The sequence below is a fragment of the Sphaerisporangium sp. NPDC088356 genome (genome assembly GCF_040685555.1).
Lineage (GTDB): Bacteria > Actinomycetota > Actinomycetes > Streptosporangiales > Streptosporangiaceae > Sphaerisporangium.
The window spans coordinates 1-51106 of record NZ_JBFBIK010000051.1 but is presented as its reverse complement, the minus strand read 5'-3'; the positions used below and the strand labels follow the sequence as shown (position 1 = coordinate 51106).

Annotated in this window: 45 protein-coding genes and 1 pseudogene; 14 read left to right on the top strand and 32 right to left on the bottom strand. The window is 69.2% G+C overall.

Annotated features, from left to right (window positions below; genetic code table 11):
* Nucleotides 1-213: 213 nt before the first annotated feature.
* From AB0O34_RS20095 to AB0O34_RS20070, 6 genes are all read right to left on the bottom strand, one after another.
* Entirely contained in the window at nucleotides 214-555 is a 342-nt protein-coding gene (locus AB0O34_RS20095) for a YciI family protein (RefSeq protein WP_363917317.1), read from the bottom strand.
* A 167-nt stretch (nucleotides 556-722) separates the two neighbouring features.
* Nucleotides 723-3644 carry an NHLP bacteriocin export ABC transporter permease/ATPase subunit gene (locus AB0O34_RS20090; RefSeq protein WP_363917315.1) on the bottom strand — a complete coding sequence of 974 codons (2922 nt, stop codon included), beginning with the start codon at nucleotides 3642-3644 and terminating at the stop codon, nucleotides 723-725.
* 2 nt (nucleotides 3645-3646) lie between these two features.
* Nucleotides 3647-5923: an NHLP family bacteriocin export ABC transporter peptidase/permease/ATPase subunit gene (locus AB0O34_RS20085; protein ID WP_363917313.1), complete on the bottom strand. Its 2277-nt coding sequence runs from the start codon at nucleotides 5921-5923 to the stop codon at nucleotides 3647-3649.
* A 34-nt stretch (nucleotides 5924-5957) separates the two neighbouring features.
* Nucleotides 5958-6770 carry an HlyD family efflux transporter periplasmic adaptor subunit gene (locus tag AB0O34_RS20080; RefSeq protein ID WP_363917311.1) on the bottom strand — a complete coding sequence of 271 codons (813 nt, stop codon included), beginning with the start codon at nucleotides 6768-6770 and terminating at the stop codon, nucleotides 5958-5960.
* A gap of 6 nt (nucleotides 6771-6776) precedes the next feature.
* A complete protein-coding gene (locus tag AB0O34_RS20075; protein WP_363917309.1) occupies nucleotides 6777-8141 on the bottom strand; it encodes a SagB family peptide dehydrogenase in 1365 nt (454 codons plus the stop codon).
* Nucleotides 8142-8158: 17 nt separating this feature from the next.
* On the bottom strand, nucleotides 8159-10441 hold the full coding sequence (locus AB0O34_RS20070; protein WP_363917307.1) for a TOMM precursor leader peptide-binding protein: 2283 nt from the start codon (nucleotides 10439-10441) through the stop codon (nucleotides 8159-8161).
* Nucleotides 10442-10788: 347 nt separating this feature from the next.
* Between AB0O34_RS20070 and AB0O34_RS20065 the strand changes: the two genes are divergently transcribed.
* Both AB0O34_RS20065 and AB0O34_RS20060 read left to right on the top strand, forming a co-directional pair.
* The gene (locus AB0O34_RS20065; protein ID WP_363917305.1) at nucleotides 10789-13656 is read left to right on the top strand and encodes an AAA family ATPase; all 2868 of its coding nucleotides are present in this window, start codon (nucleotides 10789-10791) and stop codon (nucleotides 13654-13656) included.
* Nucleotides 13657-14156: 500 nt separating this feature from the next.
* Entirely contained in the window at nucleotides 14157-16964 is a 2808-nt protein-coding gene (locus AB0O34_RS20060) for a M14 family zinc carboxypeptidase (protein ID WP_363917303.1), read from the top strand.
* A gap of 108 nt (nucleotides 16965-17072) precedes the next feature.
* Here AB0O34_RS20060 and AB0O34_RS20055 read toward each other — a convergent pair whose 3' ends face one another.
* The 4 genes from AB0O34_RS20055 to AB0O34_RS20040 all read right to left on the bottom strand — a co-directional run bounded on the left by AB0O34_RS20055 (nucleotide 17073) and on the right by AB0O34_RS20040 (nucleotide 20531).
* The gene (locus tag AB0O34_RS20055) at nucleotides 17073-17585 is read right to left on the bottom strand and encodes a DUF302 domain-containing protein (RefSeq protein ID WP_363917301.1); all 513 of its coding nucleotides are present in this window, start codon (nucleotides 17583-17585) and stop codon (nucleotides 17073-17075) included.
* Nucleotides 17586-17749: 164 nt separating this feature from the next.
* Nucleotides 17750-19066, bottom strand: coding sequence for a hypothetical protein (locus AB0O34_RS20050; protein ID WP_363917299.1), 1317 nt, complete (start codon nucleotides 19064-19066; stop codon nucleotides 17750-17752).
* Nucleotides 19067-19074: 8 nt separating this feature from the next.
* Nucleotides 19075-19455: a hypothetical protein gene (locus AB0O34_RS20045; protein ID WP_363917297.1), complete on the bottom strand. Its 381-nt coding sequence runs from the start codon at nucleotides 19453-19455 to the stop codon at nucleotides 19075-19077.
* Between the two features lie 80 nt (nucleotides 19456-19535).
* Nucleotides 19536-20531, bottom strand: coding sequence for a copper resistance protein CopC (locus AB0O34_RS20040; RefSeq protein ID WP_363917295.1), 996 nt, complete (start codon nucleotides 20529-20531; stop codon nucleotides 19536-19538).
* Nucleotides 20532-20828: 297 nt separating this feature from the next.
* Between AB0O34_RS20040 and AB0O34_RS20035 the strand changes: the two genes are divergently transcribed.
* Nucleotides 20829-22250 (top strand): M1 family metallopeptidase, encoded by a 1422-nt coding sequence (locus AB0O34_RS20035; RefSeq protein ID WP_363917293.1) that lies wholly within the window; start codon nucleotides 20829-20831, stop codon nucleotides 22248-22250.
* 40 nt (nucleotides 22251-22290) lie between these two features.
* A complete protein-coding gene (locus AB0O34_RS20030; RefSeq protein ID WP_363917291.1) occupies nucleotides 22291-22803 on the top strand; it encodes an SHOCT domain-containing protein in 513 nt (170 codons plus the stop codon).
* A 60-nt stretch (nucleotides 22804-22863) separates the two neighbouring features.
* On the opposite strand, the gene AB0O34_RS20025 is transcribed toward AB0O34_RS20030, so the two are convergent.
* The 9 genes from AB0O34_RS20025 to AB0O34_RS19985 form a co-directional block, all read right to left on the bottom strand.
* Nucleotides 22864-23745: an AAC(3) family N-acetyltransferase gene (locus tag AB0O34_RS20025; RefSeq protein WP_363917289.1), complete on the bottom strand. Its 882-nt coding sequence runs from the start codon at nucleotides 23743-23745 to the stop codon at nucleotides 22864-22866.
* Nucleotides 23735-25015, bottom strand: a complete 1281-nt coding sequence (locus tag AB0O34_RS20020) for an MFS transporter (protein WP_363917287.1) — start codon at nucleotides 25013-25015, stop codon at nucleotides 23735-23737. The genes AB0O34_RS20025 and AB0O34_RS20020 overlap by 11 nt, the downstream gene beginning before the upstream one ends.
* On the bottom strand, nucleotides 25008-25577 hold the full coding sequence (locus tag AB0O34_RS20015) for a GNAT family protein (protein ID WP_363917285.1): 570 nt from the start codon (nucleotides 25575-25577) through the stop codon (nucleotides 25008-25010). Before AB0O34_RS20015 ends, AB0O34_RS20020 begins: the two co-directional genes overlap by 8 nt.
* A 48-nt stretch (nucleotides 25578-25625) precedes the next feature.
* Nucleotides 25626-27419 (bottom strand): prolyl oligopeptidase family serine peptidase, encoded by a 1794-nt coding sequence (locus AB0O34_RS20010; RefSeq protein ID WP_363917283.1) that lies wholly within the window; start codon nucleotides 27417-27419, stop codon nucleotides 25626-25628.
* 87 nt (nucleotides 27420-27506) lie between these two features.
* Nucleotides 27507-28424: a cupin domain-containing protein gene (locus tag AB0O34_RS20005; protein WP_363917281.1), complete on the bottom strand. Its 918-nt coding sequence runs from the start codon at nucleotides 28422-28424 to the stop codon at nucleotides 27507-27509.
* Nucleotides 28421-29281 (bottom strand): cupin domain-containing protein, encoded by an 861-nt coding sequence (locus AB0O34_RS20000; RefSeq protein WP_363917279.1) that lies wholly within the window; start codon nucleotides 29279-29281, stop codon nucleotides 28421-28423. The genes AB0O34_RS20005 and AB0O34_RS20000 overlap by 4 nt, the downstream gene beginning before the upstream one ends.
* A 67-nt stretch (nucleotides 29282-29348) precedes the next feature.
* A complete protein-coding gene (locus AB0O34_RS19995) occupies nucleotides 29349-29477 on the bottom strand; it encodes a hypothetical protein (protein WP_363917277.1) in 129 nt (42 codons plus the stop codon).
* 373 nt (nucleotides 29478-29850) lie between these two features.
* On the bottom strand, nucleotides 29851-30486 hold the full coding sequence (locus AB0O34_RS19990; protein ID WP_363917275.1) for a pyridoxamine 5'-phosphate oxidase family protein: 636 nt from the start codon (nucleotides 30484-30486) through the stop codon (nucleotides 29851-29853).
* A gap of 84 nt (nucleotides 30487-30570) precedes the next feature.
* Nucleotides 30571-30825 (bottom strand): Smr/MutS family protein, encoded by a 255-nt coding sequence (locus tag AB0O34_RS19985; RefSeq protein ID WP_363917273.1) that lies wholly within the window; start codon nucleotides 30823-30825, stop codon nucleotides 30571-30573.
* Nucleotides 30826-31121: 296 nt separating this feature from the next.
* On the opposite strand from AB0O34_RS19985, the gene AB0O34_RS19980 reads away from it, so the two are divergent.
* On the top strand, nucleotides 31122-34487 hold the full coding sequence (locus AB0O34_RS19980; RefSeq protein WP_363917271.1) for a S8 family serine peptidase: 3366 nt from the start codon (nucleotides 31122-31124) through the stop codon (nucleotides 34485-34487).
* Nucleotides 34488-34590: 103 nt separating this feature from the next.
* Here AB0O34_RS19980 and AB0O34_RS19975 read toward each other — a convergent pair whose 3' ends face one another.
* Nucleotides 34591-35031: an ATP-binding protein gene (locus AB0O34_RS19975; RefSeq protein WP_363917269.1), complete on the bottom strand. Its 441-nt coding sequence runs from the start codon at nucleotides 35029-35031 to the stop codon at nucleotides 34591-34593.
* Between the two features lie 296 nt (nucleotides 35032-35327).
* On the opposite strand from AB0O34_RS19975, the gene AB0O34_RS19970 reads away from it, so the two are divergent.
* Both AB0O34_RS19970 and AB0O34_RS19965 read left to right on the top strand, forming a co-directional pair.
* On the top strand, nucleotides 35328-36155 hold the full coding sequence (locus AB0O34_RS19970; RefSeq protein WP_363917267.1) for a helix-turn-helix transcriptional regulator: 828 nt from the start codon (nucleotides 35328-35330) through the stop codon (nucleotides 36153-36155).
* The gene (locus tag AB0O34_RS19965) at nucleotides 36146-36352 is read left to right on the top strand and encodes a DUF397 domain-containing protein (RefSeq protein WP_363917265.1); all 207 of its coding nucleotides are present in this window, start codon (nucleotides 36146-36148) and stop codon (nucleotides 36350-36352) included. Before AB0O34_RS19970 ends, AB0O34_RS19965 begins: the two co-directional genes overlap by 10 nt.
* 46 nt (nucleotides 36353-36398) lie before the next feature.
* On the opposite strand, the gene AB0O34_RS19960 is transcribed toward AB0O34_RS19965, so the two are convergent.
* A complete protein-coding gene (locus tag AB0O34_RS19960; protein ID WP_363917263.1) occupies nucleotides 36399-36566 on the bottom strand; it encodes a hypothetical protein in 168 nt (55 codons plus the stop codon).
* Between the two features lie 21 nt (nucleotides 36567-36587).
* Between AB0O34_RS19960 and AB0O34_RS19955 the strand changes: the two genes are divergently transcribed.
* From AB0O34_RS19955 to AB0O34_RS19945, 3 genes are all read left to right on the top strand, one after another.
* Nucleotides 36588-36845, top strand: coding sequence for a hypothetical protein (locus tag AB0O34_RS19955; RefSeq protein WP_363917261.1), 258 nt, complete (start codon nucleotides 36588-36590; stop codon nucleotides 36843-36845).
* Between the two features lie 111 nt (nucleotides 36846-36956).
* Nucleotides 36957-37532 (top strand): hypothetical protein, encoded by a 576-nt coding sequence (locus AB0O34_RS19950; protein WP_363917259.1) that lies wholly within the window; start codon nucleotides 36957-36959, stop codon nucleotides 37530-37532.
* Between the two features lie 401 nt (nucleotides 37533-37933).
* The gene (locus AB0O34_RS19945; RefSeq protein ID WP_363917257.1) at nucleotides 37934-38893 is read left to right on the top strand and encodes a helix-turn-helix domain-containing protein; all 960 of its coding nucleotides are present in this window, start codon (nucleotides 37934-37936) and stop codon (nucleotides 38891-38893) included.
* Nucleotides 38894-39514: 621 nt separating this feature from the next.
* Here AB0O34_RS19945 and AB0O34_RS19940 read toward each other — a convergent pair.
* Nucleotides 39515-39662 (bottom strand): annotated as a pseudogene (locus tag AB0O34_RS19940) (IS5/IS1182 family transposase); the annotation flags it as partial.
* Between AB0O34_RS19940 and AB0O34_RS19935 the strand changes: the two are divergent.
* Complete coding sequence (locus AB0O34_RS19935; RefSeq protein WP_363917319.1) at nucleotides 39604-39747, top strand: hypothetical protein; 144 nt, start codon at nucleotides 39604-39606, stop codon at nucleotides 39745-39747. The pseudogene AB0O34_RS19940 and the gene AB0O34_RS19935 overlap by 59 nt on opposite strands.
* Before the next feature lie 1081 nt (nucleotides 39748-40828).
* On the opposite strand, the gene AB0O34_RS19930 is transcribed toward AB0O34_RS19935, so the two are convergent.
* The 3 genes from AB0O34_RS19930 to AB0O34_RS19920 form a co-directional block, all read right to left on the bottom strand.
* Nucleotides 40829-41257, bottom strand: coding sequence for a hypothetical protein (locus tag AB0O34_RS19930; RefSeq protein ID WP_363917255.1), 429 nt, complete (start codon nucleotides 41255-41257; stop codon nucleotides 40829-40831).
* A 251-nt stretch (nucleotides 41258-41508) separates the two neighbouring features.
* Complete coding sequence (locus AB0O34_RS19925) at nucleotides 41509-41703, bottom strand: hypothetical protein (RefSeq protein ID WP_363917253.1); 195 nt, start codon at nucleotides 41701-41703, stop codon at nucleotides 41509-41511.
* Nucleotides 41704-42022: 319 nt separating this feature from the next.
* Nucleotides 42023-43048 (bottom strand): aldo/keto reductase, encoded by a 1026-nt coding sequence (locus tag AB0O34_RS19920; protein WP_363917251.1) that lies wholly within the window; start codon nucleotides 43046-43048, stop codon nucleotides 42023-42025.
* Between the two features lie 128 nt (nucleotides 43049-43176).
* On the opposite strand from AB0O34_RS19920, the gene AB0O34_RS19915 reads away from it, so the two are divergent.
* A complete protein-coding gene (locus tag AB0O34_RS19915; protein ID WP_363917249.1) occupies nucleotides 43177-43824 on the top strand; it encodes a helix-turn-helix domain-containing protein in 648 nt (215 codons plus the stop codon).
* A gap of 284 nt (nucleotides 43825-44108) precedes the next feature.
* Here AB0O34_RS19915 and AB0O34_RS19910 read toward each other — a convergent pair whose 3' ends face one another.
* The 6 genes from AB0O34_RS19910 to AB0O34_RS19885 form a co-directional block, all read right to left on the bottom strand.
* Nucleotides 44109-44480: a PH domain-containing protein gene (locus AB0O34_RS19910; RefSeq protein ID WP_363917247.1), complete on the bottom strand. Its 372-nt coding sequence runs from the start codon at nucleotides 44478-44480 to the stop codon at nucleotides 44109-44111.
* A gap of 212 nt (nucleotides 44481-44692) precedes the next feature.
* The gene (locus AB0O34_RS19905) at nucleotides 44693-45175 is read right to left on the bottom strand and encodes a GNAT family N-acetyltransferase (protein ID WP_363917245.1); all 483 of its coding nucleotides are present in this window, start codon (nucleotides 45173-45175) and stop codon (nucleotides 44693-44695) included.
* Nucleotides 45176-45398: 223 nt separating this feature from the next.
* On the bottom strand, nucleotides 45399-46013 hold the full coding sequence (locus tag AB0O34_RS19900; RefSeq protein WP_363917243.1) for a hypothetical protein: 615 nt from the start codon (nucleotides 46011-46013) through the stop codon (nucleotides 45399-45401).
* A 12-nt stretch (nucleotides 46014-46025) separates the two neighbouring features.
* Complete coding sequence (locus tag AB0O34_RS19895; protein WP_363917241.1) at nucleotides 46026-46670, bottom strand: hypothetical protein; 645 nt, start codon at nucleotides 46668-46670, stop codon at nucleotides 46026-46028.
* A gap of 126 nt (nucleotides 46671-46796) precedes the next feature.
* Nucleotides 46797-47012 carry a hypothetical protein gene (locus AB0O34_RS19890; RefSeq protein WP_363917239.1) on the bottom strand — a complete coding sequence of 72 codons (216 nt, stop codon included), beginning with the start codon at nucleotides 47010-47012 and terminating at the stop codon, nucleotides 46797-46799.
* Between the two features lie 43 nt (nucleotides 47013-47055).
* Nucleotides 47056-47484 (bottom strand): CBS domain-containing protein, encoded by a 429-nt coding sequence (locus AB0O34_RS19885; RefSeq protein ID WP_363917237.1) that lies wholly within the window; start codon nucleotides 47482-47484, stop codon nucleotides 47056-47058.
* Nucleotides 47485-47653: 169 nt separating this feature from the next.
* Here AB0O34_RS19885 and AB0O34_RS19880 point away from each other — a divergent pair, with 169 nt between their 5' ends.
* Nucleotides 47654-49051, top strand: coding sequence for an aminopeptidase P family protein (locus AB0O34_RS19880; protein ID WP_363917235.1), 1398 nt, complete (start codon nucleotides 47654-47656; stop codon nucleotides 49049-49051).
* 116 nt (nucleotides 49052-49167) lie between these two features.
* Here AB0O34_RS19880 and AB0O34_RS19875 read toward each other — a convergent pair whose 3' ends face one another.
* The gene (locus AB0O34_RS19875; RefSeq protein WP_363917233.1) at nucleotides 49168-50331 is read right to left on the bottom strand and encodes a cation diffusion facilitator family transporter; all 1164 of its coding nucleotides are present in this window, start codon (nucleotides 50329-50331) and stop codon (nucleotides 49168-49170) included.
* Between the two features lie 139 nt (nucleotides 50332-50470).
* Here AB0O34_RS19875 and AB0O34_RS19870 point away from each other — a divergent pair, with 139 nt between their 5' ends.
* Nucleotides 50471-50965: a MarR family transcriptional regulator gene (locus AB0O34_RS19870; RefSeq protein ID WP_363917231.1), complete on the top strand. Its 495-nt coding sequence runs from the start codon at nucleotides 50471-50473 to the stop codon at nucleotides 50963-50965.
* Nucleotides 50966-51106 lie beyond the last annotated feature (141 nt).

The following is a 51106-nucleotide window of genomic DNA, read 5'->3' as shown; positions in this document are numbered from 1 at the left end:
CTTCCGTCCGGGGGTGGGGGGGCGGGGGCGGGGGCTCCCCCCACGCCAGCCAGAGACCGCCGTCGACGACCACGGCCATCATCTACGGCACCGCCGGCCTGGTCTTCCTGGTGGGAGGCATCATGCTCAGCCGCAGGCCACGCTACTAGGCCGACGGGAAACGGCCGGTCGCCCGCGTCCGACGCGCGCGCACCGGCCCTTTCGACGGAGAGCTCACGGGGGGTCGCAGGGCCGGACCTCCACGATGTCGCCCGGCGCGTACGGCATCTTGCGCGCCCAGGCCTCGGCCTCCTCGGCGGACCGGACCTCGATGATCCACAGCCCCCCGATCTGCTCGCGCCCGACGGCGTACGGGCCGGGGATGGCGGGCCCGTCCGGTCTGACCAGCTTGGCCGTGCGGGATCTGGTCAGGCCGGCGCCGTACTTGACGATGACGCCCGACTCGACCATCGCGCGGCCGAACTGACGGTGCCCCTCGGCCATGCGCTCTCGCTCGGCGTCGCTGAAGGCGTCCCACAGCATCTCGTCGCCGTGGATCAGCAGGAGAAAATCCATTTGTTGTCCTCCCTCTCGGGGTCTGCCCGCGGACGCGTTCTCCGCGAACCAGACCTCGAGGCGCGGGCGGGCCGCTGAGGCCGTCGTTCCACTGTCATCTTCCACGGTGGCGGCGACGCAACTCAACCGAGTTGCCCAAGCTCAGAGGAAGTGACCGGCGCCGTGCGTCACATCTGCCGTCTGGCGAGACGGGCGAACAGGCCGTCGGTGTCGGATACGAGTTCGTCGTACTGACCCTGCTGGACGATCCTGCCGCCGTCCAGCACCACGATCTTGTCGGCTTCCTTGATCGTGGACAGCCGGTGGGCGATCACGACGCGGGTGGCGTTCAGCTGGCGGGTGCTCTCCGCGACCACGTTCTGGGTCGGGTTGTCCAGCGCGCTGGTGGCCTCGTCGAAGAAGACGATGCGGGGCCGGGAGACCAGGGCCCGGGCGATCATGATGCGCTGCCGCTGGCCGCCGGACAGGGTGTTGGTCCCTTCCGACAGGACCGTGTGCATGCCCATCGGCATGGCCGTGATGTCGTCGGAGACGCCGGCCATCGCGGCCGCCTCCCAGGCGTCGTCGACCGTGTGGTTGGTGCTGCCGATGATGTTCTGCCGGATGTCGCCGGCGAGCAGGGCGCCGTTCTGCAGGACGACGCCGCACTGCCGCCGTACCGCGCCGATGTCGAGCTCGCCGAGGTCCTGGCCGTCGTAGAGCACGGTGCCCGCGGCCGGCTGCTCGAAGCCGAGCAGCAGGCGCAGGATGGTGGACTTGCCGCTGCCCGTGGGGCCCACGATCGCGACGAACTCGCCGGGGTCCACCGACAGGTCGACGTCGCTCAGCACCAGCGGGCCGTCCTCGCCGTACCGGAAAGAGACCCGGGAGAAGGCGATGCGGCCGGACAGGTCGCCGGGGTCGGCCTTGCCGGTGAGCTCCTCGGGCTCGGCCGCGAGAACCGGGCGCAGCTTCTCCAGCATGGGGACGACGCTCATCGCGGTCATCGCGGCGCCGGTGAACTGCAGCACAGAGGCCATGAGCAGGTTGAACGCGGCGAAGAACGACAAGAAGACGCTGATCGGCAGCTCTCCGCGCATCGGCCCGGCCACCACGGCGAAGATGAGGACCGAGCAGACCAGCGGGAACCCCGCGCTGAACGTCGTGACCAGGTTCTGCAGCCGCCGCGCCGACGCGGAGATGCTGCGGGTCCGCAGGAAGTCGCGGTTCCACACGCCGAACGCCTGGTCCTCGGCCGCGGCCACCCGCAGTTTCGGCACGGCGCTCAGGAGCTGGAACACCCGCGAGGACAGCCGCTGCTCCTGCTCGTACAGGCGGCGTTGCAGGCGTATCTCGAAGTATCCGGCGACCGCGCACACAAGGACGCTGACCAGCACGAGCAGGGTGGCGATCAGGGCCATCCTGCCGTCGTAGAAGAACACGAGCACGAGGTTGGCGAGGCCTCCGAAGAGGCCGAGCGTCGCGGTGGTCACGACGCCGGAGAGCATCTCCTGCGCCGTGCTCACGCCGAGCACGGTCGTGCCCAGTTGCCCGGTGGAGTAGTGGGCGAAGAACGTGGCGGGAAGCGACAGCAATCTGGTCCAGGCCCCGGCCTGCAGCCGGGCCGACGAGCGGCCCTCGATGCGCAGCGCGGCGATGTTCTGCACGATCGAGAGCGCGCCGGCCACGAACGCGCCCCCGATGACCAGCAGCGCCCCCTGCACGATGAGGTCGCGCTGGGCGCTCGCCACGAACGTGCCGAGGACCAGCCCGGTCATGGAGGGCACCAGCAGGCCGATGATCGCCACGAGCGTCCCGAGGGACGCCAGCACCCAGAAGTCACGGCGGTTGCGCCCGAGCCCGAACCGCAGCAGCCCGGCCACCGTGCGCACCTCGCGCGGCAGCGGCTGGTAGAGCACCTCCCCGCGGTTGGTCAGCGTCGCGGCCACCGCGGGCGTGAGGGGGGTGACCCGGTTCTGTCCCGGCTGCGCGAGCACGTAGTGGGATCCGATCGGCAGCAGCGCCACGGGCGTGTCGTCGCCCTTGCGGAAACCGACCATGGGGCCGAGGTCCTTGTTCTGCCACCCCTCGTCCAGCCGTACGGACCTGGTGCGCACCCCGGAGGCCAGCGCGATGGCCTGCAGCGGGTCGATCTGCCTTCCCTGGGAGCCTCCGGGCGGCGGCGCGGTGACGCGGAACCCTCCGTGGGAGGCGACGAGCCTGGCCGCGGCCAGCATGGGGGAATCGGTGGTGACGTCGGCCAGGCGCACTCTGGCCTCGGTGTCACGCACCAGCGTGTCGAATCCCCGCCGCGCGGTGCGCAGAATGTCCTTCTCCCGCCCGTTGCGGCGGGCCAGCATCTCCAGCTCTCGCGCGCCCTGCCGTTCGACCCGGCGGTCCACGGTGTACAGGAAGCGGGTCGCGTACTCCACCCACCTGGCCCAGATCGTCTCGTCGGCCAGCAGTTCCCACGTCGACCTGGCGCGTAGCCTGGCCGGGCCCGTGGCGACCAGCCAGTCCCGCTCGGTCACGCAGATGTGGGCGCCCGCGGTGAGCCGGCCTGCGACGCCCTCCGGCATCTCGACCACGCCGTCCTCGACGCCCACCCAGCACAGGCCGTCCACCGACCGGGTGGCCTCCCCGTCGGCCAGATCGGTGGGCTCGCCGGGCGACAGGGCGATGAACTCGCGCGGGGGCAGGCTGTTGCGCATGGCCTGGGCCAGCGAGACGATGCCCGCCTCCAGGCCCCGGACGAACTGCTTGACGGCCACCTCGTGCTCGGCCGGGGGCAGCGGGCCGGACGGGCCCGCCGACAGCCCCCGCACCCGGCCGAGCGGCATCCGGGACACCCGGGTGCCCGGCACCGGACGGCCGACGATGCTGTGCTTCGGGCCCTTGGGAGAGCCGAGCAGCAGCGACCCCTGGCTGATCCGGCACAGGAAGTTCCACCGGCCCACGGGCCGGCCGTCCTCCAGCCGTACCGCGAACAGGTCGACGGCCCCCTCCTCGACCAGGAGCACCTCGCGCAGGTCGGACAGCACGAGCAGGCGGTCTGCTGAGTAGTCGACGGGCGTCGCGGCCTCGGCGAAGAACGGCGCGAATCCGGTCACGGTCAACCCCTGTCGCCGTTGCTGTGGGCGTTCTCGATGAGCCTTGCGTAGTGGCCGCCGGCGGCGAGCAGTTCCTCGTGGCGGCCCCGCTCGACCACCTCGCCCTTGTCGAGCACGAGGATCTCGTCCGCGTCCCGGATGGTGGACAGGCGGTGCGCGATGATGAGGCAGCCGCAGCCGCGGCGGCGCAGGTTGTCGGCGATGACGCGCTCGGTCTCCGGGTCCAGCGCGCTGGTCGCCTCGTCCAGCACGAGAAGTGTCGGCTGGATCGACAGCGCCCTCGCCAGTTCCAGCCGCTGGCGCTGGCCGCCGCTGAAGTTGCGCCCGCCCTCGCGGACGCCGCTGTTGAGACCGCCCGGCCTGGCGGTGATCACGTCGAAGATGGCCGCGTCGCGCAGGGCCTCGATCACCACCTCGTCGGCGATGTCGTCGCTCCACAGCGTCAGGTTGTCGCGCACGGTGCCCTCGAACAGCGTGATGTCCTGGTCGACGTAGGCGATGGACGCGGCGAGGGCCATACGGGAGAGCTCGAGCCTCGGCCGCCCGTCCAGCAGGACCTGGCCCGACCCGGGCACGTACAGGCCGGCGGCGAGCTTGCCGACGGTCGACTTGCCGCTGCCCGAGTTGCCGACGATCGCCACCCGGCGGCCCGGCACGATCGAGAACGACAGATCTTTGATCACCGGGGGCGCGATCGGGTTGTAGCCGAAGGACACGTGCGAGAACTCCATGCAGCCGTCCAGGCGGCCGTCCAGCGACTGGCCGGGCCCCGGCTCGAAGCACTGCGCGACCGGGTAGCGCTCGACGTCGTACAGGCGGTTGATGTCCGCGGAGATGTTCTGGAGCTGCCCGCCCAGGTTGGTGAGCTGTGTAACCGGCCGGGACAGGGAATTGAGCAGCGTCTGGAAGGCCACCAGCATGCCCACGCTGATCACCCCGTCGACCACGCGCAGCCCGCCGATGAGCAGGATGAGCCCGCTGTTGATCCCGGCCAGCAGCGGGGGGACCACGGTCAGCGTGGCGGTCGCGACGCCGAGCCGCTGCTTGGCGGTGACGGCCTTGGCGAGGAACCCCGACCAGCGCTGGAACGCGTTCGGCTCGGCGCCGCTGGCCTTGACGGTCTCGATGAGCTGCAGGGTGTTGAAGGTGGTGGAGGTCAGGTTGCCGATGTCCGCGCGGAGCGCCGCCACCGCGTCCGTACGGGCACGGGAGACCCGCCGGAGCACCAGGATGTTGAGCAGCGCCATGCCGACCCCGAGCAGGCCGAGCATGAGGTCGTACCGGATGAGGATCACCGCGTAGAACAGCACGAGCACCAGGTTGATGACGGTGATCGCCAGGTCGCGGGAGAGGATCTCGCCGACCATGTCGTTGGCCTGGACGCGCTTTGCCACCTCGGCGGGGCGGCGCTGCAGGTAGAACTCGACCGGCAGCCGCAGCAGATGCCGGAAGAAGCGGGCCGAGCTCACCAGCCCGAACCGGATCTCCAGCCGCAGCAGGTAGTGCCGCTGCACGGAGGTCAGCACGAACACCGAGACCGCGGTCACCGCCATCCCGAGCAGCAGGGGGTACAGGAAGTCCGGGTCGCGCCCGGACAGGATCCGGTCGATGAACAGCCGGCTGAAGGCCGGCCCGATGATGCCCGGGACCACCAGGATCAGGCTGGCCAGCAGGATCAGTGGCAGCGCCCGGCCGGACGGCATCCGCCGTGACAGCAGGGCTTGGCCGACCCGGGTGGGGCGCCCGCCGGGCTCGAAGCCGGGGCCGGGTTCGAACGTCAGCACCACGCCGGTGAAACCGGAGTCGAATTCCTCCCAGTCGATCAGGCGGGGTCCGCTGGCCGGATCGTTGACCGCGACGACCTTCTTGCCGAACCGGGTGCGGATCCCCTCCACGACCATGAAGTGCTGGAACGCCCAGAAGATGATCACGGGCTTGGTGGCGGCGGCGCGCAGGTCCGCGGCCTCCATCTGGTAGCCCCTGGCGATCAGGCCGTGGCGCCGCGCCGCGGCGAGGACGCTGGAGGCCTTGGCGCCGTCGCGGGAGACGCCGCAGGCGGACCGCAACTCCTCCAGCGGGACGAACTTCCCGTAGTAGCCGAGGATCATCGACAAGGAGGCGGCGCCGCACTCGACCGCCTCCATCTGGATCACCGTCGGAGTGCTGCTCCGCCACCTTCCCCAGCGCGCCTTGGGTTCCTTGGAGCCCTTGGCGGCAGCCGGGCGCCGCGGCCCACCCCCCTCGGGGGCCAGGGGTGGGCTCGCCGTGGCTTGGCTCATTCGTCTCTCCTCCAGGAGCCGTGACAGGTGCCGCTCAGCGGCCGAGGAGCAGGTCGAACAGGGTCTGACCGCCCAGGTTGATCGAGCCCGTGACGTTGACCTGCGACGAGAGCCGCATCGGCGGGCCCGCCTTGGTGGACCAGGCGAATCCCGAGGTCGTGCCCGGGTCCCGCTCGAGGTCGACGATCACCAGCCGTGGCGGGGCGCCCGTGAGGTAGCCGCGCGCCGCCGCCTCACCGCCAACCAGGTCCGCCACCCCCTCCAGCAGCAGGGGGTACGTGCTCACCGACGCGACCCGGCCGCGCAGCAGCCCGAAGGCCCCCGGCGGGGCCGAGGAGACCGCCAGGTCGACCTCCCTGCCGGGGACGACGCCCAGCGTGCGGTCGGCCGGGACGAACAGCATCGCCACCAGCCGGTCATCGGGCGCGTCGGTGCGCTCGATGGTCATCAGGTCCTGGCCAGGCGCGACCATGTGCCCGTCGTCGGCCGTGGCGGCCACGACGTGCCCGGTGAACGGGCTCTTGATCAGGCGCGAGGTCTCGTCCAGCTGGACGATCTCCGCCACCGCCTGGCCCCGCTGAACGGAGTCGTCGGGGTGGACGAACATCGACCGGACCATCCCCGCGTACGGGCTCTGCAACTGGGCGGTGCCGCCCGGGTGGGTGAGCAGGCCGGTCGCGGACACCGTGATCGGCATCCGGCCGACGAAGGCCCACGCGGTCACCGCGGCGACGATGATCAGCACGACGAACGTGGCGATCCATCCGCGCGGAGAGGCCAGCAGGGTCGGGGAGTCGAGCTCGTCGGGCTCCCGCATCCGCTGGAGCGCCTTGTACCGGAATTTCATCCCTCATCACCGCTTGCTGCCGAGGACCAGCTCGCCCACGCTGCCCTCGGTGAGGTAGTCGAGCCCGCTCGCGGCGGCGAAGTCACCGGCGTCCCCGCCGCCGAGCCCGCACACCGCCAGGTTCATGGCGGTGCCCACCAGGTAGAGCGTCTGGTACAGCACGCCGACATGCTTCAGCACCAGGGAGTAGGCGATCGTCTCGTACTTCCACATCACCCTGCCGAAGCGGGCGGTGACCACGAGCAGCACCTGCGGGTCGGCCTCCAGCAACGCGGACGCCCGGGCCCGCCGCACCAGGATCTGGGTGGCAGGGCCAGGTTCGGCCACCCGCTCGAGCGCGTGCCCGGCCGTGTCGTAGTGCCAAAGGCCGGGCTCGACCCCTTCGCACGACACCACCAGCGGGTAGACCTCCAGTTCGTGCACGGACCCGCCGGACGGGTAGGGCCGGTCGACGAGCTCCTGCCCGTCGGGCGAGGTGAAGGCGTTGCGCCGCCGCATCGACCGGTACAGCAGGTCCCCGAGCTGGCCGACCGTGATCGGGGAGCCGGCGTCGTGCTCGCGCACCGAGCGGCGCCGCTCCAGGGCCTCGGTCAGGCTCGGATCGGACTTGGCCGCGATCTCCATGTCGGGTGGCACCAACGGGATCCGCCGGCCGTCGAACGCCGGAGGGGCGGCGGGCAGCGGGCCGAACCGCGACCCGAGGGGATAGGTCCCGCCGTACCGGCCGGTGACGCGGGGCCCCCGGCTGTGGGCGTGCAGCCACAGATCGCGTGGCGCCCACTGCGCCCGCGACTGGTCGTCGTCCTCGGGCGTGCGGGTCAGCAGACCGGCGGCGTCGAAGAACCGCAGCACCTGCTCGACCGGCACGCCGGGCAGGGCCTCGGCCAGCTCGGCCGGGGTGGTCCAGTCCGCGAGCGCGCCGAGGATCCCGGCCGTTCGCGGAGCCAGCTCGACGGCGCTCGCGTGGCGCGGGGAGCGCACCGTCAGCATGCCGTCCTCGGCGGTCGCGACGGCGAACCGCGACAGCTTCACCTTCGTTCCGGGGGCCGGCGCGGCGGCGGGCTCCAGCGGCCCGGCGCCGACGGGCCACAGCCGGGCGCCGTCCACGCTGTACTCGAGCAGCCCGCCCCCGGCCAGGCGGCGCACCAGCATGTTCCAGCGGAACAGCCCCGCCTCCCCGTCGCCGCCGACGACCGCCGCGGTGAGGCCGGCCTCGGTCACATCGCCGGCGGCGAGCGCGCCGAGGGCCGCCACCGCGCCGGGGGGCAGGTCGCGCAGCCCGAGGGCGCCCACGGGCGCCGACACCCGGAGCGAGCCTTCGGACTCCGCCAGTTCCGCGTCGCGGCGGAGCCGTACCTTGGTCTGGGTCACAGTCTGCTCCTCCGCGCTCAGAAGAAGACGCTCGTGGGATTGAGCTGGTCCTCGGTGCTCGCCTGTGGCACCCAGCCGAGCGCGGCCGGCACGTCGTACAGGCGTCCCGCGCCGAGCCGCCGCCAGAAGTGCCGCATGCCGGGCGCGATCATCCGTACGACGTTGAGGTCCAGGTCGGGGCGGGTCTGGTCGAGCACGATGACCTCGATCCCCGCCGCCTTCGCCCTGGCCACGCACGTCTCGACGTCTCTGGCCAGGTCCTCGCCGTCCGCGCGGGCGTAGTCGGCGGGGGTACGGGGGCGCTGGGCCGGGTCGGGGACCAGCCACGGCTCGTTCGCCAGCTTGGTCTCCTTCCACCAGGCCAGGGTGGCGATGTCGTTGTCCAGGTACAGGGTGTTGCCCTGCTCGTCGCGCCGTTCCACCGACGGGAGGAACTGGTTGACCTCGGTCAGCGTCCTGATCGCCGCGATACGCGGGTCGAGGTGGGCGCCGAAGCCGACGATGACGTCCTCGACGGGGTGGCCGATCCGGTGGGAGACCCCGACGAAGGCCGGGATGCCGAGGTCGGTGGTGATGTCGAGAAGCCAGATGCTGCGGCCCATGCCCGCGTAGAACTCGCGCAGCGTGTCGATGTACGGGTCGCGCAGCGAGTCGAGGTCGAAGGCGGGGCGTCTCGCGCGGTTGTACCACCACAGGGCGACCGCGTCACGCTCGACGAGCTCGCAGAACCCCTGCAGGATCGCCTCTTCCATCGAGTTGCCCGAGGCGTTGCCGTTGGAGTCGCCCACGCAGTAGAAGTGGCGTTCCAGGTCCGGGTGGCCGTACCAGGCGTACCCGCTGGGGATGAGCCGCTCACGCTCGTCGGTGAGCGACCAGGCGGGCGACCAGTCGATCGGCAGGTCGGTGCGGAACTTCTCCGGCACCAGGTGCAGCCGGTGGCTCGGGTCCTTGTTCCACTCGTCGCGCCCGGCGTACTGGGACGGGGAGAAGTGGAGCAGGGACTCCGCGTGGACGGCGAGAGAGGGGTCGAGGTCCGCGTAGGCGGCCTTGCGCACCGGCTCCTCGCCCCGCCACACGCCCGAGTACCGCTCGATGGCCTCGCACAGGGCGCTGACCTTGGCCTGGATCTCGGTGCGGCCCTTGCCGCCGCTCTGCCCGCGAAGGTTGCGGCGGAGCAGGTCCATGTTGTCGCCGACCATGGCGAAGTTGTGGCCGGCGGTGAAGCTATAGGTGACGCCGTTGTCGTACTCGGCGAACGTGTGCAGCCGGGTGACCGCCCCGATGAGCGGGCTGATCTGCCGCTGCAGCCGTTCGTAGGTCTGCGCGGGCGCCTCGATCCGGTATCCGCCGTCGGTGATGTGACGCGCGTCGCGCGCCGACAGCACCACCTTCGGGCTGCGCTCGGTGACCAGCGACGGGTCTCCACAGGCGGGGCACTGCGGCAGCCGGATCATGGTGTGTTCCGTGGCGGCCAGCGTGCGCAGGTCGACCGTGGTCATCTTGCCTTCGAGCCGCGACGGCGCGCCCGTGGCGGCCATCCGCGCCATCTCCACCGCGAGCAGCCCGCCGGCCAGGGACGGTCCCGCCGGGTTCGCCTCCAGCGCGGGGTGGTAGGGGATGCCGTCGCCGTGCTTGCCGGCGAGGTAGCGCTCCACCTGGCGGTTCCCAGTGATCCGCTGCGCGAGGCAGGCCCAGCAGCCGGTGCGGCCGGGGTGGATCACGGGCCCGGCCCACACCGTCAGCCCGGTCGGCTTCACCAGCGCCCAGGGGTGCTCGGCGGCGAGGTAGGCGGCGTTGAGCCGTTCCAGCGCCGGGTCGAGGTAGTCGTTGACGACGACCAGGGAAAGGGCGCCGCCGGGCGCCTCGGCCTCCTCGTCGACCCCTGCGAGCCGGACGCGCAGGCCGTGTTCGCGCAATTGCGCGACCACCGCGTCCGGATCGGCGCCGTCGCCCGCGACCACGGTGAATTCGGTCTCCGCGAGCGCGGCCTGGACGGTTTTCGGATCGATTCCCTGCGCGTCCCAATAGGCGAGCGTGCCGTCCGGCCAATCCGGCCGCCCGTCCACCAGGTGACCCAGAGCGTCGAATTTACGGATGGCGACGATGACCTGCATAAGCGATAACTCGGCGCCCAGCGCCCCCGCGATATCGGCTATGGTGTGCCGTCCGTCCAGGTAGGGAAGCACCTTGACGCACTCGGTTCCCTTGATGAGGAAGTGCTGACCTTCGGCCAGCAGGAACACCTTCGATCCCTCGACCACTTGGGCCGCGAAGTGTGCTTTGAGGCGGGGGCGATCCATGGCACTCCTCGTTCGGCTCAAATGCAATTGATCGCAGAGTCGCATCGGGCCAGGACCATGTAAAGACGTAATTCCGGCATACGTATTCGGACGTCCACAATAAGCGCGGCGTACAGGATGCGTATCCGGGAAATGCGTACGAACGCCTGGACGTCGGGGTTCGCCTACGCGTCAGGGTAAGCTCCGTCGTAGTGCAGCCGAGGTGGCGCGTGGTCTGCTACGCATCCCGACAAACCGCCCAATTTGCGGCGATAGGTCCCTTTGGCGTGCATTAGGTATTGACAAGGCACTAGTCATACGCGGCATGATCCTGGTGTAGACGTAAGCACCCGGCTCTGGGGGGAACGATGTTGTCAGGGCAGCAGGTGCTGCACCGCGACATCGAGTTACGTGTGATACAAGAGGCGCTTTCCAACGCGTACGCGGGAAAGCCTTCCGTTCTGGTCATCCTCGGCCCCAAGGGCATCGGAAAGACCACCCTGCTCCACGCGGCGCTGGCCGAGAAACCGGATGCCCGCGCGATCCTCACGGCACGCGGCCACCCCGCCGAGCGCGATTTCCCCTTCGGAGTGGTCCGCCAGCTGTTCGATCCCCTCACCGGCGGCACGCCGCCCGCCGAGCCCGCCTCCGCACCGCTCATAGTCCCCGGGCACATGTACGAGGCCCAGGGCTCCGGCCTCGTCGCCCCCGACCTGCTGCAGAGCCTCTACCGCGCGACCCGTTCCATCACCGGCACCCAGCCGCTGATCATCGCCATCGACGACGCCAACCACGCCGACGCCCAGTCGGCCCAATGGTGCTCCTACATCGCCAGGCGGCTCGACGGGCTGCCCATCGTCATGATCCTCACCATCGACTCGCAGTCCCGCGGGGGCCACGACCTCATCCGGGACATCGGGGCCCTGCCGTACGCGCGGTTGCTCCGGCCGGCCCCGCTCTGTCACCGCTGCACCGGGCAACTGCTGGAGTCGGCGATGAGCGCCGCGATCGACGCGGAGGTGGCGGAGGCGTGCCACCAGCTCACCCAGGGCAACCCCCTGCTCCTTCACCAGCTGGCCGGCCAGCTGATCACCGCCAAGGTGAGCCCGGACAAGACCGAGCTGCCGCGGATGCTGGAGATGGGTGCGACCTCGCTCACCGAGACGGCGCTCGGATGGCTCCTGGCCCATGACCCCGCCAGCGTCGACCTGCTGCGCAGCCTGGCCATCCTCGCCCCCGACGACGGGCTGGAGACCGCGGCCGTACTGTCGGGGTTCGGCCAGCTCGCGGCCAGGGAGGCGGGCGAGACCCTGCGCAGGGCCGGGCTCCTCGTCGGCTCTCCCCCCGACCGGTTCGTTCACCAGCACATCCAGCAGACCATCCTGGCCGGGATGGATCCCTCGGTCCGCGACGACCTCCACCGCAGGGCCGCGTCACTGCTCTACCGCTTCGGCGCCCCCGTCAACCGGTCCGCCCGCCACCTCATGTCGGCCACGCCCACGGGTGATCCGTGGACCGTAACGATCCTGCGCGAGGCGGCGCGAGACGCCGTGACCGACCACGCCTGGGAGCCCGCGACCCGCTACCTCCACCGCGCGCTCGCCGAGTCCGACGACCCGGCCGTCGACCTGGAGATCACCGCCGAGCTGGGCGCCGTCGAGATGCAGCGCGACCTGCCCGCGTGCCTGCGACGCCTGCGCACCGTCTTCGGCCGCGTCCGGCTGGCCCCGCAGAAGATGTCCGCGCTCGCGCCCTTCGCCGACATCCTCGTCACCGCCAACTCGGCCGAGGCGGGCGGGATCTTCGGCGAGGCCGTCCAGCTCGCCGCCGAGACACCCGCGGCCTTCGGTACCGACCTGCTGTTCCTCCTCGGCGCGCAGGCGATGCTGTGGGGGCAGTCCGCCGGCGTGCTACGCAAGCTGGGCCGGTCGATGCAGAACATGGCCACCCCCCAGGCGAGGGAGTTCCTGAGCGCGCTCGCCCTGGTCACAGGCGTGAAAGGGCGCAACCTGACGAGGACGCTTGCGCTGACCAGGCGCTGCTTCGACGGCAAGGGCGTCGTCCCGCTGGGCGCGGTGCTCCCCCTGGTCTGGGGCGACCGCATCGACGAGGCCTCGTACTGGTCGGAACGCGTGGTCACCGAGGCGCGCAACGCCGCCTCCGACACCCGGCTGGTCATGTCACTGGTGGTCCGCTCCGAGGTGCGCTACCAGCTCGGCAGCCTGGAAGCCTCGCTGCGCGACGCCACCGAGGCGGCCCGCCTGGCGGAACTCTCCCATACCGAGGGGTTCTCCATGGCGGCCACGGCCAACGCGGCCCGGGCGCTCGTCGAGCTCGGCGCGCTGGACGTCGCCGAGTCCCTGCTCCGGTCCGTCGATCCCTACGGAGGGGACTGCCATCCCCTGATCTCCGGCCACATCATGGACGCGCTCGGACGCCTCTACATCGCCCAGGGCAGGCCGCGGGACGGCCTGCGCATCCTGCTGGACTGCGGGCGGCGCCTGACCTCCTCGGGCATCACCAACCCGGCCTGCGTCCCCTGGGGGACCAACGCGATCCTCGCGTACATGCTGTTCGGCGAGCGGACAGCGGCGCGGGCGACCGCCGAAAGGGAGCTTGAGCTGGCCCGCGCCTGGGGCGCGCCGACCACCATCGGCCGCGCCCTCAGCGCCGGAAGCGTGGCGTACGAGGGCACCGCGCGGCTCGACATGCTGCACGAGGCGGTCGACCTGCTGCGCAACAGGGGTGCCCGGCTGGAGTACACCCGGGCCCTCATCCGGCTGGGCATCGCCCTGCGCCAGAACGGCGACGAGCACAGGGCGCGCGAGACCCTGACCGCCGGGCTCGACCTCGCCGTCGACTGCGGCGCGGTGCGGCTCGCCTCACTGGCCGACAAGCACCTGGCCACCGCCGGCATCCGCCCCGCCGGCCCCGGCGCCCGTCCCTCCGGAGCACGGCGGGAGAACGCCCATCCGCTGACGACCGGCGAGCGCCGCGTCACCGACCTGGTGCTCCAGGGCATGAGCAACCTCGAAGTGGCGACCATCCTGTCGATCAGCAAGCGCACCGTGGACACCCACCTGGCCCGCATCTACCGCAAGCTGGGCATCCACACCCGCGCGGAACTCGTCGCCATCCTCACCAGCCTGACCGCCGACACCCCCGCGGACCTGGACCTCAGGAAACAGCCCCCACCGACCTTCGAGGACCACATGGAGTACCGCACGGTCCTGTGACTTGCGGCCACGCGCCCAAGGCCACTCTCGCACGCTTCGAGCGCCACGCCGGCCCCGAGGGACTGTGGATCTTAGCGGGCCGTCTTGGGTCCTCATTGCCCCTACGGGGGACGCGGCCCCATCGGCTCGGGCCGAAGTCGTAACGCGATGTTCACACGTGCCGGGGTCGGGGTCTGAGGCACATGTCGGCCGCCCGTCCGCGGGCGACGTGAGAGGGCTTCCGGGCAGGTCGAATAACGGCCTCGCCGATGCCGGCGAGCACGCCCTCCCCTGGCTTCCGGTCAGCCGTTAAACAGAAGCCACACAGGTCAAAAATGTCACTTTAGACGCTTCGTGGCATCTTGACCGGTTTATTGCACCTTTATACCATCCTGATCATCTTCCCCCGGCGCCACAGTGGCGTCGCTCTTCCAAGGACGTCCTTGCTCCTGCCCCGGGGCGGGTCGTCCCTGCCCCCCTGAGGAGTCGTCATGCCAAGCACCGCCAGGTGCAGGAGACCTGTGTACGGGAAGGTGGCGGGTGTCGCGGTCATGGCCGTGACCGCACTCGTGCTGCCGCTGAGCCCGTCCGCGAACGCGGACAGGGACACCCATTCACACGGCAAGCCCACGCAATGCAGCTCCGATCCGAACGCTCACATCGCCTCCGTGCCGAGCCCCGAGTCGTTCCTCGGTTTCCCTCTCGGCAAGGGTCAGTCCCGGGTCGTCACGACCGAGGAGATCCAGAAGTACGTCCAGGCCGTCGGGAACGCGTCCAGCAGGGTGGTCACCGGCACGGTGGCGCGGAGCGTCACCGGTCAGGACCTGCCCTACGCCATCGTGTCCAGCGAGAAGCACATGGCCAAGGGACAGGTGGCCAAGATCGCCAAGCAGATCCAGGAACTGCGCGACCCGCGCTCGCTCCGTCCGGACAAGGCCGCGCGCGTCGCCGCCGACACCCCCGCCATCGTCTGGGTCGCGGGCAACGTCCACGGCGGTGAGAAGAGCGGCGCCGACGCCGCGCTCAAGACGCTGTACGAGCTGGCCGGCGGGCTGTCCTGCGACGTGGCCAAGCGCAACGAGAACACCGTCACGGTCATCGTGCCGACGCAGAACCCGGACGGCCGCGACGCGAGCCGCCGGCAGAACGAGTTCGGCTTCGACCTGAACCGCGACTGGTTCGCCCGCAGCCAGCCGGAGACCGACGGCAAGATCGCGATGCTGCGCGAGTACCCGCCGCAGGTCTTCGTCGACGCCCACGAGATGGGCGGGCGCCAGTACTTCTTCCCGCCGAACGCCGACCCGATCCACCACGAGATCGCCGACCAGCCCGTGGACTGGATCAACCGGATCGGGGCCGCCAACGCGGCGGGCTTCGGCTACAACGGCGCCTGTGGCGGCGCGGTCACCGTGGAGTGCTACTTCAACTACGCCACGTACGACATGTTCTACATGGGGTACGGCGACACGGTGCCGGCCACCGGTTTCGGCGCCGCCGGGATGACCTTCGAGAAGGGCAGCTCCTCGGCCGTCGAGGACCGCGTGCAGCAGCAGTTCAACACGCAGTGGGCCACCACCGGCTGGGCGGCCGATAACAAGAACGAGATCCTCAACGGCTACTACAAGATCTGGCAGACGGCGCTCGCCGAGGGCGCGTCCGGCGCTCTTGAGCCGAACCAGGTCGTGCAGCCGACCAACACCGTCCAGTTCCCGGTGCCCGACATCAAGATCCGGTCGTACTTCCTGATGCCCGACCGCCAGCTCGGCGACGTGCGCCGTCTGGTCGAGCGGCTGCGGGGCATGGACGTCGAGGTCTACGAGGTCGAAAAAGCGGTCACCGTGCCCAACGCCCGGATCTTCGGCGGCCGGTCCGCCAAGAACCTGAAGGTTCCGGCGGGGGCGTACTGGATCCCGATGAACCAGCCGCAGAAGCACTGGATCCAGGCGCTGATCGGCGAGGACCCCTACGTTCCCTTCCCCTACTTCTACGACGTCTCCTCCTGGAGCAACCCGCTGCTGATGGGCGTCGACACCGTCTACACCGGTGACGCGCTGTCGCCGAAGGCCAAGCGCGTGAATCGCCTCGAAGGGGGCGTCGACTGCTCGGCGTCGGGGAACGGCTCGTACTCCTACTCGCTGGACTCCGCCGCCGCGTCGGAGCTCACGTTCAAGCTCCTCGGCTCGGGCGTGGCCCTCACGCGTGACTTCAAGACGGGCGTGGTCAGCCTGCCGGCCCGCGCGATGGCCAAGGACGCGCTGGACAAGCTGGCGCGTTCGCTCGGCGTGACCGTCAAGGGCAGCTCCAAGCCGGCCTCCGGCACCGCGCTGCGCCTGCCCGACGCCGGCCTGTTCGCCGGCACCGGCATCTCGACGACCTCCGGGTCGTACGGCGAGGCGCGGTACGTGCTCGGCAGCCGCTGGGGCCTCAACCTCAAGCCGGTGACGCCCGCCGACATCAACGACAACACCGCGGCGTTCACCGGGCGTACCGCGCTGGTGGTCCCGGACGGCAGCAACTCGACCGGCGGCCTGACCGCGCAGGGCCTCGCGAACCTCAAGGCGTGGGTGGCGGCCGGCGGCACGTACCTCGGGCTGCGCAACGAGGGCACCAGGGTCGCGCGCGCCGCGGGCCTGACCTCCACCACGGAGAAGGCGAAGCCGACCGGCTACCAGGTCATCGGCTCGCACTTCCGGGTGGACGTGGCCAACACCAGCGCGGTGGCGCTCGGCCGCCCGGCGGAGGACTTCCAGTTCAACAACGGCGACCCGATCCTCAACCCGAGCCAGACCGGCGTGAACGTCCTCACCTACCCGGCCGGCGACACGTTCTGGTCCAACGGTTACACCGTGAAGGCCGACACCCTCAAGGGCACCGCGGCGCTGGTCGACGAGCCGACCGGCACCGGCCACGCCGTGCTCTTCGCCTACAACCCGCTGTTCCGCGCCTACAACGAGAACGGCATCCACCTGGTCGCGAACGCCCTGCTCGCTCCGGCGGCGTCCGCGTCGCCGCAGGCGCAGCAGCGGACGGCGGCGCCGCAGAGCAGCGCCGACGCCCTTCGCGCGCAGGCGGAGAACGCCGAGGAGCCGGCCAACATCGGCGGGGAGTGGCGGCCCATCACCATCCAGGTCGCCGAGGCCGACCTGGCGCGGACCGAGTCCGTGGTCGGGAAGTACACCGGCACGGGCAGCTCGGCGGTGGCCGACGGTTCGGCGTACATCACCATCCCGAACCCCGAGGGACTCTCGGCCGACGAACACCCGTTCCTCAGGGATCTGGTGCGCGACCTGAACAGCACGGGCATCCCGCTCCGCTCCGTCGTGGGCTAACCCTGTTCCTGGTGAATCCCTCCACGAGATGAACCGAGTCCCGGCCGGGCCCACCTCCGGCCGGGACTCGGCTCATGGCGGCCGGAGCTCAACGTCACGCCGGGAGTCTCACCCCGCGGGTGCGGTGAGGGTGGCGGGGACCGGGACGTCTAGGTATTCGAGCAGGGAGGCCAGTTCCCGGTCGAGTTCCCTGCTGACGCTGGTGATCTCGGGGTTGCCGAAGCTGGAGAACTGGGTGGTGGGCTGTTCCACCGTGAACCAGGTCTCGCCGTCGGCGTCCTCGTAGATGGCCGTGCGGAGCGGGGCGTACAGCAGGACGGCGGGGTTGTGATGGTACATGCGCTGGGCGATCACGTGGTTTCCCATCAGGTACTCGACGCAACGCCACCTGTCCCCCGCGAGCCGCATGATGTGGGTGAAGTCTCCGCTCCAGTAGAGGATGAAGTTGTGCGGGGCGTTCTCGGCCGTCGCCTGGAGGATGGCGTCCCAGTCGGCGTCGTCCTCGGCGAGCCGCTCGAAGCGTTCGGCCTCGAACCTCGGGACGGCCCGCTGGTAGCGGGCGCGGAAATCGTCGAACGGCGCGCCGACCGCCATGGAGAGGCGGTTCACCCAATGCGGCACGACTTCGATCCTGTGGCCCACCCGCCGGCCCATGGTCCCTCCCGATGTGTCATCCCCTCGGACGGAGCGGTCATCACCTGTCGCCGGTGGGACACACCTGCCCTGGGGAATCTTCAGCGCGGGGTGCCGTGCTCTTTGCGATCGTTCTGAGCCCCGCCGGCGGGTCAGGCGGCGAACAGGAGGAGAAGGCCTACGACGGTGTAGACGACCATGAGGAGGAGCAGGGGGATCTGGCCGAGGACTGCGGTGCGGCGGGGGAAGAGGGCGAGCGCGCGGTCGTGGGCGAGGACGGTGCCGAGCACGTGGCCGATGATGATGACCGTCACCTGGAGCATGGCGATTCCGGCCGGGGTGGTGCCGGCCGCGCTGAGGGTCCAGTCGGCGGTGCCCAGCCAGTCGGCGCCGGTGCCGAGCGGGTCGGAGAGCAGGGAGAGGGTCCGCTGGCCCTCCAGGAGGAACAGCGTGTAGTAGTGCGCGACCACGTACCCGACGGCGATCGGCACGATGGCGTGGGCCAGCTCGCCCGCCGTCGTGCCCGGCTCCGCCTCACCCCAGCGGCCGGCCAGCGCGGTCGTACCGAGGTAGGCCGCGAGCACCAGGCCGATGACGGTGACCAGTCCCAACGTCCCCATGACCGGCGCCGGCAGCGGGCTCTCCTGTACGAAGCGCACCCAGACCGGCGCGTTGGAGAGGCTGTCGTACATGGTGGAGCCGAGGAGCACCACCACCAGCACCGTGAGCCCCGGGGCGGGCCGTAGGCCGGCCATGCCGTCGAGCGAGTTACGCCAGGTCACGACGCCGTCGCGACGTCTCACCACCGGCGCGAGGCTGCCGACCAGGGTGCTGTACGCCTCGAACGCGTCCCCCCGGTCGAACCAGTCCGATCCGAAGACCACCGCGCCCGCGAGCATGAGCACCGTGTACGCCGCGAGCCAGATCGTGATGACGGGGAGGGTGGCGCGCTCGGGGGCCACCAGCTCCAGCCACACGAAGGCGAAGATGCCGGCCGCCGCAGGCCAGTAGCCGAGACCCGGTGGCAGCTGTCGCGGCCCGACCCGGGGGTCACGCCTGAGAGCCGTGCAGGCCAGCAGGTGCAGCGTGCGCAGCGGGTTGAGGTTGCGCCAGACCGGGCCGAAAAGCAGCGACAGCGGCACCAGGCCGACCCAGAACACGACGTAGAAGACCCCTGCGGTGGGGTTCTCGACGTTGTCGGGGCCGAAGAGCAGGCCCAGGCAGAAGTACGCGGCGGCGGCCAGCCCGAGCAGCCGCCAGACCCACGGCCAGGCCGTGGAGGACACCACCTGCTGGAGCAGCGCGGACAGCGGGCGGGTGCGCGCGAGGACACCGCCCAGCCTCGGTTCGGTCCACAGGGCGCCGAGCGCCACGAACGACACCAGCAGCGCCAGGATCGCGCCGGTCAACGCCGCCGAGAACGGGATCGGCAGGTCCTGGCGGCCGCCGATGCCGTGAGCCAGGAGCACCCCGCCGCCTAGCGCACCAGGAGCTGGCACAGTTGCAGCTCCGTGCCATGGGTCTCGACCTCGAACAGCCCGCTCTGGTCCGCGACGAACTCGATCTTCGCGGGAGTGCCGGGCTGGAGGTTCGCCGCCTTGTCGTAGCCGTGCACGTGCGCCACGTCCGCCACGTCGCTGGTCACCGTGATCCGTACCGTCTGGCCCTTGGTCACGTCGACCCGTCCGGGCGGGGGCGTCACCGTGCGACCGGCGATGGTCACCGCGATCTCCTTGACCGCCGAGGTGCCGGGCGCGGCGGCACTCGAACCGCCGCAGGCCGACGTGGCCACCAGCATCGCGATGGCGAGCATCAGGGCGGCGAGCAACGGGCGGCGGCGGGCGAGGGTGGACGTCATCGGCGGTTCTCCTGGGGAACGGTGAAGGGTGGAGCCATCTCAGCGGCGCTTGGGGGCCTTCGCGTGGGGCCTGTGGCGGTTCAGCGGCGCTTGGCCTTCGCGGGGGGTTTCCTGCCCGGCGTGGCCGCGCGCTGCGCCGACGGCTTCCTCGCCTTGGCGCCGGAGGAAGGCCCGTGGGACGCGGGGCCGCCGGAGGGTGGACGCCCGGCCGAGCCGCCGGCCGGTGCCGGTCGGCGTGCCGCGCGGAAGACCATGAGGCCCGCTCCGAGGACGAGTACGGCGGGCACCAGCCAGACCATCACGCCGTTGCCGGAGTCGGCCGGCGCCGCGGTCTCGGATCCGGCCTTGGGCGCGACGCTCGTCGGCCCGGTCTGAGGGACGGGCCCGGCCTGCGGGGAGGTTGTGGCCGTGCCGGTCTGGGGGACGGGGCCGATCTGGGGCACGGTGGTGGTCCCGCCGGTCTCGGGGACCGTCCCGCTCTGAGGGGCGGTGTTCTGGGGACTGGTCGTGACGCCGGGCTCGGGAGTCGAGCCGGTCTGGGGGACGGTGCCCTCGCCGCCGGCCGCGGCGAGCAGGGCGGGCCCGGGCTGGTCGGTGGGGGCCTTCCAGCCCTTGGGCGGCGCCGACATCTTGCCCTTGTACGTGAACCGCACCTCGCCCTTGACCTGCTCCCCGTCCGAGGCCACGGTCAGGTAGCGGGCGACGTACGTGCCCTGCTCCGGCCAGTAGGCCACCGGCACCTTGGCCGCGTACCCGATGTGGAACAGGCGCGGCTCCCACGTGCCGTCGACGAGCTGGTACTCCTGGACCGGCTCGTCGAGGCGCTTGGACTCCCCGTACGTCCAGTGCCGGTCGACCCGGACACCGCTCGGGGCGGTGACGGTGAAGTACGCGTTCGAGGACGGCTGCTCGGTGAAGTAGAGCGAGAGCGACTCCATGGGTTCGGAGACCGTGCTGTCCTTCGCCGGGTTCGACAGCGCGAGCTGCCCGTGGGCGGACGCGGGCGGCGCCAGGCCGGCCATCGCGATGCCGCCGACGAGGGCGAGCAGGAGCAACCGGCCTACCCACCGTGCCACCCCGCCGAGATGCGCAGGGGTGACCCGCCAGAGCCGTGTGCGTCGGGAAGAGGGCAGCGTCGATCCTTCCGGGGGTACCCTACGCGTGCGCCGACCACGTCGTATTGGGGATGGGCCGTCGCGCTCGCCGGTGTGCCGACCGGTGTCACGCACGGATGCTGGGCCACATTGTCGCCACGAAGCCGCATAAACGTCAATATCCGTAACGTGGGTGAAATAGCCCGATCTTGACCGATTTGTCACTCCTTTATACGATCCGCTTCAGCTTCCACGGCTTGAACCGCTGAAAGGGATCGCATGAGATTTCGCCGTCTGGGCGGTACGGCCGTCACGGCCGCGCTGAGCGTCCTGGTCAGCGTCCCGCCGGCACACCCCGCACTCGCCGCCCCAGGGGAGCCCGGCAAACCGCGCTACTCGGCCGGCGCGCCGAGCGTCGGCGACCCGTACTTCCCCGACCAGGGCAACGGCGGCTTCGATGTCCAGCACTACGACATCACCTTCTCCTACGAGACGGCCGGCCGGCGCATCGACGCCGTGACGACGATCACCGCGGTCGCGACGCAGGACCTGGACCAGTTCGACCTGGACTTCCGCGGCCCCGAGATCACGTCCCTGACGGTGAACGGGCACCGGGCGGACTTCCGGCGGGACGGGCAGGAGCTCGTCGTGACGCCGCGTCCCAAGCTCAAGGAGGACAAGCCCTTCACGGTCGTCGTGAAGTACGCGGGGACGCCGCCGGTCATCACGGACCCGGACGAGTCCATCGAGGGCTGGGTCCCGACCGATGACGGCGTGTTCGTACCGGGCGAGCCGCAGGGTTCCACGGCGTGGTACCCCGGCAGCGACCACCCCACCGACAAGGCGACGTTCAGCTTCCACGTGACCGTGCCCGAGGGGATCACCGCGGTCGGCAACGGCCAGCTGCTGTCGCAGACGACCAAGAAGGGCCGGACGACGTTCGTCTGGGACTCGACCGAGCCGATGGCCACCTACCTCGCGACGATGACGATCGGGAACTTCCAGGTGACCCGGTCGGCGACGCCGAGCGGCATCCCCGTCTACACCGCGGTCGACCCCCAGCTGGCCAGCCAGTCGGCGGCCACCGTCGCCAGGATCCCGGACATCCTCGAGTACTTCAGCACGATCTTCGGGCCGTACCCGTTCGCCTCGGCGGGTGCGATCGTCGATCGCGCGCCCGACGTCGGCTATGCCCTGGAGAGCCAGACCAAGCCCATCTTCTCCAGCTCCCCGAGCCTCGGCACGATGGCGCACGAGATCGCGCACCAGTGGTACGGCGACAGCGTGTCGCTCGGCCGGTGGTCCGACATCTGGCTCAACGAGGGCTTCGCGACGTACGCCCAGTGGCTGTGGACCGAGCACAACGGCGGTGCCACCGCGCAGCAGACGTTCAGCTCCTCGAGCAACTACGGGCGCGCCGCGACCTCGTCGTTCTGGCAGACCGTCACGACCGACCCCGGCCCGGTGGACATGTTCGGAAACGTCCCCTACAACCGGGGCGCCATGACGCTGCACGCGCTGCGCGGCAAGATCGGCGACACCGCGTTCTTCCGCCTGCTGAAGGAGTGGGCCGCCGCACACCGGTACGGCAACGCGAGCACCGCCGACTTCATCCGTCAGGCGCAGGACGTCTCGGGCATGGACCTGACGAACTTCTTCGACGTGTGGCTCGTTCAGAAGGGCAAGCCTTCCGCCTGGTAGGCACGGAAAGTTCGACTACTGCTGTACCGTTCGCGCTGTGATGTACCGAATCCGTGTCTGCATCGGTTCGCTGATCTCCTTGGTATGCCTGGGGTTCGCGCTCTACGCGTTGTATCAGCTGATCCGTGGCGGAAGCTGCGCGTCGGGCGGCAACTACGTCTCCGCGCGCGCGTGCCCGCCCGGCACGGAGAAGTGGGCCTGGGTGCTGCCCGGCGCCATCATCGGCGGCCTGCTCAGCTTCTTCCTGGGCACGTTCAAGGGCTCCGGGCCCACCCCGATCGACGGTGTCAATGCCGCGTCGGACCCGGCCACTCGCTTGGGCGGCCGGGTCATCATGACGAGGGGCCAGGTGTTCACCCGTGGCGAGACGCCCGATTCCTGGCAGATGTTCACCCCCGGGCAGGCTCCTCCCCCTGGAGGAGCACCCGGCGGGCCCGCGGACGCCCTGGATCCGATCGTCCGGCTCCAGAAACTCCGCGAGCTGCTCGACGCGGGCACCCTGTCCCCCGCCGAGTTCGAGCAGGCGAAGGCGAAGATCCTCGCCGAGATGTGACCGCCCCCTGATCCACGGCACGGCGATCCCGCCGCGAAGCCCCGGCCGAGCCGGGAACGCCTAGAGCGCCGCCGGTTCCGACTCGCGGACGTCGCCGAAGTACGGCGGGGCGACGGCTCTGGTCATGTTCCTGTGCCGGAGGAAATAGGCGCTCGCCCAGTCGACCAGCGGGCGCACCGGGCACAGCACCGACCGGGCGTTCCCCACGGTCCCCGTACGGCCGGCGCCACGCGAGCCGATGTACTCCCCCGCCCGGCCGAAGTCGCCCTCGTACATGACCAGTTGCCGCGTCTCGCGCCAGACGGTCGCCTCGCCCGCGCGGCCGGTGGGGACGGCCACCCGATGGGTCCTGCGTCCCCTGAAGGGCGTCAGGTGCTCGCTGAGGTGCAGCATCGTGCACTTGTCCCAGCCGACCCCGAGGAGCAGCGCCTTGGCCCCGAGGTCGTGGAGCCTTCCGAGGGGGCCGTCGCCGCCCAGCCCGTACGACAGCGGGTGGGCGGCCAGGATGCGGCCGGCGTGCGGGCCGTCGGCGACGAAGGAGTACAGGGGGTGCGCCGACCTTCGCGCGCTCCCGGCGCTCCTGACGATCTCGGGGAACCGGCCGAGCCCCGGCTGGGCGGCGTGCAGGTGCGGGTCGAACGGCGGGAGCGTCGCGCGTACGGTCTCCCACCACTGCGGCGGGACCGGCCGGTTCACCCACGAGCCGGGGTCGCTGAGATACGTGGTGAACGAGGGGACGACCAGCGTGCCCTCCTCCCCCACGGCGTCCCGCAGGGCCTGCTGGAGCGCGACGCCGCCTCCGGCGACCCATCCGATCGCCCTGAGGGAGGCGTGGACGATCACGACGTCCCCGCGTTCGAGGCCGAGCGCACTCAGGTCCTCGGCCAGGCCCTGCCGCGTGAAGGGCCCGGGCGTGCTCTGGTCCGCGGCGCTATGGAGCATCCGCGCCTACCCCGGCGAGCTCCCTGGGCGAGGGATCCAGGTGCGCGACCTTCCCCGCCACCCGCCGGTAGAGGGCGGCGGCCAGGAGCAGCGCGGCCGTGAAGACCAGCCACGCGAGCCCGTCCCCTCCGCTGAACACCGCGCCGATCACCAGCGGGCCGAGGACCCCTTCGATGATCTGGGTCAGGTGGAACGCCGACGCGTACTCTCCCCTGCGCTCGTCGGGGCCGAGGTTCAGGCCGAGGTAGAAGGCCGCGCCGTTCTGCAGCAGCTCGGTGATGGTCAGCAGCCCGAACCCCATGAGGAGGATGATCGCGGCCACCACCGTGGAACCGGGCCACAGCGAGACCGCCATGACCGCGCAGCCGGCCGCGCCCACGACTCCGGCCACGCGCGACCCCCGCACCGCCGTGCGGAACGACACCCCGGAACGCTCGGCGGCGGCCACCTGGAACGCCACGACGAGCACGGTGTTCAGGCCGATCAGCACCGGAATGCTCCAGGGCGGCACGACCCCGGTGACCGAGATCCACAGGGGGATCCCCACCGCGAGCAACGAGGAGTGCAGGCCCAGCACGGACGTGGTCACGATCATCGAGGGCATGCCACGCTCGAACGCGGCGTGCCGGCCGGAGGTCCTCGGCGCGGCGTCCGGCCGGTTCTTGACGGCTCCGCCGCGAAGGCGCGCCACCATCAGCCCGGCGAGCAGGAAGCTGCCCGCGTTGACGAACGGGGAGGCGGCCAGGAAGGGGCCGGGTATCGCGGCGAGCAGGACCGCCGACGCCCCGGCGCCCAGGGCCATGCCTGCGTTGCCGAACGACCGGATCATGGCACGGCCGCGCGCCCGGTCCTGCGCGCCGAACGCGTCTCCGATCAGCGAAATGAACGGGGCGCCACACGAGAAGTGCAGCAGCGAGTAGACGGTGGCGAACAGGATGAACGCGCCGAGGCCCCGCACCAGCGGCAGCAGGCAGAAGACCGCGCTGAGCCCGATCAGGAGGCCGGCGAGCAGGCGCCGCCCTCCCCACCTGTCCGACAGGCGGCCGGCGACGAGGTTGGACACCAGCCCGAAGGCCCCGCCGACGGCCAGCCCGAGCCCGATGTGCCAGACGCTCAGCCCCGACTGCCGGTTGAGGTAGAGGACCAGGGTGGAGAACTGCACGCCGTTGCCCACGCAGTCGACGACGTGCACGGCGACCAGCCTGCGCGCGTCGGGGTGCCCCCGCGTGGCCCGCCACGCCCGGGCGAGGCTCAATGTGGAATCAGCCATGTGGCCCGCCTTCTCGATCGGCCGGGGTGTCCGGTGCCGTCAGGTCGAACTCGTCTCGCAGGACGGAGAAGAGAAGCTGGTCGTGCCAGCGCCCGCCGCGCCACTGCGCGCGGCGGACGGTGCCTTCGAGCCGGAACCCGACCTTCTCCAGGCACCGGATCTCGGCGCGGTTCTCGGGGTCGGTGGTGGCCTGCACGCGCTCGACCCGGGTGTGGGTGAACAGGTATCGCACCAGCTCGCGCTGGGCGCGGGTCCCGATGCCGCGCCCGCGGCAGCCCGGCAGCAGGCCGATGGCGATCTCCCAGCACAGCGAGGTGTCGCGGCGCCCCCAGCGCCGCTCCAGCCATTCGACGCGGCCGGCGAGCCGCCCGTCCACGGTGACGGAGAGCATGTTGTCGGCTCCCCCGAGGAGCCGCCGGGTGCGCAGCGCCTCGTACAGGCCGACGGTCGGGGTGAATCCGTACCACTGGTACCGGCTCGCGCCCTCCTCGCTCTGGAAGGCCAGCTCGAAGGCGTCGAGGTCGGTCTCCACGACGGGCCGAAGCTCCAGGGTTCCCGGCATGTCAATCGCTCCCGATGTCGACGGAACAGAACTGTTCTGGCCGGAGTCTCACGTCGTCGCGGCGACCTCCAGACACGCTTTCGCGGCCCAGCGGTACCAGTCGGAGACGACTCCGGGCTGCCGGAGAGCATGGCCTTCGTCGCGGAACAGCACAAGCTCGCTGTCGACGCCCTCGCGCACCAGGATCCGGTGGGCGCGCACCGACTCGGTGTACGGCACGAGGTGGTCGGCCATCCCGTGCGACAGCAGGACGCGCGTCCCGGGCCGTACCAGCCGGGGCTTGATCGACTGCTCGTCGTAGCGGGACTCCTCCTCCAGGGGATGGCCGTACTCGCGCACCCACGACCACAGCACCGCGGAGCCGTAGGCCACGCCGGAGAGGTCGACCGGGCTCGCGTGCGCGACGGCCAGGCGGACGTCCAGCTCGCAGGCGGCGTGCAGGGCGAGGTAGCCGCCGAAGCTCCCTCCCATCGCGATGAGGGGGACGCCTTCGAGGCCGTGCCGCGTCCTGACCTCCTCGACGAGCGCGACCGCGCCGGCCCCGATCCCCGACCGCCAGGCGCGCCAGCCCGCGGCCATGTTCGCGCGCCCGTAGCCGCTGGACATGGGCGGCTCCACCAGGCCCACCGCGAAGCCGAGCCGCGTGAAGGGCCACGGGTTCCACCTCCACGACCAGTCGCACCAGCTCATGGTCGGGCCGCCGTGGAACATCACGATCAGCCCCCGCGCCCGTACGTCCGGCGAGGGAAGGCACAGCGCGTACCCCATCGGGACCTCGCCGAGCACGACCCGGTGCCGCTCCAGGCGGCCGGTGAGCCCGGCCACGGGCCCGGAGGACTCCACGAGCTCCTCGTACGGCCCGTCGAGGTCGCCGGCCGTGAGGTACGGAGGGGTGTCGACCGCCGAGTGGATCGCGACGATCCGGTTCTCCGGGGTCGCCGACACCGACAGCACGGACGTCCCTGTTTCCCTGTCGGACCAGGTGCCGTCGGACAGGTCGCAGACCTGGAGCGTGCGCGCGCTGTCCCGCTCGGAGGTGACCAGGAGCCTGGTCTCCGAGATCCAGCACCGCGGGACCGCCCACACCTCGTGGTCGGTGGGAGCGGGCCGCAGGGCCCGCTCAAGCGGATCGAGGATGTACGGATGGTGTTCCAGGTGATCGGGGCCGAAGCCGCCGCTGGAGGCGACCAGCGCCACCCGCGACCCGCCGGGCGAGGTGAGCGGACCGGACAGGTCGCACCCATCCAGCCACACCTCCGCGGCCGGCCGCTCCTGCCCCGGTTCCCAGACCGCCAGCCCGTATCTCTGGACGCCGCTCCTGTCCTCACGGGCGATGCCCCCGACCAACCGGCCGCCCTCGGCCCACGTGACCTCCCCCGTGAGCGCCGGCGGACAACGCTCCGCACGGATGGAGCCGCCGAGGGAGAGCGTGGCGACCCGCCATGGCTCCCCGGTGTCCGCGACCGAGAAGTTGGCCTTGCTGGTACGGAGCGCGTCGGGCATGTCGGATGACGTGCCGGCGGGCGGCTGGACGCTCAACAGCAGCGTCTCCTCCTCCGGCCACCAGAGCAGCGAGCCGACGCGCCCGGGAACGCGGCGGATCTCGGTCTCGGGCATGTCCGGCCGGGCCAGGTCCAGGTACAAGATGCTCTGAGCCAGGCCCGCCGGTCTGGCGAACACGATCTCGGACTTACGGACCGGGACGACGCGGCCGGCGCCCTGGATCACCCGCTGAGGGGCCCACCCCGTGAGCCCGCGTTCATAGACGATGGCGTTGGTGACCGCCCGGCGCCCTTCGGGCACTTCCACGATAAGGGCGAAATAGTCACCCCCTATCGCCACCACGCTCCTCATTCGGGGCTCGGTGCCGAGATGGTCAATCAAATTGGCGAACTCGACCGGTTCCACCGCTACTACATCCCTGTCCTACTAGCGCTGGTGCGACTTTCTCATCTTGACCGTCGATTCCAGCGTCTTGATCGGATCGGCGGTGGAAAGGTGGGCCCCGAGCAGTTCACGGAGAAGGTCGGCCTTCGCCTTGGGGTTCAGCCGATGGTGGTCGATCATCAAATTGTCGAACAGCGGCTCGCTCATGAACTGCGCGAGGTACACGTCGGCCAGGTCGCCGGTCGTCGGCTCCTCGATGGTGATGGCGATGTGAATCGAGTTTCCCACCCGGGCCGTCGCGTAATGCGGGGCGCCGTGCGGCATGTAGAGAACGTCTCCCGGCGTGAGGGTGACGTCCATGCGCTTGTCCTCCGGGATATCGGGCCGGTGGTACCGGTCCGATCCGCTGATGGAGGTCTCGTCGAGAAGCCCGACGTGCCAGTCCTTGACCCCGGCCACCTGAAGCACCAGGACGTGCGAGCCGTCCATGTGCGCCTGGATCGCCGTCTTGCCGGGAGGGCTCAGGAACACGTACGCCTCGAGCTCGGCGCGGAACTCCGGCTCCAGGCTCTCGACCAGCGCGCGAATGCGGGGATGCCAGTGCTCCGGCTGGTTGAACTTGAACGTCCCGCCCGCCTCGAAGTCCTTGAGGATCTGTTCCTTGTTGATGTATCCGGGAACCTCGTGGCCGACGATGTTCCTCTTCTTCGTCATGTCCGTGAGCGCCGACCGCACCCCCTCGTTGAAGGCGGTGAAATAGGGACGGATCAGCAGTCCGCAGTCGACCTCATCCCATATCTCCTGCTCGGAGATGAGCCCCGTCAGGTCCGCGGACGCGCGGAAGACCATGGGCTGGTTTCCCCAGTGATTCCTGAAGAAGTCGTCGACGTCGCCCACCAGGTGTTCCAGCCGGGCCGGCAGGACGGTCTCTTCTCTTTCTTCCACCGCCAGGTCGCTCATCCTGTCTTCTTCCTCATCGTCGAAAGCGCGAGCCGTGTCCAGGTCTCGGCGTCCAGCTCGCCCAGCCCTCGTACGAGCGCCGCCCGCACGTCGGACGAGCGCTCCTGCAGGGTCCGCGTGTGGAACCGCCCGACCAGGGCGGGGTTGGCGTCCTCGATGTGCTGCCGGAGCGCCTCCAGCAGGTCCTCGGGGGTGGGCTCGGTGAGCGTGAACGTCAGGTGCATCGACGGGCCGCCGTGCGCCACGGCGTCGTGCGGCCAGCCGTGGGGCAGGTACAGGACGTCCCCCGGCTCCAGAACGAACCTGTGGCTCGGCTCCGCGTTGTCCACATCGAGACCCGCGTCCGACCTGACCTGGCCCCTCTGCGCGTACAGGTGCCATTCCTTGCGGCCTTCGAGCTGGACCACCACCACGTGGGAGGCGTCACGGTGGGGAAGCATCCCCCGCTTCTCCTCCGGCGTCCAGAACACGTAGGTGGACACGCCCACGGGGGCCGTCTCCTCGATCGCCCGGACGATCTCCCGTGTCGGCCGGTGCCAGTCCGAGAGTTGGTTGAGCTTCAGCGTCGCGCCGGCGTCCATGAGACGGCGGATCTTCGCCAGGTCGGCGAACCCCTCACGGGGGTGACCGATGACGTTCCGCACGCGGGTGAACGTGCCGACCTGCGGGACCTGGCCGTCACGCAGCACCGAGAAGTACGGCCAGCGCAGGAGGCTCGCCTCAAGCTTGTCGGTGATGAAGCCCGTCGAAATATAGTCGGCCGGGTTTATGGCGCCGCGAACGACTCTGTGGTCCTTCGCCCACACGTCGCCGAAGATTCCCTCGGCGCGAAGGAGCTCGACAAGTTTATGACCCAATTGACTCATTCCCCTTGAGAAAGGGGTCCGGGAGGCCGCGCCTCCCGGACCCGAACCATCATGAGGCCTAGGCCTCGTGGATCTGGTTCATGATCATCATCGGGGCGTCAAAAGCGTCCTCAACCTCGCCGACATTACGTTCGGCGGCACCGTCCTCCTGGCCGGCAAGGGACTTCACGGTGTCACGAAGTGCCATAGGGATCTCCTTCTCCAGGCTGACCTACTTTGTGTAGATCGCGTTACCAATTGAAGGTTACCCAGACCCCCTTAAAGACTGTCAACCTTCATTTATTCGATATTGCGCTCATTATTAATTTCGTTCGCGGCGGCCGTCGCGGTGGTAGTCTTCCCGCTCGCGTGCCCGCCGGGCGGCGTCCCGGAGAGGAGGAACCCATACCTGCCGGGCCGCACGTCAGCATGCTCATAGGCGGTTTCCGCGCCGCCACGCGATCGCACGCGGACACGGCAAAGGGTTCTCAGAGGAGGGGAAAGTGCGCACGGGGGAAGGCGCGTTCGATTAGGGGTGGGGCCGTTCAGCGGTGGTTCAGGACCGCTTCAGCGCGCGGCCGTCACGAGCCGTAGAGCCGGGTGGCATACTCCGGGCCGTAGTAGCGTTCGAGCTGCTCCAGGGTTTCGTCGGCCTGCTGGACGCTCTTCACTATGCGCGCGTGCGTCGGCAGCGCGTCGGGGTTCCACGTCTCCGGCTTCCACAGCGAGGAACGCAGGAACGACTTGCCGCAGTGGAAGAAGATCTGCTCGATCTCCACGACCAGGGCCAGCGCGGGCCGGTGCCCCTTGACGATCATCTGGTCGAAGAACGGCGCCTCGCGCACCAGCCGCGCCCTGCCGTTGACGCGCAGCGTCTCCGTGCGCCCGGGAACGACGTAGACCAGGCCGACGTGGGGGTTCTCCAGGACGTTGACAAAGCCGTCCACCCGGCGGTTGCCCGGGCGATCGGGGATCGCGATCGTGACGTCGTCGATGACGTGGGTGAACCCGGGCGGGTCGCCCTTGGGTGAGACGTCGCAGGCGCCGTCCGCGCCGGCCGTCGCGATCAGGCAGAACGGGGAGGCCGCGAGCCACTCCCTGTCGCGCTCGTGCAGCGCCACGCGCTCCTTGGCCACCGCCCTCGGCATCGGCTCGCCGAGCAGCTCACGCAGCTCGGCCTTGGAGGTGATCTCCACGAAGTCGGCGTTCCCCGTCACCGCGTCTCCTCACGCCGTCATGCGATCATGACCGCCGTCCAGCATACTTGGCGCGTCCTTGACCGCGGGAGGCCCCCCACCGGCCTACTTCCAGCGGAAGTAGACGAACAGGCGGCCGTGGTTCTTGGAGTCCTTGTCGATGCGGTGGTAGAGGGCCTTGATTTCCTTCTGGTCGAGGAAGCGCAGCACCTTCTTCTTGAGCTGGCCCGAGCCCTTGCCGGGGATGATCTCGACCTCGGTGGCCTTCTTCTGCACGGCCTCCTGGATGATCCCGCGCAGCGCCCGGTCGATCTCGCCGCCCCTGTTGTAGATGTCGTGGAGGTCCAGTTTCAGCTTCACGCCCGCGATTGTACGTCCCTGTGCTTTGGAACGTTCTTCTAACTGCGGCTATCACACCATTTAACCGGTTCGTGTCCACATTTGGTCAGATATTGCCGCACATCCGTGGCTGAAGCGATCTAGGCGTGAATGTAGTCCGCATCTAGACTCCGTCTGTGTTTGGTCGCCCGGAAACGGGTGCCCGACCACTTGTCGCCCAACGGGGAGGGTGGGGTCCTTCCCGTGCTCTCTCACGGGCGACGCGGCTCCTCCATGCCCGCTGGGTGGCGGTTCCCAGTGGTTCTCCAGGAGGTGTCGTGCCAAGCAAGCCCCCGCCCACCCTCTTATCCCGAGCGCGCCGCATAGCGGCCGTCGGCGCGAGTCTCGCGATCGTCGGCGTGATGTGCCCGGCCGTCCCGGCGTCAGCGGAACCGAGCCCCACCCCCGCGACAGGTTCGACCAGCAAGTGGAAGGCCACCCCGCTCACCGCGGCCGACCGCGTCCAGGGGGCCAAGTCTCCGAGCGGCAAGCTGGCGAAGAGTGACACAGCGCTCTTCAAGGCGACGACGAGCAAGCCGGTCAGCGTGGTCGTCAAGCTCGACTACGACTCGCTTGCGGCGTACAAGGGCGACCTGAAGGGGCTCCCGGGCACCAGCCCGCAGGTCACCGGCAAGAGCCTCGACATCAAGAGCGCGCCCGCCCAGCAGTACCAGAAGCACATCGAGGGCATCGAAGCAAGCTTCCTCGGTGCCCTGGGCAAGCAGATCCCCGGCGCCAAGGCGGGGCAGAAGCTCCGCACGGTCTACGGAGGCATCGCGCTGACCCTGCCCGCCAACAAGGCGGCGGACCTGCTGAAGCTGCCCGGCGTGGCCGCCGTGCAGGAGGACAAGCTGCAGCAGCCCCTCACGGACTCCAGCGCGGAATTCATCGGCGCGCCCACGATCTACAACAAGCTGGGCGGCAGCTCCTCCTCCGGCAAGGGCGTCGTCTTCGGCAGCCTCGACTCCGGCGTCTGGCCCGAGCACCCGTCCTTCGCGGACCCGGGCAACCTGCCCGCTCCCCCGCCGACCAAGGACGGCACACCCCGGGTCTGCAACTTCGGGGACAACCCGCTGACGCCCGCGAACGACCCGTTCGTCTGCAACCACAAGCTGATCGGCGGCCAGCCGTTCCTGGCGACCTACAACGCCGTCTTCGGCGGCGAGGTGTACCCCAACAGCGCCCGCGACTCCAACGGGCACGGCACCCATACCGCCACCACCTCGGCGGGCGGTCCCGTGGCGGACGCCAACCCGCTCGGCATCAGCCGCGGCCCCATCCACGGCATCGCGCCTGCCGCGGCCGTGTCGGTCTACAAGGTCTGCGGCGCCGAGGGCTGTTTCCCCTCCGACTCCGCCGCCGCCGTCGGCCGCGCGATCCTCGACGGCGTCCGCGCCATCAACTTCTCGATCTCGGGCGGCAGCGACCCGTACAGCGACCCGGTCGAGCTCGCGTTCCTCGACGCGTACGCGGCCGGGGTGTTCGTGTCCGCCTCGGCGGGCAACTCCGGTCCCGGAGCCAACACCACCGACCACCGCAGCCCGTGGGTGACGACCGTCGCCGCGTCCACGCAGACCCGTACCTTCCGGTCGACCGTGACGCTCACCGGGACGGGCGGGGCCACGGCCACCGTGTCCGGCGCCTCGATCACGGCGGGCATCGCCTCGCCGCTCCCCGTGGTGTCGGCCGCCGCCCCGCCGTACTCCAACGCGCTGTGCGATACCCCTGCCCCCCCGGGCATCTTCGCCGGCAAGATCGTCGTCTGCCAGCGCGGCCCGAACCGCGTGCTCAAGGGCTTCAACGTCAAGCAGGGCGGCGCGGCGGGCATGATCCTGTACAACGCCACGCCGCTCGACGTGATGACCGACAACCACTGGCTGCCGGCCGTCCACATCGACCAGCCGGACAGCACGACCCTGCTGAACTTCCTCACCGCCAACCCGGGCGCGAAGGCGAAGTTCACCCAGGGCACCAAGACGACCTGGCAGGGCGACGCCATGACCACGTTCTCCTCGCGGGGACCGGGCGGCGACTTCCTCAAGCCGGACGTCACCGCGCCCGGCCTGCACATCCTCGCCGGGCAGACCCCGACGCCGGAGTCACCCCTTGAGGGCCCGCCGGGCAACCTCTACCAGGTGATCGCCGGCACCTCGATGTCCTCTCCGCACGTGGCCGGGGCCGGCGCCCTGCTGTTCGCGCTGCACCCGGACTGGACGCCGGGCCAGGTCAAGTCCGCCCTGGAGACCACGGCCAAGACCTCGGTCACCAAGCAGGACCGGGTCACCCCCGCCGACCCGTTCGACTACGGCGGCGGCCGCATCGACCTCACCAAGGCCGGCGACCCCGGGCTGACCCTCGACGAGACCGCGGCGAACTACGCGGCCTCGGCGGCCGACCCGCTGAACCGCATCGACCTGAACGTGCCGTCGGTGAACGCGCCGACCATGCCGGGCATCATCACCGCCAAGCGCACGGTCACCAACGTCACCGACAAGACGCTCACCTACACCGCCTCGGGCACCGCGCCCAGCGGGGCCGGCGTGACGGTGCTGCCGCCCCTGTTCAGCGTCAAGCCGGGCAAGAGCGTCAAGCTGACCATCGTCATCACCGCGCCGGACCTGCCCGACGGACAGTACTTCGGCCAGGTCAACCTGAAGCAGACCGGCGGCAGCCGTGACCTGCACCTGCCGGTCGCGTTCTACCGCCGGGAGGGTGCGGTGCCGGTCGACCAGACCTGCGCGCCGAGCACCATCGCCAAGAACACCGGCGAGTCCACCTGCACGGTGACGGTCGAGAACACCACCATGAAGGACACCGAGGTCACCGCGCTCAGCACACTCGACAGCAAGCTGAGGCTCAACAGCGTGACCGGGGCCACCAAGGTGGGCACCCAGATCGCGACGACCAAGGCCACGCTGGCGGCACGCCAGCCCGACAAGCCGTCCATCGCTCCGGGCACCGGGCCCGCGGGCTACCTCCCGCTGGACCTGTTCGGCATCGCGCCGACGCCGATCGGCGACGAGGAGTCCGTCAACTTCAACGTCCCGGCCTTCACCTACGCGGGCAAGAGCTACACCCGCATCGGCGTCGTCTCCGACGGCTACAGCGTCGTGGGCGGTACGTCCGGGACCGCGGACGTCTCGTTCCAGCCGCAGCCCCTGCCCGACTCGACGCCGCCGAACAACGTGCTGGCCAGCTACTGGACCGACCTGGACGGCACCGGAGCGCCCGGCGTGTACGCCGGATCGCTCACCGACGGCGTCTCCAGCTGGCTCGTCATCGAGTGGCGCGTCCACCTGTACGGCGAGACCGGGCTGAAGGTGTTCCAGCAGTGGATCGGCGTCAACGGCACCGAGGACATCACCTACGCGTACGACCCGTCGAACCTGCCCGGTGACCCCGGGGCCTCGTTCGGGCTGACCGTGGGAGCGGAGAACTCCGAAGGCACGGCCGGCGGCCAGATCTCCGGACCTCCGACCGAGGACTACCGCATCAGCAGCACGCCCGGCGCGCCCGGCGGCAAGCTGACCTACACCATGAAGGTGAAGGGCGTCAGCTCCGGAGTCGGCTCCATCACCACGGCCACCTCGACTCCTGAGGTGAAGGGCATCACCATCGAAGTAGACAAGATCACCGTTCAGTAGCCCAACAGGCGGGGCCGGCGACCACCGGCCCCGCCCATCTTTTCTTTTCCGCGCACGCAAGTCCTCTTGTATCCGGCCCACCCGGCACCCAGGCGCGCGGACGTTACACCGCTATCTGGAACCACACCGTCCTGCCCAGATCGCCGTCGTGATGGGATCCCCAGGCGGTCGCGATCGCGTTGACCATCCACAGGCCGCGCCCGCCGTCGCTGTCCGTCTCAGCCGCTCGCGCGACCGGCGCGGTCGTGGCCGAGCCGGCGTCGGTCACCTCAACGTGGACCACCTGCGAGACCAGGGCCACCCGTACCGTCACCCGCCCGTCCGCCGTCCACCCGGACGCCGAGTGGGCCACCGCGTTGGTAACCACCTCGCTCAGCAGGAGCAGGACGTCGTCCAGCGCCGTAGCGGCGATCCGCAGGCCCAGCAGCCCTCGCACCCAGGCCCGGGCCGCCGGTACGGACGCCTCCTCCCCGGGGAAGTCCCCGCGCCACCCACGTGCCGGCACCTCGCCTCCATGCTGGACGACCTGCTCGTCCGACCTCATGCGATCACCCCCGACCCGGCCTCCAAGTGAAGACCGCCGGAGCGCCGGAGACCACCCTTTCGACCACGCATCACTTGTCCTGCCCCTGGTTTATGGACGATGAAACGCTTTCTCTTCTCGTCCTGCCGGAGAAAGAAGGCGTGTGCTTAGATTGCCTTCGTGACCGATGAATACATGGCCGGATCGGCACTCCATAAGATGACCGGCAATGACAGGCGCTGGTTTATCGATACCTGGGCTCTGGTATTGCCACCCAAGCCGAAAGGTCCGTTTTTCTCTATTTCGGGAGGAACGCCATGAGCGTCGAACCCTTCCCCGGCCACGGATCACCCCGCGAGCGCTTCGGCACCGAGATGCGCCGCCTGCGCGAAGCCGCGCAACTGTCACAGGCCGCCGTGGCCTCCCGCCTCGGATGCACCCAGACCCAGGTCAGCCGCCTGGAAGCCGCCACCCGGACACCATCGAAATCCGACGCCGAGAAACTCGACCGGCTCTTCGGCTCGGACGACAGCACCTACTTCACCGGCCTGCGCCAGCACATCGTCGCCCGCACCGGCAGCCCGATCTGGTTCATGAGCTGGGTCGAAGAAATCGAACCCAACGCCCTCGTTCTCCGGTCCTGGGATCCTCTGCTGGTCCCCGGCCTCCTTCAAACCGAGTCCTACGCTCGACACATATTCAGCCTGGAACCCCAGATCAAACCTGAAGAAGTTGAGGAGCAGGTCGAAGCCCGGATCCGGCGCCGGCGGATCATTGACAGGGAGAAGCCTCCCCTGGTCCTGGTGCTTATCGACGCGGGCGTACTACACCGCCCGGTCGGCGGGCCTGAGGTGATGCGGGAACAACTCGATTACCTGCTTGAGTTGGCCGATCGGCCTGCCGTCTCCATACAGGTCGTCGATCCCGAGTGCCTCCCAGGCATGATGGGTGCTTTCATGATCGCCGAACTGGCAGACGGACAACCGGATACCATCCATGTCGATTCCATCACCGAGGGGCACGTCACGGCCGATCGCAATCTCGTAATTTCCGTCCGAAAACGATATGAAGCGATTCGACTGTGGGCCTATCCTGAACGGGTATCCCTCAAAATGATCAGAGAAGTGAGGCGAGAATGGACTTGAGTGCCGCAGTGTGGCGGAAGTCGTCGTTTTCCGGTGGAAACGGCGGTCAGTGCGTCGAAGTTGCGACCAACCTGCCCGGGGCCGTCGCGGTCCGCGACAGCAGGAACCCTGATGGCCCCAAACTGCTCCTCACCCCCACCGGCTGGCAGTCCTTCATCGGCGGAGTCAAGACCGGCACCTTTGACCGCCTGGCATGACTGACCGAATTACCCCGCTTTCGCCTATTCTGACCAGGGTGTCGTTTCAGGCCCCGAGGAGACCTTCGGCGGCGCGGAGCGACGCCGGTGCGCAGTCCAGGCCGGTGATGCGCCGGGTCGCCAGCAGCGTCGCCTCCATGTCTCCGGCGTGCAACGCCGATCCTGCCGCGAGTGTGAGGGTCCAGGCGGCCTCCTCGGGTTCGGTGGACGCCACGAGCTCGGCGCACCGCATCAAGTGCGAGTAGGCGATCGCCGTCTGTGGGCCGGTGTGCTGCTCGCCGTACAGCTTCCGCGGCTCGACACCGCCTACGGCGGCGACGAGCAGGCGATGATCATGGCTATCGGATCCGCCGGGGTATGGCTCAGCTGGGTCGGCAACCTGGTGATCGCGGAGTGGTGGCTGGAGTACACCGACCATACCGGCAGGCCCAAGTCCCGCAGGCGCCCCCGGGGACACGCGGCCCCGGCCACGCCACCCGGGACGTGCCGGTGATCGAGGGGGGTCGTCTCCGGGCGGCCCGTGAAGCAAGAAGACCTCACAGGAAGGGATCCGGCGAGGTCTTCACGGTGGTGCGGGCGGGCCCCCACGCTGATGAGCCGACCAGTGTGGTTACTCGACGTCGACGGGGTGATCAACGTCTCCCGGCCCGGCTGGGGCGCCGCCCCACGTAGCGGCTACGCCTCCTCCGCCGGCCAGGAGTACCGGATGCGCTGGGCGCCGGCCCTCATCGACCGCATCCACACGCTGCACCACGCGGGCACCGTCGAGATCCGCTGGTGCAGCACCTGGTGCCCCGACGCCGACCAGGTAGAGCAACTGCTCGCCCTGCCCCGGCTGGAGCGCGCCTGGTCCGATCACCTCACCAACACCGCCGCGACAGCGGCGAAACTCGCCGCCGCCCGCCAGGTCCTCACCCAAGGGCGACGCCTTATCTGGACCAACGACGTCGAAGTGCCCACCTGCGGAGTCGTGCACGACGAAAAAAGTGGCCGAGCCCTGCTGATCGCCCCCTCACCACGCCGCGGACTACAGCCCGACCACATGGACGCGATCGAAGCATTCATCTCCGCTTCCGCGACGGAAAACGTCAGCGCTACCGCAGACGACACCTCAGCAGACGACATGGCAGCACCGCGATACCGCGGCTACGAACGATCCGCGACAGAGCAGGCCAGATAGCGCTGAAGATTCACGGCCACTTACCGATGAAGGTCACACCTGCACCCGGAGGTTATCCGGGGAGATCATACCTAGACTCCCCGGATAAGACGACTTATCCAGGGAACTGCGGATCAGCGAGGTGGAGGCCTGCGTCAACAGGTTGTTGACATAGGGCGGTGGAGGTTGCCGGGGGAGAAAGCTGACCGCTTGAGGAGGCGAGAGGGCGCGTGAGCCGTTCGACGCAGATCCGCGGCTGGTCGGCTTCACAACGCAAGCAACGAATGTTCACTTTTGGGTTGTTTGCGGTCATTGCAAGGGATTTGAGATGAATAGGCTAGGATTGGGGAATATCAGCCACTAAATACTTTGCGGCGGGGGAGTGACCGGTGAGGACAGTGATTCACACGAAGGATCTGCCGGTGGACGAGCGGTTCGATTCCTGGCACGATCACCTGTTCCGGCAGGTGGTGGCCCCTATGGTGATCACCTGTGACGACCCGGAGGGCTTCCAGGGAAGCATCGAATCGATGGACCTGGGTGCCGTCCATGTTTCCGCGGTGGAGGCTTCTCCCTGTGGGGCATACAGGACATCTCGAATGATCCGCCAGTCCGATCCCGAACTGCTCCAGCTCGCGTTCAACCTGCGCGGAGAGACCGCAATAACGCAGGACCGCAGATGCGCCCTGTCGCATCCCTCGGACCTGGTGCTCTACCACACCTCGCGTCCCCATCAGATACGGACGGGGTTCAGCAAGGATGCCACCTACGGAGTGATGGTGGTGTTTCCCACCACGCTGCTACCGCTACCTTCACACAAAGTGGAACGGCTAACCGCCACTCCGCTGTCAGGCCGTGAGGGGATCGGCGCGCTGATCTCGAAATTTCTCACCCATCTGGTCAACGGCGCCGACCAATACGGAGCATCTGATCGCTCACGTCTCGGGGTTGTCCTGACCGACCTGCTCACCACACTGCTCGCCCACCGTCTCGACGCCGATACGGCTTTGCGAACCACCACCCACCAACGCGTCCTTCTGCTGCAGGTTCATACCTTCATCCAGCAGCACCTGACCGACCCACGCTTGTCCCCGGCCACGATCGCCGCGGCCCATGGCATCTCCGTCCGCACCTTGCACCGGCTCTTCCAAACTCAGGAAGCCACCCTCGCCGAATGGATCCGTGCCCAGCGACTGGAGCGCTGTCGACGCGACCTCTGCGACCCCGCTCTCAGCGACCGGCCGATCCACGCCATCGCGACCCGATGGAGCTTTCCCGTCCCCGCACACTTCACCCGCGCCTTCACCGCCGCTTACGGAGTCACCCCCCAGGAGTACCGGCGCCGGCATCAGTCCCATCACGCCCTCGATTGGCACGCATAGTCAACGAGTTGGCGCTCAGATGCAACGACACCTGCCTGAACACCTGTGATCCTCATCTAGAAGGTCGCACGCAAGCGATTGAGGAAAGGTCAGCGGACGGGACCGAAGCTCAGGATCCCTATCCTCGCGGCTGCCGTTTTCTCAACCCCTCTGATAGGAGATGTACATGAGAAAAATGCTCGCGGCAGGAGCATCCGCCATAGCTCTTCTCGGGCTAAGCGTGGTTGTCGCACCGCCAGCCAGCGCTGACAGCTCCTGCCCTCAAAATTATTCATGCTATTGGCAGTATTCGAGTTTCGTCGGCACCAAATACATTCCGAGCTCGTGCGGCACCTGGAGCTTCCCGGGTGGTATCTACAGTACGAAGAACTACGGGAATAAGACTGCTCACCTGCGAGATGGCAGCGGCAAGGTCGTCCTTTCGGTACCCGTTGGCGGCCAGTACGCTAACACTGGATCGCACATCTACTCCGTTACTATCGACTGCTAGTAGAAACCGCTCCCCCGATGGTTCAACGCAAGGCGCCATCGTGGTGGATAACCCAATGGCTGCTTCATACGAGGTCAGGGCTCCATCGACTCGACAGGGCCCTGACCTCCGCCTGTCACACTGAGCCTTTTTCATCCAGAGTAGCGGCCCTCTTCGACGAGTTGCAGGACGAGGATCGCCTGTACGAGCGCGGTCGGCGCGATGCGGACAGCAGCGCAGCTTGGCCAATACCTTTCAGGACTTCAAGGTCGCGACGGCGCGTTCACCGATGGCTCGGATACTGAGCGACACGGCGATTGCGGGCTTGCCTCCACATGAGCTGGACGCGCTGGATGACCGCTATCACTGGCTGGACGACACCTGAGGGCTGACAGCCGCCGACCAGGGCCACCAGGCGGTCGTCGGGGTCCAGTGTCCCAGCGCCTCCTGGAGTCGGGCATAGCCGGCGGAGAACGGGGTTGAGGAACAGCGGGACGGTCATTACGTGACCCCGAACACGACCTGGTCATGGAGGGGGCGGACGTGTTCCCATCCCCTCTCGGGGAGCGGTAGACGGCATCCAGGACGTCGCGACGTAGCCGCGATCCTCTATGCGCTTGCCGGCAAGTCCCCGGGCGCCTGGCATCGGCAGGGTGTCATCACCAGCGTGCGGGTGCTCGCATCCAGGTGCGCCACCGTCTTCGATCCCATGCAGTAGCGGCATCCCAGGACGACGGCGGCCGCGGAGTCGGACCAGATGCGGTGCTCCCACGCCGGTGGCCGTTCGGTGGGCGGTGGGGGAGGTTCGGCGGGCTCGTGCTCGGCACCGACCCAGCCCCGGCCGTGGCAGAAGCGGCACGCGATGCGGAGGCGGCCCAGCCGCTGGCCCCCTTGCCCGCTTTTCTTCCCGCCCTGAAGCGCAGGGGACTGTTCCACCCTCCCGCCTTTACGACGTAGAGTCATTTCCTCGTTTCGGGCCGCGTGGTCGTCGTGGTGGCCCGTACGGCGGTCGGTGATTGCGGCGGTCAAGGCCCCGGGGCGAGCGCAGCGAGGACCCGTGGCCTTGAGGGCCGCGGAGCCGACCGCCATACTTCGGGCCGCGACGACCACCGCCCTGCTCCCGGGGAAGCCGGCCGACAGCCGTCGTCGGGCTCAGCGCAGCGCCCCGCCCAAAACGAGCGGGCTCTAGACCGGTTACCTCATCCAATCCGGCCCTCCCAGCGCCCTGGTTGACCTGGGACGACGCGAAATCAAGGGGGGGGCGCGCGGCGCGCCCCCCTGCGCGCCCCCCTTGGGCCGCGACGACCATGCCCTCCGGCACGCCCGCGGCAGGCTCCGAACGCTCCGCCATGTCCGCCGCTCGCACTTACCTGCCGAACCCCTGGCTGGGGCCCTTGGGGGTGGGTGGCCGGTGAGAAGGTGTCCGGCTGGCGTCAATCCGAACGGCTCACGAAAACGAGTTCCGCTCAGTTGAAGGGGTTGTCGTAAGTCGTGGTCCTGGTGCGCTCGCGGTAGACGTTGTTGTTGAAATCCGAGCCCACCAAGGTAAGGGTCACATTCGCGACCGTGCTGCCGTTGTCCACCTCAGCGGCCAGGGCCGTCGCGGTGTAGAAGCTCGGACACAAAGCCGTCGACGAGCCGCCGCTCCAGAACAGCGAGTACTTGTAAACGCCGTTGACGGAGACCTTGACGTGCGGCGCGACGAAGCTGGATACGCGGCACAACTCCAGGTTGTACTGGTACTTCATGTTCCCGTCGTCGAACTGCATCGTCCCATCCACCCTGGCCAGGAGCTGGGTACCCGTCGAACCGCCGTACACCGCCATCGACACGGGGATGGGGGCGCCGTAGGCCGCATGTGCCGGCGTGAGCGGCAGGAGAGCCGCGACGGCCATGAGTAGAGCGATGGCCAGAGACCTCGTCGCATGAAGCCGCCGAGTACTTGACAGCAATTCGCAACCTCCTTCGACTGGACGGCGACAAATGCCGCGCGCCGGGTATTCGCATACCGCGAAACTCGGAGCGTTCCGCACCGGGAGGTTATTGCCGGCCGCCGGGGGCTGTCTAATGTGATCTCATGTCACAGAAGATCGCCGGCCCCGCGCGTCCCAAAAGGTAAGACGACACCTATCCATGGTGCCCTTGATCAGGCCGAATAGCGCATATTCACTTCTTCATCACGCGCGCGGATGTATGGAAATTTCATGCGCCTGCCGCATACCGGCGGGCCGAGGTCATCCGGTTCGACGACCGGACGTAACGTCATGGACACCATGCGGAAGGGCTGGACGACGGTCGGCTGGGAGTCCATCGTTGCTGCCAAACCCGACGTGATCATCATCGTAGACTACGGTGACCAACCTCTCGCGGACAAACGAGCCCTTCTGGCATCCAACCCCGCATTGCGTTCGGTGCCGGCCGTACGGAACCGAACGCTACTTCGTGCTCGACTACGGGGCGGTGGTCAGCGCGTTCAGAAACCGCGCTTAGAGAACTATGCGGCCGGTCCTCGCCTCATCGATCAAGTGTTTCTGGGCCGTCGAGGTAGCGGAACGCCGCATGTGCAAGACGATCCCTGCCCGGAGCTTGGGAGAACGGCACGGGGTGGAACGGCGGGCGCTGCGGATGCGTCCGCGTGCGGGAGTGGCAGGGGGACGCGGTCAGGCGGCGGCGCGTTCATCGACGGGTCGGCGGCGGAGGTTCGAGCGCTGGAGGGGCGGGGGCAAGTAGGCCATGTCGAGCGTGCCGACATCGGTGCCCGGCGGAACGATCTCGTCGATCCGGTCGAGGATCTCGTCGGTGAGTGCGACGTCGACGCCGGCGAGCAGGTCGTCGAGCTGCTCCATCGTGCGCGGCCCGATGATCGCGCTGGTCACACCCGGATGAGCGATCGCGAACGCCATCGCGAGGTGCGTCATCGGCAAGCCCGCCTCTTCGGCGAGCGGAATGATCTGTTCGACGGCGTCGAGCCGACGCTCGTCACTGAGGTGCTTGAAATAGGCGGCGCGGCGGAGGTCGGTCTGCTGACCCTTGCGGATGCGGCCGGTGAGCATCCCCTGCGCGAGCGGGCTCCACACCATCGTGCCCATTCCGTAGCGTTGGGCGACGGGCAGCACTTCGGCTTCGATGCCGCGGTTGAGGATCGAGTAGGTCGGTTGTTCGGTGCGGAATCGTTCCAGGCCGCGTCGCTCGGCCACCCACTGGGCTTCGACGATGTCGGAGGCGGGCATCGTGGACGACCCGATCGCACGGACTTTACCGCTGTGGATCAGGTCCGAGAGCGCGGAAAGCGTCTCCTCGATGTCGGTGTCGGGGTCCGGTCGGTGGATTTGGTAGAGGTCGATGTGGTCCGTCTGCAAGCGACGCAGCGAGTTCTCGACCTCGGTCATGATCCAGCGCCTCGAGTTGCCTCGCTGATTGGGATCATCACCCATCGGGAGATGCAGCTTGGTCGCAAGGACGACGTCGTCGCGACGCCCCTTGAGCGCCTTTCCCACGATCTCTTCTGACTCGCCGTGGGCGTACGCGTCGGCGGTGTCAACGAAGTTGATCCCTGCGTCCAGCGCTCTGTGGATGATGCGGATCGAGTCGTCATGGTCGGGGTTGCCGATGGCTCCGAACATCATCGCGCCGAGCGCGTAGGGACTGACCTTAATGCCGGTCCCGCCGAGAGTGCGGTACTGCATACGGATTCTCCTGAGGTCGCGGTCGAGGTGTGGTCGGCGCTCTTTCGACGCCGTACCCTGGGTCGAAACGGAACGCCCTTCCGGAACTATACGGAACGCCCTTCCGGATATGCAAGCGAAGGAGTGTCGTGACGGAGAACATGGCGCCGACCGGAGTCGGCTCGACCGGCTCTGCGGGTCCTGGCGCACTCGAACGCGCGCCGCGTCGGCTGCGCGCGGACGCGCAACGCAACATCGACTCCTTGCTTGAAGCAGCGAAGGCCGTCTTCGGCACATCAGGCGTGGACGCGCCCGCGAAGGAGATCGCTGACCTGGCCGGCGTCGGAGTCGGAACGCTGTACCGGCACTTCCCGCAGCGCTCCGACCTGGTCAAGGCCGTGTTTCAGCGCGAGGTGGACGCCTGCGCCGACGCGGCCCCGGCGCTGACCGCAGCGCACGAGCCAGGAGTGGCACTCGCGAAGTGGCTCCACCGGTACACCGAGTTCCTCGCGACCAAACGAGGACTCGCTACAGCCCTTCACTCGGGAGATCCGGCGTTCGACGCCCTGCCCGGCTACTTCATGCAGCGACTCGGACCCACCCTCGGGTCACTGCTCGAAGCCGCGACAGCGAGTGGCGAGATTCGTGCCGACATCAACCCCGAGCACCTCCTCCACGCGGTCGCCAATCTGTGCCTGCCCGTGGCGGACGAGGGAGTCGCGTACAGCCAGCGCATGGTCGCGCTCCTCATCAACGGACTACGCTACAGCGCCGATACGAGCCAGTCTCGCTCCTGAAGTCGTACACGGATCGGTTCGTTCCTTCCCGAGGTATGGCCTCGATGAACGACAACGGCAATCCCAGGCCATCATCCACGAGTGTCCGCCCTGGACAGGACCGATCCCCCGGCGGACCCGGTCGGCTCTCAGGCGCCGGTGACCACGGTGAGCGTCCGAGGAGCTGTGGTGCATGCCGCATGAGCAGGCCGCCCCGCGCCTCGAAGCTGATTCAAGGATCGCGTCGCAGGAGCACTCATGGGAAGGTTCCGCAGCGGCTCGTAGGTGCGCGATCAACGCCTATTTCATGGCCTGGCGATGAAGTGGAGGATCACGTTGTGGACGTGCTGGCTTTTCTGCTCGCCTCGGAATTCCACCTCGTACACGTGAGTGCCCACGTTGATCGCGATCGAGCCTGAAGAGAAGAAAGAGCCGGCCAGCGACTTGTTGCTGACCACGCTGACGCTGGTGATCTTCGAGTACGGGATACTCGTGATGGCGATCTTCTTACCTATGAAGGACTTGTCCTGGATGATCACCCGGCGATCGGTGAGACCCAGGAACCCGGTCCCCGCGCCGATCGCGTCGTAGACGGCGATGATCTGCTCGCCCTGCATGAGACCGCTCTGGATCTGCTGGAGCTGTTCCGACTTGTCGTACGGGACGGTCTGATTCACGTGTGCTCCTCATTCGCGGTCGATCCACCACTGATCAGCGTCGATTCTGATCGAACGAGCTCACAAAACGATCTCAGCGCACGAACGACTCAAGGACGTCCAGCCTCTGTGGGGCCCCAAAAACAGGGCCCCAAGGAAATCTGTGGCGGCGCCGACCGCGAGCGGATCACGGGTCCTGTGGCGGCGGGGAAGGCGGTTCCCTCGTCGGTTTCTCAGTCGCGGAGCGGTTTCGCGTAGCAGCGGCTGCGCTCCTCGAAACGGTAGTGACCGAACTTGGCGCACGGCTCGTACCCGTCGGAGGTGTAGAGCGCGATCGCCTCGGGCTGTTCGGTTCCGGTCTCCAGAACCATCCGAGTACGCCCCGCGGCACGGGCGTCGTCCTCCAGAGCGGCCAAGATGCGCCGCGCGAGGCCGCGGCGACGAGCCTCGTCGACCACGAACATCCGCTTCAGCTCGGCGTCGCCGTCCGAATAGCCCCACTCATCCGCCTCCTGGGCGCGCCAGCCGCCGGTGGCGAGCGGGGTGCCGTTCTCGTCGTACGCGATGAGGTACAGGCCGTTGGGCGGCTCGAACATGGCCCGGTCCAGCGGTGTCACGTCACCTTCGCTGTCATACCGCTCGGCGTACTCACGCTGCACCAGGTCGTTGAGCTTGACCGCGTCCGGATGGTCGAACGAAACACGGCGAAGTTCCATGTGAATACGTCTTTCTCTGCGACGGCGCCCTTCCGTGGCGACGGTCCCCTGCGCACATCCAGCCCGGCTCACGCGCGGCGGCCAGGGCGATCCGTCGTCGGCATGGCAATGTACCGGACTCGCCCACGGCCTTCGAGGCCACCATCCGGCACCGACCCGTTCTGGCGGTCGTACTGGAACGGCGCCTCACGGCCGGCGAATGGGCGAGGATGGACTCGGGGAGCTAGTTCACGGCGATGGTCATTTTCGGGTGCTTCACGTTTCCGGGGTTCTCGTGGCACCAGAAATGGAGCGGCACCCACGACTCGTCGTGGAATCTCATCTTGAACGCGGGGCCGTGCGGGGCCATGACCGCGTCCGTCTTGGTCTCCGTCACCGCGAAGTCCATCGCCCCGCCGTGGTGCAGCTCGCACTCGGTACCGGACACATTGAGGAACCACAGCACCGCGCCCTTTTTGAGCGAGTACACATCAGGCGCGAAGTCCTGCCGTTCACCCTGGATCTTGATGGTGCAGTCAGGAGACCAGGTCCGCGACATGCAGGGGTTCTCCGGAGGGGAGGGGCGCGGCGTGCGGGCCGGCGCGGTGGGCGTGGGGCTCGGGGTCGGACTCGGCGACATCTGTGCCTCCAACTCCTGGACGCGCGCTTCCAGTGCGGCGATCTCCCGCCGGCCGCGCTCCAGCTCGGCTCTCGAAGCGGTGGGCTCGGCGCTCTTCGTCATCGAGTACACGCTGACGAGCAGGGCGAGCACGGAGACGACGCCGCTCACGACCGTCCATAACGCCGCCGAGAAGTCTGCGAGGAAGATCCGCCGGAACAGCGCGCCACGCCCCCTCACGACACCACCCCCTCAGTAGGTCCTGACGTTGATCACCAGCAGACCCGGTGCGTCGCCGAACGCTTGTGAACCGGAGAAGCCGGAACCGCAGACCACGCCCTCGACCACCACCGGTGGAGCCATCTTCACCCGCCGCGCCGGCACGCCGAGGGTGGGGACCGTCAGCATCGGATAGCTCGGGAAGTCGATGACGTAGCTGTCGCCGGGCGGCAAAGGCGACTTCCCGTGCCCCCGCGCGGCCGGGTAGTCGTCGGGAAGCGGGAACAGACCGGCACTGACCACCGTCACCAGGCAACTCCTCGCGGACTTGTTCACGATCTTCAGCGAGCTGCCCGCGGTTAGCTCCACATGACCTGGCTCGAAGATCGGCAGGCCCGGGCCTCGCAGGGTGACCGACCGCACGATGGGGCCCTGCGGTCCTTCGGTGGCGGACGCGGAAGGCGAGGGGAAAGACACATGGGCGGCGGAGGGGTGCGGAGAGAGCGCGGGCGCCGGGGCGCCGCCGCCGAAGGCCTGCGTCACCGCCAGCGCGAGCGCGATGGCCCCGGCCATCCCCGCGACGACCACCGAGCCGTTGACCACCGGCTTCCGCTGGATCCACGATCTCACGGCCCCGGCCACGCTGGTGTGGATACTGCGCGTAGACGTGCCAGTCACCTCCGCCGCCTTCAGTGGTCGACACGCTCAGCGATATTCTGCGTCCCGATCGCCGCGGCCGCGCATACCTGTCCGGGGGCCGAACGGCCGCCCCTCCGGCTGGCGACCCCTGCGGCGGCGCACCGCCTAGGAACGCGGGACGCGCCGCTCGGGGCGGTCCTCGCGGACCGTCGTCACGCCGTCGAGGGACGCGAGCGCCCTGCTGCCTGAGCGGGATGGGAGCACCACGACGACACGGTCATGCGGCAGCTCCTGGACGAGCACCGCGCCGGGGACCTCGGCCAGCCGGGCGCGGAAATCTTCGACGGGCACCGATATGCCCACGATGTAGGCCGTCCTCACCCGCGCGGGCACCCGGCCGCCGGGCGCGCGGGCAAGGCGCTGCTCATCTGTGGAGGTAGTCGACGAGGGCGGCCTTCTCGGTCTCCAGCTCCTTGATGGCGCTCTTGACCACGTCCCCGATGCTGACGATGCCCGCCAGCCGGCCCTCGCTCAGCACGGGGAGGTGCCGGATGCGATGGTCGGTCATGGTCTTGCGGAGGTCGTCGACGTCGGCGTCGAGCTCGCACGTCCGTACGGCGGTGGTCATGATCGAGGACACCGGCTCGTCGAGCACGCTCCTGCCCCGCAGGTGCAGCTGCCGCACCACGTCCCGCTCGGACGCGATGCCGACGATGGTCATGCCGTCCTCCGACACGACGACGGCGCCGATGTTGTGGTCGGACAGAGCTGCCAGCAGCTCGGTGACCGTGGCCTGCGGCGCCACGGTGGCGACCGTGGTCCCCTTGTCTCGCAGGATCGCGCTGATGAGCATCGACACCACCTCGTCAACCTCGGAGAGGCCCGGCTAGGGTACCTGTGGCTTCCCCACCTGACGTCATCGTTAACCGCGTGTGGCGGTAAAGGACCCGTGTGATCCACGAGCACCAGGGTGGGCCGGTCAGTAGCATGTCACGTGCCACCTCTCTCCATGGGGATTTGCGATGACCGATCAGCTGAACACCGGCAGCCACGACCTGCCGATCTCCGACGCCCTCGCGGAGTTCATGACCCGCGACTGGGGCGACACCAGCCGTCCCGGCCTCGTTCCCGTGCCGCTGGCCGCCTACACCGCCAAGCGCCGCGCCGCGCTCGCGCAGCGGTTCCCCGGCGAGCGGCTGGTCATCCCCTCCGGGACGCTCAAGGCGCGCAGCAACGACGACGACTACCGCTTCCGCGCGCACAGCGCGTTCGCGTACCTCACCGGGAGCCAGGAGCCGGACGACGTGCTGGTCATCGCGCCCTCGGGCGCGGCCACGCTGTTCACCCGCCCCCGCTCCCAAAGATCCGCCGAGGGCGCCGCCGGGCAGGAGTTCTACCGCGACCGCAGGTACGGTGAGTTCTGGGTCGGCGCCCGCCCCACCCTGGACGAGGCGGAGGCCCTCTTCCAGATCGAGTGCGCGCCGATCGACCGCCTCCCCGAGGCGCTCACCGGCCCGGCGCGGGTCCTGCGTGGCGTGGACGCCTCGGTGGACTCGCGGGTGGCGCCGCACGACGGCGACGGCGAGCTCGCCTCGTTCCTGTCGGAGATGCGGCTGATCAAGGACGAGTGGGAGATCGCCGAGCTGCAGCACGCGGTGGACGCGACGGGACGCGGCTTCGAGGACGTCGTGCGGGCGCTGCCGCAGGCCCTCGCCCACTTCCGCGGTGAGCGGTACGTCGAGGGCGTCTTCGGGCTGAGGGCCCGGCTGGAGGGGAACGCGACCGGCTACGGCACGATCGCCGCGTCCGGCGCGCACGCCTGCGTGCTGCACTGGATCCGCAACGATGGCCGCCTGGACCGCGACGAGCTGCTGCTGCTCGACGCGGGCGTGGAGACCGACAACCTCTACACCGCCGACGTCACGCGCACCCTCCCGATGTCGGGCCGGTTCAGCCCGATCCAGCGGCAGGTCTACGAGCTGGTGTACGAGGCGCAGACGGCGGCCATGGCCGTCCTCAAGCCGGGTGCCAGGTTCCGCGACTTCCACCGGGCCGCGATGGGGGTCATCGCCGAGGGCCTTCGCGAGTGGGGCGTGCTGAAGTCCGTCGGCGACGACCTCCACCGCAGGTACACCCTGTGCAGCAGCGGCCACATGCTGGGCCTCGACGTGCACGACTGCGCCAAGGCGCGCGCGTCGGTCTACCTCGACGGCGTGCTTGAGGCCGGCCAGGTGCTGACCGTGGAGCCCGGCCTGTACCTCCAGCCGGACGACCTGACCCTCCCGCCGGAGTTCCGCGGCATCGGCGTGCGAATCGAGGACGACCTGCTCGTCACCGAGGACGGCGCCCGGCTCATGTCCTCCGGCCTGCCCCGCCACCCCGACGAGATCGAGACCTGGATGGGCACGCTCCTGAGCTGACGCCCGGCCTGCGGTACGGCCCCGCGGGGGACTCCCAGCCCTCGATACCGCGTCGGCGGCTCGGGCGACGTGCTCATTTGATGGAATGCGTCTTCTTGTAGGCGGCGACGAGATCTTCAGTGGTCTTCTGGGGATTGGCCGGCGGTGCCGTTGTCGCGGCCGCGGTCGCCGATCACCCGTCCGAGCTGCGCCGGATCGGTGCCCGGCGGGTCCCTCAGCGGGTCGATCTCACCCGGGGACCCGCCGCGGTCCTCCGGTGAGGGGTCCGTGCGCCCCTCGCCCCCGGGGCCCCCCGGATCCGGGGGGCCGCCGGACGTGGCGTCGCCCGAGCGCGCCCGCCGGGCCGCGTGGCCGGGAGTGGGGTCGAGGAACACGTGGGTGATCTCAGGGAAGCGCTCGGTGAGGCGATGCTCGATCTGGTCCGCCGCCTCCTCCAGCCGGTCGCCCGTGCACTCGTCCACGAAGTCGATCTTCGCGGCCACCATCACCTCGTTCGGCCCGAGCATCATGGTCAGCAGCTCCACGACGTCGCTGACCTCCTCCTGCGAGATCAGCTCCTTGAGGATCTCGCGCTGCAGCGCGGGCGGGGCCGCCTGGCCGATCAGCAGGGAGGCGTTGGCCCTGATCAGGTGCATGGCCACGCCGAGCAGCAGCAGGCCGATCACCACGGAGGCCAGGCCGTCCCACACGGGCGAGCCGGTGAGCTGGAAGCCGAGCAGGCCGAGCGCCGCGACGACGATTCCGATCAGGGCCGCCGCGTCCTCGAAGACCACCGCCTTGACCGCGGTGTCGGAGGTGTGCGCGACGTACCGCTGGGGGCTCACGCTCCAGCGCCTGGCCGCGCCGCGTACCTGATGCACGGCCCTGAGGAACGAGATGCCCTCCAGGACGAAGGAGACCGCGAGGACGAGGTAGGAGATGAGGAGGTCTCCCAGCTCCTCCCCCCGCCAGATGGTCTGCACCCCGTGAGTGATCGAGAACCCGGCCCCGATCACCAGCGTCGCGCCCGCCGCCATGAGCGCCCAGAAGAACCCCGCCTTGCCGTAGCCGAAGGGGTGCCGGCGGTCGGCGGGATGCTCGCCTCGCCGTACCGCGATCAGCAGGAGGATCTCGGTCACCGTGTCGGCGGCGGAGTGCGCCGCCTCGGACAGCATGGCCGAGGAACCGCTGAGGAGCCCGGCCACCAGCTTCGCCACCGCGATCGCGAGGTTGACCACGGCCGCCACCAGTACGGTCAGGAAGCTCTCGCTGCCTTCGGATGACTCCGCCTTGTCGCTCATCTCGCCGGTCCTTCCCCTGTCCGGCGCTTCCTATCGGTTGTGGAGGGGAAAGTTTGATCCCTGGACAGATCGCAGTAATCACCGTATTCGGCCGGGCTCACGCGCGTCGTTCGCGGCTGGGGGAGATAGATTCAGCTCCATGAGCACGGCGGAATCCGAAGACCTCGACCCCAACTGGCTGAGCGGCGGCGAGCAACGAGCCTGGCGTGCCCACCTGTCCGCGCACAAGCTTCTCGAACACCGGCTCGACCGTGAGCTCCAGGAGTTCGGGCTGTCGGTGAACGACTACGAGATCCTCGTCAACCTCTCCGAGAACTCCGGCCACCGGATGCGCATGAGCGACCTGGCCGAGGCGACGATCCAGTCCAGAAGCCGTCTGTCCCACCAGATCGCTCGGATGGAGGCCGCTTCCCTGGTACGCCGCGAGAGCTGCCCGGACGATCGGCGGGGCACGTTCGCAGTGCTGACCGAGCACGGCTGGGACACCATCCAGCGGATCGCGCCCATGCACGTCGCCAACGTGCGCTACCACTTCATCGACCGCCTCGCCCCCGAGCTGATCGAGGCCCTTGAATCCGCCTACGCCCCCGTCGTGTCGCACCTGCTGCGGCTGCGGGCCGAGGAGCGCGCCTAGCGTCCGTCCCCGCCGGTGGCTCCGGCGGGGGCGGGCGGCCGGGCTCACACCACGGCGCCCGATCCATAGCGGCGCGGGGGCGCGCGCCGCGCGGCGGGCCGGGGAGGGGGCCGGGGGCTGAACCTCTCCAGCTCGATCGCG

What these genes read in the sequence shown, in the direction of transcription:
- AB0O34_RS20095 (WP_363917317.1), bottom strand. Translation starts at nt 555, where the DNA reads ATGGATTTTCTCCTGCTGATCCACGGCGACGAGATGCTGTGGGACGCC.
- AB0O34_RS20085 (WP_363917313.1), bottom strand. Translation starts at nt 5,923, where the DNA reads ATGAGCCAAGCCACGGCGAGCCCACCCCTGGCCCCCGAGGGGGGTGGG.
- AB0O34_RS20080 (WP_363917311.1), bottom strand. Translation starts at nt 6,770, where the DNA reads ATGAAATTCCGGTACAAGGCGCTCCAGCGGATGCGGGAGCCCGACGAG.
- AB0O34_RS20070 (WP_363917307.1), bottom strand. Translation starts at nt 10,441, where the DNA reads ATGGATCGCCCCCGCCTCAAAGCACACTTCGCGGCCCAAGTGGTCGAG.
- AB0O34_RS20065 (WP_363917305.1), top strand. Translation starts at nt 10,789, where the DNA reads ATGTTGTCAGGGCAGCAGGTGCTGCACCGCGACATCGAGTTACGTGTG.
- AB0O34_RS20045 (WP_363917297.1), bottom strand. Translation starts at nt 19,455, where the DNA reads ATGACGTCCACCCTCGCCCGCCGCCGCCCGTTGCTCGCCGCCCTGATG.
- AB0O34_RS20035 (WP_363917293.1), top strand. Translation starts at nt 20,829, where the DNA reads ATGAGATTTCGCCGTCTGGGCGGTACGGCCGTCACGGCCGCGCTGAGC.
- AB0O34_RS20030 (WP_363917291.1), top strand. Translation starts at nt 22,291, where the DNA reads ATGTACCGAATCCGTGTCTGCATCGGTTCGCTGATCTCCTTGGTATGC.
- AB0O34_RS20025 (WP_363917289.1), bottom strand. Translation starts at nt 23,745, where the DNA reads ATGCTCCATAGCGCCGCGGACCAGAGCACGCCCGGGCCCTTCACGCGG.
- AB0O34_RS20020 (WP_363917287.1), bottom strand. Translation starts at nt 25,015, where the DNA reads ATGGCTGATTCCACATTGAGCCTCGCCCGGGCGTGGCGGGCCACGCGG.
- AB0O34_RS20015 (WP_363917285.1), bottom strand. Translation starts at nt 25,577, where the DNA reads ATGCCGGGAACCCTGGAGCTTCGGCCCGTCGTGGAGACCGACCTCGAC.
- AB0O34_RS20005 (WP_363917281.1), bottom strand. Translation starts at nt 28,424, where the DNA reads ATGAGCGACCTGGCGGTGGAAGAAAGAGAAGAGACCGTCCTGCCGGCC.
- AB0O34_RS19995 (WP_363917277.1), bottom strand. Translation starts at nt 29,477, where the DNA reads ATGGCACTTCGTGACACCGTGAAGTCCCTTGCCGGCCAGGAGGACGGT.
- AB0O34_RS19975 (WP_363917269.1), bottom strand. Translation starts at nt 35,031, where the DNA reads ATGAGGTCGGACGAGCAGGTCGTCCAGCATGGAGGCGAGGTGCCGGCA.
- AB0O34_RS19970 (WP_363917267.1), top strand. Translation starts at nt 35,328, where the DNA reads ATGAGCGTCGAACCCTTCCCCGGCCACGGATCACCCCGCGAGCGCTTC.
- AB0O34_RS19965 (WP_363917265.1), top strand. Translation starts at nt 36,146, where the DNA reads ATGGACTTGAGTGCCGCAGTGTGGCGGAAGTCGTCGTTTTCCGGTGGA.
- AB0O34_RS19930 (WP_363917255.1), bottom strand. Translation starts at nt 41,257, where the DNA reads ATGGCCGTCGCGGCTCTCCTGCCGCTCACGCCGGCACATGCGGCCTAC.
- AB0O34_RS19925 (WP_363917253.1), bottom strand. Translation starts at nt 41,703, where the DNA reads ATGATGATCACGTCGGGTTTGGCAGCAACGATGGACTCCCAGCCGACC.
- AB0O34_RS19920 (WP_363917251.1), bottom strand. Translation starts at nt 43,048, where the DNA reads ATGCAGTACCGCACTCTCGGCGGGACCGGCATTAAGGTCAGTCCCTAC.
- AB0O34_RS19905 (WP_363917245.1), bottom strand. Translation starts at nt 45,175, where the DNA reads ATGGAACTTCGCCGTGTTTCGTTCGACCATCCGGACGCGGTCAAGCTC.
- AB0O34_RS19885 (WP_363917237.1), bottom strand. Translation starts at nt 47,484, where the DNA reads ATGCTCATCAGCGCGATCCTGCGAGACAAGGGGACCACGGTCGCCACC.
- AB0O34_RS19880 (WP_363917235.1), top strand. Translation starts at nt 47,654, where the DNA reads ATGACCGATCAGCTGAACACCGGCAGCCACGACCTGCCGATCTCCGAC.
- AB0O34_RS19875 (WP_363917233.1), bottom strand. Translation starts at nt 50,331, where the DNA reads ATGAGCGACAAGGCGGAGTCATCCGAAGGCAGCGAGAGCTTCCTGACC.
- AB0O34_RS19870 (WP_363917231.1), top strand. Translation starts at nt 50,471, where the DNA reads ATGAGCACGGCGGAATCCGAAGACCTCGACCCCAACTGGCTGAGCGGC.